Source organism: Butyrivibrio sp. MC2021, from assembly GCF_000621605.1.
In the GTDB taxonomy this organism is placed as follows: domain Bacteria; phylum Bacillota; class Clostridia; order Lachnospirales; family Lachnospiraceae; genus Butyrivibrio.
Genome location: NZ_JHXX01000003.1, coordinates 1 through 57671 on the forward strand (window position 1 = coordinate 1; position 57671 = coordinate 57671).

The window sequence follows — 57671 nt, forward strand, 5'->3', positions numbered from 1 at the left end:
CACTGAGTCATGCGACTCCGTGCGCTTATGCGGTATTATCAGTCGTTTCCAACTGCTATCCCCCAGTATGAGGCAGGTTGCCCACGCGTTACTCACCCGTCCGCCACTAACTTAAAACAAGAATCCGCCGAAGCCTCATCAGCGTCTTAAGTCCGTTCGACTTGCATGTGTTAGGCACGCCGCCAGCGTTCATCCTGAGCCAGGATCGAACTCTCACGTTTAAATGTTTTGTTCAATCCGACCAGAACTAAAAGCTTGGCTTTAATGTTCTGTCCGTTATTACTTTTGGTTTGTTATTCTGAATAATTCTCTTGGAATTTTTCAGGGTTGCATTACTGTTTATTTGTCAAGGTGCTTTAATTATGACCTTACTGATTTACGCAAGGCAAACGCAGAAGGAGGGATTTGAACCCTCGCGCCGCTATTAACGACCTGCACCCTTTCCAGGGGTGTCTCTTCAACCACTTGAGTACTTCTGCAAAATAGTTGATCACAATAATTATGATATTGTATGTAGCAGCGTGTTCATAATTAAGCGGAGCGAAAGGGATTCGAACCCTTGTGGCGTTGCCGCCAAACGGTTTTCAAGACCGCCTCGTTATGACCGCTTCGATATCGCTCCGAGTTAACTTATTTGAATACCTCAGATAAGATAACGCTCTGTGGAAGATGTTTTCGTATCTCGCCGCAGCGCAAGAATTATATTAACAAAGTGCCGGATACATGTCAAGCATGTTTCGCAAATTTTTTTGATTTTTTTATAATAAATCGCAATTTCAATCGAGTTATTTACGTTGTTGCGGAAAAATACCGTCATCCAATTCCTCGATACACCCGCTCAAACACTGGCCTTTTCTCGATTCAAGCTCATCCTCAAACCGAGCCGGAATAATTTTCAAAAAAATCTGTTTTTTCACCACAATTTCACATGATGACAATCACAGATGAACGTCATTTCATTTTCTCGTATATCGAAACCAGTTCTTCGACATTTTTTTCCACGGAATATTTTTGTAAAACCTTAGCTCTTCCGTTCTCACCAAGTTCTGCCGACAGATCCTTCTCAGTAACAGCCTTCAAAAGCGCCTGTTCCAGGGCTGCAGCATCCTTTGCGGGAACAAGAAGTCCGTCCTTTCCATCCTCAATGATGTCCGGAATTCCTCCTACGTTGGAAGCTACCACAGCAGATTTCCTGAGCATTGCTTCTATAAGAACCATTCCAAAGCCTTCAAAGTATGAAGGAAGCGTAAGTATTCCACATTCCTTGAGTATCCTGCCCTTCTCATCTCCTGTTACCCAGCCCAGATATGTGACATAGTCCTGCATTTCCCGGATCCTGGCTTCATAGGCAGGATCTTCGAAGATGCCGCCGATATAGAGCTTTACATCCTTATTTTTCTCATGGATATTCTTCATTGCCAGAAGCAACTCATCCATGCCCTTATCCCTGCAGACTCTGCCCAGGAAAAGGATCTTGTTGTAATCCTTGTCAGCTGTACCAACATCAGCTATTCCCTCTGTCTTTATTCCGTTGGGAAATACTCTGATCTTATCTGAGGAAATGATGCCTGAGAAATAATCCTTCCAGGTCTGAGTCAGAACCAGCATGATATCCCCCATCTTAAGGGTATCCGCCGCTTTCTTTCTGCCCTTATCATCCAGCTCTTTTCCGTAAAAAGTTGTAAAGTCTCCCCCATGCTGATGAAGCACAACAGGTTTTCCCTTCTTATGAGCAGCCCTGATAAAATAGCTCTTTCTAAGAAAGCTCATATCTGAAGAAAAGTTCACATGTACCACATCAAAGCCGGGAAGAGCCGCCAAAAAGCGGGCATAAGCAAAGGCAGCCACGAAGAGCTTCTTCAGTTTGCTGCCTTCCTTCATGGTTCCTATGTATTTAAGCGTCACCCTTTGGTCCAGGCCCGCCTTATAAAACTCGTTAACAACCGCCGAGATCCCTCCGTGGACGGATCTGTCCGGCCCCACCATCAAAACTTTCACATATTTACCCATTTAAAATAGCCTCTGCTGCAGGAATATCGTCAGGGGTAGTTATCTTGATATTGGTATAACTTCCCTCAACCAGTTTGATTTTTTTGTCAGTGTAATACTCAACAACCATGGCGTCATCAGTGATATTGATGCCCCTTGCCATGAGCTCGCCCTCCTCCCGGTCAAGCCTCTGATATAGTTCCAATATCATTTTGAAGGAAAAAACCTGGGGAGTCTGAATAAGCCAGGTATGTGCCCTGTCGGGAGTGCTGGCTGCAAAGCCCTTGTCATCTGCGATCTTGATGGTATCCTTTACAGGCATTCCCACAACGCAGGCTCCGAATTCCTTAACGGCATGCAGAGATCTCATGATGATATCCCTGTTTACAAAGGGTCTTGCACCGTCGTGGATAAAAGCATAATCGCAGGCCGGATCCGCAGCCTCAAGGCCGAGTCTTACGCTGTGATATCTGTAGAGACCGCCCTCAACAATGGCTGTCACCTTATCGAACTTATACTTCTCCACAATTTCCTTGCGGACATAGTCAATATCTCCCCTGGAAACCACCAGGACTATGTCATCGATAATGCTCTCCTCAAAGGCTCTGAGAGAATAGTAGATAAGGGGCTTTCCCCCGATTTCCATATACTGTTTCTTTACATCAGAGTTCATCCTGCTGCCGCTGCCGGCCGCAAGAACTATAGCTACGGTTTTCATCCGCGCCTCCCATCAATTTTTGTTTGCGTGATATCTGCGCTCCCTGTCTCCCAGAGGAAGGTTGGGCACAGCGTTCATATCCAGTCCGAACCTCACTCCCTTTTGATACTCAAAATAAGCTGCAGCACCTATCATAGCTGCATTATCTGTGCACAAAACCGGTGAGGGTCTGAAAAAGCTGATTTTGTTCTTCTTGCACTCTTTTTCCAGAAGTTCTCTGAGGGCGGTGTTGGAGGCAACTCCTCCCGCTATGGCCAGCTTGTCATAGCCGTATTCTTTGCAGGCCTTTATGGCATGGCTTGCAAGGACCTCCACCACAGCCTTCTGGAAGGATGCGGCAACGTCGCACTGATCAAGCTCCTGGCCCTGCATTTTGGCCTGATTGATATAGTTAAGAACTGATGACTTAAGACCGCTGAAGGAGAAATCGTATTCCGCATCGCCAATCTTGGCCTGAGGAAATGTGAAGGCATCGGGATTACCTTCCCTGGCAGCCTTGTCGATCTTGGGTCCTCCGGGATATCCAAGGCCAATGGCCCTGGCAACCTTGTCGAAAGCTTCGCCCGCAGCGTCATCTCTGGTCTGTCCTATGATCTCGTACTCACCGTAATCCTTGACCACCACCAGATGGGAATGGCCACCGGATACCACCAGGCACACAAAAGGAGGCTCCAATTCTTTACTCTCAATAAAGTTGGCGCTGATATGTCCCTCGATATGATGCACTCCGATAAGGGGTTTGTTCTTGGCAAAAGCGATGGCTTTGGCAGCGGATACTCCCACCAAAAGGGCACCCACAAGGCCGGGGCCGTAGGTCACAGCCACAGCATCGATATCATCCAGGGTAAGTCCCGCCTCGGAAAGAGCGGCCCTGATACAGCCGTTCATCTTTTCCACATGCTTTCTTGAGGCGATCTCAGGGACTACGCCTCCGTAAATTGTATGAAGAGCAATCTGAGACGAAATGATATTGGACAGCACTTCTCTTCCGTTTCTCACAACTGCTGCCGCCGTTTCGTCGCAGGAGCTTTCGATGGCGAGGATAGTGACATCCCCGCCATTATTTTCTTTTGTATTCTTTACACATTCGGCCTGATCCTTGTCCTTGATGGACATAAAGATAACGCCGTCATCTTCTACATTCTTGTTTATTTCCATTTATGTATTCCCTTTAAGTATTACTAGTTCTGAGTTGGGCCGTAATAAGCTATCTTCCACCTCTTTTGGTCATCTTTTCTGAGTAAAAAGGTGTAATACATGCTCTCTCTGGTAGACCCCTTCATAAGGCTGTAGTAGCATTCCACCTCACAGCACTTTCTGTCATTGATTATTATCTCTTCAGGGGTCGAGCTGTTCACCTGATATGTGGAGAAAGAGTATCCCTCGTTTCTGCGGCTTTGGGCCTCATTGGACATGGCGGCATAGAAATTGGTCTGATTGGCAAGAAGCTCATCATCCAGAATTCCTGCCAGGACATCCAGCATGGCTTTTTCCTGTTCCACTGTGTATTTTTCGTTGTACAGCACCTTGATGATCTGGCAATAGAGCTCCACAACTTTCCTGGGATCCGCCGGATAGGTTTTATCCAGGTTGGTGGTAGTTATTGTATCCACAGCTGAGAGCTTATAATTTTCTTCCCCTCCGCTGCTATCCTTTTTTCTGTTAAAAAGGAAAAACAAGCCCAACACCACCATGGCCCCAAGTAAAACAAGAACAATTGATTTCGCTACCGCTGAACCAACACCATTCTTCTCCATGTCCCCTCATTTCTGCGCTTCGCGCCACACAATCTGCGACTACTCTTCTTCGAATCGAAGTTCTACACTACGGCCGTCCTTGGCAGCTTTACTATTGGCAAAAATCTTTTTGACATCAGGCATAAACTCTACAGGATTCACAAGAGAAGGGCTGTAGTGAGTAAGCCACATCTCCTGAACCTCCGCATCTCTTGCCATTCTGGCCGCTTCATAGAAGGTCATATGCTTATTTTCTCTGGCCTTGGCCTGTTTGTCAGGTTCTCCGTACATTCCCTCACAGATGAAAAGATCTGAATTCTTCGCATTTCTGACTATGGAATCCGTAGGTCTTGAATCTGTTGTATAGGTAAGCTTGATTCCCTTTCTCTCAGCTCCCAGCACCATATCGGGAGTATAGACAATTCCCTCGGGGGTTGTGATGGTCTCACCCTTCTGAAGAGGATTCCAGTATCTTCTGTCTATGCCGGCACTCTGGGCGGCCTCCACATCAAATTTGCCCTGCCTTCTAAGGCTCATGGTATAGCCATAGCAGGTAATGTTGTGATTGACCTTGAAGGCGGTTATGGTAAATCCGGGCATTCCCTCGGGTTCAAAGGACATCTCGTCCTCAGTTATCTCTTTAAAACGGATCTCAAAGGGAAGCTCGGGAGCAATTACTCTCAGGGCATTCACTACCCTTTCAAGACCCTTGGGTCCCACCACGAGAAGAGGCTCTGTTCTCTCGGCATTTCCCATGGTAAGGAGCATTCCGGGAAGGCCGCTGATATGATCCGCATGGTAATGAGTAAAGCAGATGATATCAATAGGCTTGGCACTGAGGCCCTTTTTCTTCATGGCGATCTGGGTGGCTTCACCGCAATCGATGAGCACACATTTTCCGTTGTATCTCACAAAAAGAGCTGTGAGAAAACGGTTTGGAAGAGGCATCATTCCGCCTGTTCCAAGAAGACAAACATCTATCATATAATTCTTAATTCCTTTTCCAATAAATTACTGCATCATCCTTGGGTTCTTCATAAAAGCCGGGGCGAACGCCTTCGCTCTTAAAGCCCAGCTTCTCATAGAGCCTTATGGCAGGGGCATTGGCGCCTCTGACCTCAAGGGTGTAGTTCTCGATTCCAAGGCCGTGGCCCCTTTCAAGGAGCTGCTTGACCATCTTGTAGCCGACGCCTTCCTTGCGGCAGTCACCGGCCACGGATACATTGGTGATCTCTCCGTCTCCGGAAATATTCTGAACACCGCACAGGCCCACGATTCTTCCGGCTTTCTCCGCCACAAGGTAAATGGTGTCGTCCCTTGTCATGGCATCCAGAAGCTGCTTGCGGGACCAGGCCTCTTTGCCCAGATTGAGCTTCTCAAGGGCTGCAGCGTCATCGATATCCTCCGCTGTCATGGGCCTTACTCTGATAATGCCGGGAGACTTAAGTTCAGACTTGCCGGGAGCATTTTTCTTTTCCCCGGAGCCCTCCTTTGCTTCCCGCTCTGCCTGGGACATTCTGAGGTAATCCGGCGCGAACTCATCCGCTGAAACAAGCTGTCCCTCACCGGCCATTTTGGCAGCCAGAGCTGCAACAGAAGCGGCGCTCTGCCTGTTCTGATGGATAGGCGCAATGGAATAGGGCACCTTGAGATTTTTTTCCAAAACATCATGATAAACCGGGACGCCGTCACCAAGCAGGATGACCGCCTTACCCAGGCTGTTGATCTCACCGATTATGTCATCCAGGGAAGCCGCATACTGGCCATGGATTATCTGCATGTCAAAGCTGCGCTCCATGCTCTTACCCTCGGGCATCTTGGGCACGAAGGTATAAAGTCCCGTGTAGACCTGATTCCTTCTGGCATCCATCATGGGGCAGATCACCTTCTCATTGCCGTAGAGATTGTAGGCGATGCCGTCCACGGTGGGCACAGGGATAATGGGCTTATCCAGGGCAAGAGCCAGTCCCTTGGCGGTGGCTGCTCCTATCCTCAAGCCCGTGAAGGATCCCGGTCCCTTGGCCACAGCAATGGCATCGATGGTAGAAAGGTCCAGGTGAACCTTCCTGCACATATCATCCAGCATGGGCATCAGGATCTCGGAATGTGTGGTCTTATATTGAATTGAAAACTGGGCCAGGATGATGTCGCCGTCAGCTATGGCAACGGCTCCCACCAGGCCTGATGTGTCTATTGCAAGTATTCTCATATTTTATAAAAAATGTCCTTTTACTTCTTAATCATCGTTATAAGTCTGTAATCAAAGCCCTTTTCCAGGTTCTTCTCGATCACGATCTCAGTGTAATGCTCCGGCAGGCACTCCTCGATAAGATTGGCCCATTCGATTATGCACAGACCATCCCCGTAGAAATAGTCCTCATATCCGATCTCGTCCATCTCGCTGATGTCTCCGATGCGATATACATCAAAGTGATAAAAGGGAATTCTGCCCTGATCATATACCTGAATGATCGTAAAGGTCGGGCTGCTGACAGGTCCTTCTATTCCCAGGCCCTTGGCTATACCCTGGGTCAGGACAGTCTTGCCCACTCCCAGATCTCCGATAAGGGTATAAACAGCTCCGGGCTGGGCGCTTTCCCCTATCCGCCTGCCTATCTCAAAGGTTTCCTCTGCACTAAAGGATTCATGCTTAGTTACTATATCCATAAAAACCTCACTGTTAACAAACCATAATTAATTTTAGTATACCACAAAAAAGGGTATGGGAGCATCCTCCCATACCCGCAGCCTGCTGTGAGACTATATCAAATTATGCTTCTGCCTCAGCTTCAGCCTTGTTAACCTTTCTGGAAGCAGACAGTCTGTCAGCCTTAAGAATAGGACTGAGCTGCTTGTAAACAAGGAAAGTGATAACGCTGTCCACGATGCCCTTAAGAAGATTGAAGGGAGCAACGCAGAGAGCACAGAAGGTGAAGAGATTGGTTACTGCAGGATTGATGGCAGTTCCCATCTGAATAAATGCATCAACTCCGCTTCCGAACATAACCGCATAGGCAGGTAAAAGGAAGAAGGCATTGAGAAGAGCACCTACAATAGCAATGCAAACGGTTCCGACAAGGCAGCTGAAAAGAGCGGCCTTTCTGCTCTTCTTAAATCTGTAGATGATGGTTGCAGGTACAACAAAGGCTGCGCCCACAACGAAGTTGGCAATCTCTCCAACGAATCCTGAGGTGGTTCCCTGGATCAGGATATTGAGTGTAACCTTCACGAATTCGATCATTACAGCAACCATGGGTCCGCAGGCAAAGCCTCCGATAAGCGCAGGGATATCGCTGAAATCAAATTTGTAGAAGGAAGGTGCAAAAAACAGCGGAAACTCAAAAAACATAAGCACAAAGGAAATAGCAGAGAAGACGCCGATAATAGCTATCTTCCTGACACTGAACATAGCCTCTGTCCTGCCGGATTCCCTCAGTTCTTTCCTTCTGGCGGCCTTTTCAGCGAAAAAGGTAAGCAGAAAAGCTGCAAGGATCAGCAGTATCAGAGCCAAAAAGTGCTCCCAGTTCTGTGCAACGGTGGTTAAAAGTGTTTGTTTTTCGTTCATCTTATTCTCCTCTTTCTCATCGGGTAATATTTGAAATTGAAGATAGGGAAAAATGAAAAAAGCTCCAAGTCAAAATACATAGACCTGGGGCTACCACAAGAAATCATATTGTGCATTCTTCTCTCATCCAGACTATACTGTCGGTCTTGGAATCTCACCAAGTCAGCCGCCTAAGCGGGTCGCGGACTATACCGCCGGTTGGGAATCACACCCTGCCCCGAAGAATTATTATTTTATATGCTAATACTAGCACATTTCTCTGATTTGACAAGTCCCTTACGCAAATTTATAATCAAATTAACTGTAATTGTGATAAACTGACCTTTTTGTCCGCTTATAAATGAGGTTGCTATGAAGAGAGTTGTGACAAGAAAGCTGACACCGGGAATGGTGCTGGCCAATGATGTCTATACCTATGATTCATATATAAAACTTCTGGATAAGGGCACGATCCTTGAAGACAAAGATATTGCAAGGCTTGCCTTTTATTCTATTCTGGATGTTCTCGTGGAAGATGATCCCGTGGAACCTATTGTTCCCGAGCCTGCCCTTCAGGGGCTATCCTATTCCGAAAGACTCAAGCAGTCCGAGGAATTCAAAGAATTCCGTGCAGATTTCGAAGAATGCGCCACAAGATTTGAACACGAGATACAGGACATCATCAATAACGAACCCAACTTCAATGTGGACAACATGATGACCCCAATATACGGGCTTCTCGAAAAGGGCAGGACAGCCACCAACATCTTTGACATGCTCCACAATCTGAGAATGTATGATGATGCCACCTATACCCACTGTATAAATGTGGCACTGATCACCAATATCATTGGCCAGTGGCTGAAATGGAACAAGGAAGAGCTGGAGATAGCCACACAGGCAGGTCTTTTCCATGATATAGGAAAACTCATGATCCCCGGCTCCATAATCACCAAGCCCGGCAAGCTCACCAGTGACGAATACAGCATAGTTCAGACACACCCACAGCGGGGATATGAAATACTAAAGCCCATCAACATCAGCGCCCATGTTAGAAATGCCGCACTGATGCACCACGAAAGATGCGACGGCACCGGCTATCCGCTGAAATTAACAGGGCCCAAGATAGACAGATTTGCCAAGGCCGTGGCCATTGCGGATGTATATGATGCCATGACCAGTGCAAGACATTATCGTGGTCCTCTTTGTCCTTTCATTGCGATATCGATGTTTGAAGAGGAGGGACTTCACAAGTATGATCCCGAGATCATCATGGTATTCCTGCAGAACATTGTTAATACCTATCTGCTTAACACCGTAAGGCTCAACACCGGCGAGATCGGCGAGATCATTTTTGTAAATAAGACCCATCTCTCAAAGCCAACCATAAAGGTGGGCGAAGATTACATAGACCTGAGCAAATGCCCGGGAGTCTACATTCAGGAAATCGTATAAGGCACAAGAAAGAATGTCGCGAGCGTTTTTTATTTAACAGGAAGCAATTTCCTGTTAAATAAAAAAACATGCATAGGTGGATGACCACTTATGCATGTTTCATTTTAAACTTGGTTATATCTCTGTCGGAATCGACCTTTTCTATCTGAGCGCCCAGCTCTCTAAGCTTCACATCAAAGTCCTCATAACCTCTCTCGATATACTTGATATCCTCAACGGTTGAATAGCCTTCCGCTGTAAGAGCTGCTATTACAAGGGCAGCACCTGCCCTCAGGTCCGGAGCGGAAATAACTGCTCCTGTGTATTTGTCCACGCCCTCAATGATGGCGGTACTTCCCTCTACCTTGATATTGGCTCCCATTCTGGTGAGCTCATCAACATATTTGAATCTGTTCTCGAAAATACTCTCTGTCACAATACTGATGCCGCTGGCAAGACCCAGAGCTACAGTGATCTGTGGCTGCATATCCGTAGGATATCCGGGATAAGGAAGAGTCTTAACATGTGTGTTCTGAAGTCTCTTGGTTGCCACTACTCTGACTGCATCATCGGATTCATGGATCTGACATCCCATCTCGATAAGCTTGGCACTGATGGATTCCAGATGCTTGGGGATAACATTCTTGACTGTGATATCTCCCTTGGTTGCAGCTGCTGCCATCATAAAGGTTCCAGCCTCGATCTGATCGGGAATGATTGTATATTCTGTGCCGTGAAGCTTCTCAACTCCGCGTATCCTGATAACGTCTGTACCTGCGCCCTTGATGTCAGCTCCCATACTGTTGAGGAAGTTGGCAAAATCAACTACGTGGGGCTCCTTGGCTGCGTTCTCGATAATAGTCTTACCCACTGCCATACATGCAGCCATCATGATATTGATGGTAGCTCCTACACTGACAACATCCAGATAGATATGGCTTCCAACCAGTGCATCCGCATGAGCCTCAATAATTCCGTGTCCAATGTTAACCTTGGCTCCCAGAGCGGTGAATCCCTTGATGTGCTGGTCAATAGGTCTCAGGCCTATACTGCAGCCTCCGGGAAGAACCACGCCGCCTTCCTTGTATTTGCCAAGGAGAGCTCCGAGAAAATAATAGGAGCCCCTGATTTTTTTCATATCATCATTGTCAAAAGTATAATCACGAATCTGTGATGCATTGATCTTAACCCCATGTCTGCCGATTCTCTCAACGAAGGCTCCTGAGCTCTTCATTGCCTGAAGCATGGCATTGGTATCGGATCCGTCATGCATATTATCTATATATACGGTTTCATCTGTCATGATGGAAGCTGCGAGAATAGCCAGCGCTGCGTTCTTGGCGCCGCCGATCTCAACCTCTCCTACCAGAGGAATCCCGCCTTTAATTACATATTTTTCCATAAGAATCCTCATAGCATACTGCACAAAAATCTTTGTGCCGATTGCATATAAATTCCATTCAATAATTGTCAAAATTACATAATCGAACAAATTATATTTATATCACATTTATGTACCAGTGTCAAAACAGACACTGAAAAAGTTCTGTTAATTCAAGTAATTAAGCGGGTTAACCTGAGATCCGTTAATGAGGATCTCAAAGTGCAGGTGAGGTCCTGTGGATACACCGGTATTTCCGGAAAGGGCGATCTTCTGTCCCTGGGATACCGACTGTCCCACTGAAACCAGTATCTTGGACAGGTGTCCGTATCTGGTCTCCCTGCCGTCTGCGTGCTTGATATATACACAATAACCGTATCCGCTTCCCCATCCGGCTCTGGTAACTCGACCTGAGGAAGACGCCATAACAGCGGTTCCCACAGGGGTAGCCCAGTCAACGCCCTTGTGATAGGAGCTGGCTCCTCTGGTAGGTGCATTTCTTCTGCCGAAGCCTGATGTGAGACGACCGCCGGAAATAGGCTTAACATAGGTCGGAGGCACTTTGGTTCCTCTCTCTACGATCTTGGGAACAGCCTGATAAGTCACCTCTTCCTTTTCGATCTGTCTGCCGTTTTCCGAGTTATCGGTATAGCTAATGAGCGCAACAACCTTTCTGTGGCCGGCTGAGGGCTCCTGAATAACCTTGCTCTGAGTGGTGTACCAGGAATCATTGGGAATGTACTGAACCTCGGCTTCATAATCCTCTTCATAGTATTCCTGAAGAGTATAAACCACTGAAAGTTCCGGTTCCGGTACGGTTACAATGATTTCGTCCTCAGGTCTGATCCTGGTAAATTCATCCTCCAAAGACTCATTCATTGCAATAAGATCCGCAACGGTAAGGTCATACTGAACAGCAATGCTGCTGAGGGTATCTCCTGATTTTACCTCGTAGATCTGATTGGTCTCTTTATCTTTTGTAACATCATCTATGGCTGTTGAAAGATCTGTGAGCTCCTCATTTGGAAGGTAACTCTCCACGATTTCAACCTTGTCACCAAAGTTGATGTCAATAAGTCCCAGCTCGTAATCCGAAAAGTCCTTGTCATAGGCGATTGGTGTTGCCTCGTTGACTATTTCCGAAACGGTCTGGAAAAAGCCTGCCTCGGGCAGACTTGTCTTGGCTATCTTCTCTTCCTTACGAACCTCTTCCTTGCTGAGAACCTTGGGAGTAAGCACATTAACTTCTCTTGATTCGTCAAGCTCAAGGGAAACCTCATACTTATTCTCAGTGTCATAGTTGGAAAGAGAGGTATTTAACAACTGCATGACCTCGTTGATGCTGGCGAGGTTGACGGAAAATTCATTTATCTTGATAGAATATGCTCTGTTTAAGGTGCTCTTTTTGTTGGCATTGATAACCGCCACCATCTGTTTAGCCACATCAGAAGTTGAATCCACTGTGGACCAAAAAACATTGCTTCCTTCGATGCTGAGATCCGAGGTAGCCAGGGTGAGCTCGTCGCTGCCCTGTGCTATCTGCCTTCTGGCGCTTCTGTAGGCATCATAGGCATCATTTTTGGATGCCACAACACCCACCACCTGATTGTTCAGCTTTACGGTAAAAATGTTGTTTCCGCCTTTTTCATATTTTACCAGGCTGGGCATAAACAAGATCCATAGGGTTATTACAACCAAGGCGGAATGCAAAAACCATATCTTTATTTTTTTGTAAAACATTGTATTGCCTGAATTCATATCGGATTATCTTTCTAATGCTTTCTCTTTTTTAAATAAGACCGAGAAGTCTCAGCACATTGATCACGAGGTCTGCCCCCACAACCAAAAGAGTGATGATGAGTACAGGAAGAACAGCGCTGTTCTTGGTCTCAACCGCAACCTGAACAGCCTCAAGTCGTCTCTCGACTTCCTTGAAGGCCTCCTTGTTTTTATCCTGATTCTTCTCTACAACGGCCTGAACATTTCTGTATACCTGAACGCCCACATCATGGATCCTGGTCTCGTTGGCTTCCAGTGTCTCCTGATGTTCCTTGTAATCAGCCTTCAGTTGTTCAAGGCTCTCCTTATATGCTCTGGCATCTGCAATCATTTCATCGAGATGCTGCTTGTATTCCTCTGCGGTAAGTTTGAAGTCCTCGGCATTGAGCTTGAAGTCCTCGGCGTTCTGCTTGAGTTCCTCCATAAGAGCCTTGTAGTGCTCCGCCTCAAGCTTGATCCTCTCAGCCTCCTTGGCCTCTGCCTGTGAATTAGCCCTTATGATGTCCTGAGCCCCAATCTTTTCAGCAATCTTATTCATAAAGTTATCCACGATATTTCCTCCCCAACTGTCTATTTTTCGCAACTTCAACTATAGTATCATACATTTATTATGAATAATTAACAAGATAATATCTGCAAAAAGGATTTTATTATGCAGTTTTACCCTTTGTTCATTTTCTGTTCATAATTTATTCATAATTGCCTTGTATATTATAAACATAGCCGATGGCAAACGGCTTCCAAACAACGAAAGATAGATTTTTTCATAATAGGGTAGGCGCGGAGACGTGTCTACCCACTCCTCATTTTGTGACCTTTTTTATTTTTTTCATTTGACTCAAAAGGGTCACAAGCGCATCATTTTCCAGATTCTATCGCCAGAATCTCCTCATTAAGGGACAGCATTCTGGCATCAAGATCAGCCACCATCTTGGCACATTCATGAAGCTCACTGTTAATATGGTTAGGAGCCTTTCCCTCAAACTTGTACTGGATCTTGTGCTCCAATGAAGCCCAGAAATCCATGGCTACGGTTCTGATCTGAATCTCCACCTTAACATTGACAATGCGATCGGAAAGATAGACCGGCAGGGAAACTATCATGTGGTAGCTTCTGTAGCCGCTCTTTTTTGGGTTCATAATATAATCCTTGACGGTAAGAACCTGAATATCCTTCTGATTGCTTATCATCTCGGCGATTCTGTAAATATCCGATGTAAATGAACATATAATACGGATTCCGGCTATATCGTTGACATAGCGTACCATATTCTCAATGGTGGACTCATAGCCGTTGCGCTTAAGCTTTTTGACAATGCTCTCAGGAGTCTTAACCCTGGCCTTAACGTGCTCGATAGGGTTGTACCTGTGAACCTCCTGGAATTCCTCATTGAGAATTTCGATCTTGGTTGTTATCTGCTTAAGAGCAGAGTTATACATCAGACTTACTTCTTCCCAGGAATGAATGTCCTCTGAAATTCTTATACTGTTTGATGCAAGATCAAGTTCCATAAAATCCCCTTTAACTGCGGAAATATTCCTTATTCATGGCGCAGGCTCTAACCAGTGCCTTAGGCAGCTTCTTATAATTTCTGCCCAGCTTGTACCCCATAAACCTGCTGCCGCACATAATGATGTAATGGGGAATGAGATATGCCTTGCCAATATGTCTGAAATGCTGAATGGTCTGACTGACCATCTTTTTTCCCTCGGACTCAGAGCTGATATTTCCGAAAATCTCCGGATGATCCGTCTGGGAAACCCCGAGGTCAAAGTTTCTGTGAAACTGCTGTGATACGCTGTAATTATGTGAATGGATAACTCCCGCCTCGGGAACATAGCATATTGCATAGCCCTTCTGGCAGGCAGTTCCCGCATAGACCATATCCTCGTTAAAAATGGTCTTGTGAGTAAATCCACCAATTACATTATAAACGTCGCGCCTATACATTGCACATACATTTGAGCAAAAATAGGTCTTGATTCCAAGCCTTCCGATATCAGCCTGAGTCTTCTTCATGGCTTCATTCGGATAATTGAATTTCCTGGAAAATCTCTCCGCAAGGTTACAGTCTGTTTTGGGATACTGCCTTGCGTAGGCTGCGGCCACATCCTTGTCCAGAGCCTTGGCAAGACTCGAAATAAGCATCTTGTCTCTGGGAAAAGCATCCTGGGTCATCATCAGAAAGAAGTCCGCATCAGATAACTGCACTCCCTGATTTCTGGTCTCCCCATGGTCAAACTCCGACTTGGATACATGCTTCACTATTATGTTGTTGTACTTTTTCAGGGGATTCTCAGAATTCTCGGATATCAGCTTGTCCCAGTACTTCTGCTCCGTATTCATGATAATGATATGTCCCGGACGGATAGACTGAGTCTGAAGATCATCAATTAGTCTGAAAAGAGAAATATCCGGTTTGTAGGTTGGAATAATAACATCAACTGTATTCATATTGTCTTCATTCTTTCATAAACAAAGGGCCGGGGTCCATAAAGGCCCGGCCCCTTTAGGAATATCAATTCAAATATGGGTCTGTATCAGACTTGATCTTATCACTGTACTTCTGAACATCAGGAGATACTGAATATTCTGAGTCATCAAACAGGAACTGGTGAAGCCACTTAACATTGGATGAAAGGTCTGAAGGAATTACGCAGCTGCCCTTCTTACCGATGGTTCCGGTGGCACGCATGCTCTCCTCAGGGAATCCGTTGTTATCTACAACCTCATAGTTGGCAATGTTCTTAAGAAGTGCAAGGATCTCTGTAAGATCAAGTGAAGTATAGGTCTCATTAAAGGTCTTGTTGGCTACTTCCTCAAGCTTGGAGAAGTCCATTCCCTTGGCCTTTTCAAGGCAGGCCATAAGGACTGTTCTCTGTCTCTCGGCACGCTTGAAGTCATCTCCGGCTGTGTAACGGATACGGCAATATGCTGTCGCCTGAAGTCCGTTCAGGGTCTGAAGTCCGGCGCTGTTAACCGGTGTGTACTTAAGTCCCATCTCTGAAGCCATGGTGGACTGATAGTTGTTAAGATGAGGAATCTCAGCATCTGTTACCTCGATAGGCACACCGCCGAGAGCATCAACTACGTCTGTAAGTCCTCTGAAGCCGATGGTAATAAAGTTCTTGATATCCATATCAAGATTCATGTTAAGCATTGATATAGCCTGCTCGGGGCCGCCCTCTGCATAGGCTGCGTTACACTTGGTATAAGAGTCGTTGCTGAGGTTAAGGTATGTATCACGATATACTGAGCAAAGCTTGATCTCACCGTTTGCATTGTTGATGGATGCGATGATGATCGTATCTGATCTGGTATTCTTGGTAAGCTCACCGTCACGGGCATCAACACCGAAAAGTGCTAAGTTGGTATATCCGGACATCTGCACGTTCTCAGCTACTGTCTCATTGATACTCTGGCTGATAACCTCTTCGTCCATGTTAACCTTACCAACCTTGGTAACATCAACCTTAAAGAACAGGGTATATGCCACATAGATAAGTACGCAGGCGATAAGTATCTCTCCTACGAGAAGTGCTATTGCCTTGGTCTGATTCTTTTTCTTCTTGGGGCGTCTCTTGCCTGACTGAGCAGGTCTTCCTGAACTCTTTCCGGCATGTGATGAGCCGTTTCTGCCTCCCTTGGAGGATCCGCTTCTTGAGGAAGAGGGCCTTGATGATGAAGGTCTGCCTGAGCCGTTTCTTGAAGATCTTCCTGAGGATGATCCCTGTGAGGATCTTCTCACGGGTCTGTCATCATAGTCATCATAATCATCATTATATCTGTCATCTCTGGATGGTCTTCTGTCATCTCTGTCATTTCTGTCATAATACTCGTCATCACGATTTGACATGTTTATTCTCCTTTTTTCCCAATAAAACTTTTTGTGTATATATTGCATAAGTCAAAAGCGCATACACTTGTATATTTTGCCACAAACACCGAAAATATACAAGTATATGCGCTTTCTCAGCATCCATGCGGCTTTCCGCCGGTGCATCAATAGGCATTTTTGTTAAAAAGTCCGTATCTTATGGTTCCGAGGATTATCTTAAAATCAAATCCCATGGTCCAGTTTTCGATATAGTAAATATCGTAATCGATTCTTTTTCTGATAGATGTGTCGCCTCTGTAACCGTTGATCTGAGCCCAGCCTGTAAGTCCCGGTCTTACCTGGTGTTTTACCATATATCTGGGGATCTGCTCCTTGAACTTCTCAACGAACTGAGGTCTCTCGGGCCTTGGTCCCACAAGGCTCATCTGTCCAACGAAGATATTAAAGAGCTGAGGAAGCTCGTCAATACTGTATTTCCTAAGGAAGGCGCCAACGCCGGTAACTCTTGGATCTCCCTTGGTGGTCCATCCCTTCTTCTCCTCAGCCTCGGTCTGAACCCTCATGGATCTGAATTTGTACATCATAAAGGGCTGTCCATTAAGGCCGATCCTCTCCTGCTTGTAGATGATCGGACCCTTGCTGCTGAGCTTAACCGCAATAGCTGCCACCAGCATTACAGGCGATGTAAGAATGATGCCGATAAAAGAACCGATGATGTCAACAACCCTTTTGGCCAGCTTGTTAAAGGAATTAGTAAGCGGCACATATCTGATGTTGACAACCGGAAGTCCCTGAACGTCCTCTGTGTAAGGATTGCTGGGGAAAAGTGAAGTATAATCCGGAATGAACTTGGTGTGCACTCCCGATTTCTCACACTGAGCCACAAGCTCCTCAAGTCTGTCGTAATCATCCAGAGGAAGCGTGATGGTAATTTCATCGTAATTGCTGTTAACAAGGTAATCCTGAAGCTGATCGGTCTTTCCCACAACCTTTATGCCATGGTAGCTGGTTCCTATGGGAACGAAATCGTCCAAGACACCTGCTATGTCATAGCCCCACTGGGGATTTTCCAATACCCTGCTGATGTAGGCCTCTGCAGCCCTGGAATATCCCACCAGAAGAATATGCTTGATGTTATATCCCTTTTTCCTGATATACCGTAGGAACTTACGAAGAAGTCCATGTGCCAGGGTCGTCAGTGCAATATTCAGAACGAAGAATATACCCAGCATGGTTCGGGAAAAGTTACTCTGCTTTAACATGTACAAAAGCACCAGAAATCCAACAATTCCCATGAGGTTGGCCTGAACTATGTCCACAAACTCATTCCAAAGCCTCAGGGCTCTCCTGGACGTGTAGAGCTGAACCATGTAGTACAAAAAAAGATATGAGGGCACAAGATAATAAAGCGCAGAAAAATAGGTGGACATTGAAAGAACGCCACCGGGATTCTTGTCCCTGAAAACAGATTCAAATTTCAAATAATAGGACAACATGTAGGAACCGGCTACGATGAGCCCGTCCACTATAACATGCAACCTATTAAGATGTGTCTGGTTATCTTTTATCATTTAAACAATACCAATTCTTCTTAGGCAGTTAAGCCACAGCTCCAGCTGCAGTTTAAGGCTGTTAACAGCCTGTCTTCCCCCGAATCGGACTCTTTTGTCTGAGCCCTTGAATATCCTTGAAAAGCCACTAAGAAGGCCCTTTATATGGGCTTTTCCCAACCCTTTTTTCATGTAAAAAACATGTTTTATAAGTATGCCCGCAATAATAAGCGGGAGATTAATCAAAACCTGTAAAAAAGGCATATTTTTATATATTAAGTATAAATTATTGGCTGCTGTCAGTTCAACCTTAAATGCATTATGCCTTGAACCGCTGCTGCCGCTGCCGGCGTGATATACCACCGCCGAGGGCTCCATAAGGTTCCTGTAGCCGTAAAGTCTTGCCCGGTAGCCCAGATCCACGTCCTCCAGATAGCAAAAATGCGCCTCGTCAAAAAGGCCCACCTCATCCAGCATGGACTTCCTGTAGATGGCTGCCCCTGCGCAGGCGGAAGTGATATAGAGTCTCTTTTTATAATTGTCTGCATTCTTGTCCTTGGAAGGAGCAAAGGCCCATCCCAAAGCGCAGTAATAGTCTCCGGCATCATCCACCAGATCAGGATGGTGAAGCTGAAGCATCTTGGCCTGGGCGCTGAAAAGATCCTTCTTTTTGTCCATGACTCTGACCAGGGACTCGATGGCCTTCTCATCGCAGACAGTGTCGTTGTTCAGAAGAAAAACATACTCTGTATCTGCGGCTCTTATGCCTTCGTTGACAGCATTGGCAAAGCCGGTGTTACTGCCAAGCTCCAGAACCTTCATTTCCGGATACTTGTCCTTAACAAAGGAAACACTGCTGTCTTCAGAACCGTTATCAACTATGATAACACAAAAATCCTTATATGTTTGTTTTTTAAGGCTCCTAAGACAATCCTGCAGAAATTTCGCCCCGTTGTAGTTAGGAATTATAACCGTAACCTTTTCCATTTTCAAACCCTTTTGATAACCTTGGGATCCCAGAGAACCCGTAGGCCCTTCTTTCTGATCTCCTCACAGAACTTAAGGTTCATCTCCATTATGGCCTCATCAGTCATAGTTTTGAAATAGCTGTCGTTTTCCCCTTTTCCGAAGAAGCTGTCACTATACTTTGTTCCTGTGATCTCTTCATACACAGGAATAAACTGAGAGCTGACACTAATGCATCTGACATCTACCGCAGCACAATTCTGCTGAAGTACGGCTCTGTGCTGAGGTCCGCCGCTAAAGCCCTCCGGAAGCCTGTCGTAAACCACGGTTCCGTCTTTTTTATAAATACCTCCGCAGATCCTGCCCTTTTTATCCAGGAGCTTGCCGCCTATGCAGCCCACATCCTTCCTGGACTCAAAGAAGTCTCCGGTATAATTGAGTCTGTAAAAGCCAAGGTGACGCAGAGACTCAGCCTCGGCTGCTATCTTGTTCCTTGCGCAAAAATCAGAAAGGGCCCTCTTGCCCGCCTCATAGGCATAGGTCTTGCTGGCTGGATTGGCCGCAGTTGAACCGCGGTGGCATCTCCAGTGATATAAAACCTTGCTGATATGGGCAATCTGGCCGGAAGCCGCAGGCATGGAAAGCGCCGCTTCACCGCAGGCCCTGAGGAACAGGTCATAATCCTGGGCTCCGTCATACTTGTCACGAAGCTTCAGTCTTTTTATCACATCCGCTCTCATGACGGTAAAATGGCAGATATAATTATTGGACATAAGATAGTCCATATTAAAAGAGGGTTTGATATGGGGTTCATAATAAACGCCTCTTGTATCGTCGTATTTATCCTCATCGGAATATATAAGTCTTATGGGGCAGTCCGAATACCGGGCCAGCTTGTTGGTCTTCATGCTCTTTCTGATGACCTTGGACACCTCATACAGAGCATCCGGGGTCAACAGATCATCATGATCCAAAAGTCCCACATAATCACCGGAAGCCTTCTCCAGGCCCCTGTTTGTATTGATCGAAATTCCTTCGTTGGTTCCAAGATGATAGTACTTAATTCTCGGATCCTTCCCCGCATATTCCAGCGCCATGTCGGAGCTGTTCATGGAGGCGTCGGCCAGTACCAGTTCCCAGTCGCCGTAGGTCTGGGAAATCACCGACTCTATCATTTCCTGTAAATATTTCTCCGGTGTGTTGTAAAGAGGCACCACAATGCTGAATCTGACACAGTTGCCATCTTTTACCAGAGCCTTATATTCCTGTCTCTGCTCGGAAAGAACTTCCTCGGAAAGGGGCAGGAATCTGTATCTGTCCCGGAGCTTGTCTGATATTCTCTCAAAGGCAGCAAAAAATGCGGCCTTAGCACCATTGCGTTTAGCATATGCTATTGTTTTGGAGGCCGCATTTTTTATACCCATTTTGGTTTTTCCTTTTACTGTCCTATTACTTTTTTAACTGCATCGGTTAATTCATCCTGAAGCTTGGCTGCATCCTCAAGGTTCTTACCCTTAACACCCATGTAGAACTTGATCTTGGGCTCTGTTCCTGAAGGTCTTGCGCAGCACCAGGAATCGTTATCCAGTGCAAAATAGAGAACGTTGGATACAGGAAGTCCTGTCTCGCCCTCTTTGCCGGTGGCCATATCAACGGTCTTGCCGGTCTTGTAATCTCTGAACTCTTCTACCTTCCAGCTGCCGAACTCCTTGGGAGGATTGCTGCGAAGTCTGTCCATAAGAGCTGCGATCTGCTCAGCGCCCTCTTTGCCCTTCATGGTGATGGAGTACTGGCCCTCCTTGTAGTAGCCATAGTCCTCATACATGTCGATCATAGCATCCCAAACGCTCTTGCCCTGCTTCTTGTAGAAAGCAGCCAGCTCGCAGAGCATCATAACCGCAACAACGGCATCCTTATCTCTTGCGTGGGTTCCTGCAAGGCATCCGTAGGACTCCTCAAGGCCGAATACATAGTTGTAGGACTGGCCGTTCTGCTCGAAGAGCTTGATCTGCTCGCCGATGTACTTAAAGCCTGTAAGAACCTCGATGTAGTGAAGACCGTACTTGGATGCTACAGCCTTAGCCATATTGGTGGTAACGATTGTTGTAACAAAAGCAGGGTTGGCAGGCATTGTGCCTGTTGCCTTGCGCTCTCTTAAGATATAATCGCCGATGAGCATTCCGGACATATTTCCTGTAAATGCAACATATTCACCGGTCTTGGTATCCTTGGCATAGATTCCCAGTCTGTCTGCATCAGGGTCGGTTGCAAGAACAATGTCTGCATCCTTCTCTTTTGCCAGCTTGAGAGCAAGCTCAAAGGCCTTGGGATCCTCAGGGTTGGGATATGCCAGTGTTGTAAAGTTGGGATCGGGCTTCTCCTGCTCGGGAACAACGAATACGTTCTTGAAGCCAAGCTCCTTCAGTACTCTCCTTACAGGAAGGTTACCTGTTCCGTTGAATGGTGAATAAACAATGGTGAACTTATCAGCCATCTCATCGATAACGTCCTTGTGGATGATCTGCTTCTTGAGCTCAACCATGTACTTGTCATCTATCTCTTCGCCAAAGGAGATGTAAAGTCCCTGTGCAATGGCATCTTCCTTGGACATAGTCTTAACTTCAGCATAATCTGTGATGGCAACAACCTCAGAAATGATACCTGTGTCATGAGGTGGTGTTACCTGAGCGCCATCCTCCCAGTATACCTTGTATCCGTTGTACTCAGGTGGATTGTGAGATGCTGTAACCATAACTCCTGCGATACATCCAAACTCTCTGAGAGCAAATGAAAGCTCAGGAGTAGGACGAAGAATATCGCTCACATAAGCCTTGATTCCGTTGGCAGCAAGGCAAAGTGCTGTCTCATCGGCAAATTCCGGAGAAAATCTTCTGCAGTCATAGGAAATTGCCACACCCTTCTTGGCCGCATCCGGTCCGCCGTTCTTCTTGATATAATTGGCAAGTCCCTGGGTTGCCTTTCTTACGGTGTACTTGTTCATTCTGTTGGTACCGGCTCCGATTACCCCGCGGAGTCCGCCTGTACCAAACTCAAGCTCTCTGTAAAATCTGTCCTCAACCTCTGCCTCATCATTCCTGATGGAAAGCAGCTCTTTCTTGGTCTCTTCGTCAAAATACGGATCGTTAAGCCAGTATTCCAACTGTTTCTGTGCGTCACTCATTCCTTTTCCTCCTCATTAAACGCTGTATATAATGCATTATAACACAGGGAATATCTCACTGTGTGCGTAAACTTGAGTATCCTTCCACGTTCAGGCTGAAATCACTTCTGTCCAGGGAGAAATTTGGATTGTAATAGGGATCTCCCTTGTCCAGAACAGCCTTCCACTTGGTGCGGAAGTGCTCTGATTCTGATTCGTAGCGCTTTGCGTTCTCACCCTCCAGATCAAGACCTCTTGAAAGGGATTCATAGTGATACAGCTCCGCAAAAGGTGTAAATACGTTGAGATATCCTTTTTCTCTAAGCTTCAGACAGAAATCCACGTCGTTGAGGCTCACTGCGAAGTCCTCGCCAAAGCCACCAACCTCATCATACTTGGCTCTGCTGACCATAAGGCATGCACCGGTAACAGCGCTGACATCCTGAGCGTAGCAAAGTCTGCCCATATATCCCAGGTTCATTCCGGCCTGTCCGTAGTGTGAATGGCCTGCTGTTCTGTGGGCTCCCAGCTTCAGTACAACGCCGGCATGCTGGATCTTTCTGTCGGGGAAATAAAGCTTGGCTCCAACCGCACCCACATCGGATCTCTGAGCATACATAAGAAGCTCTTCCATCCAGTTCACGGTGATGACCTGTGTGTCGTTATTTAAAAGAATGATGTACTCTCCGTCGGAGTGCTGTACACCGTAGTTAACTACAGCTGAATAATTAAATGCTGGTCTGCTGCCGTCGGGATTCAGGTGCTGACCGTTCTCGTAGTAGTCCACTACCTTCACAATATCCTTGAGAGAGCCGTTACGAAGTTCATCATAATAGCCCTTGATATCAGAACCCTTGCTGCCGTTCTCAACTACAATGATCTCGTAATTGTCATAAACTGACTTCTCATAAATGGAATCTATACATCTCTTGAGGTCTTCCTTGTGTTCACAGGTGGGAATAACTATTGAAATCTTGGGTGTTCCCTGAACCTCATAGGTGATCTTGAAAATTGTCTCAAAGGCCCTGGTGCTGGTGATCTTGAAATGGTCATAGCCGTGGCGGCGAAGATGATCCGCAACTGCTCCCTTGGCTGCATCGATGGCGTAGGGCTTGGCATTAATATCGGATGCTACGCTGCCCGCATGGGATCTCCAGTAATAAAGAAGCTTGGGCACATGAACGATATGCTCTGCTCTGTCCGTAAGACGAAGGATCATATCGTGGTCCTGGCTTCCGTCAAACTTGGTTCTGAAAAGCTCAGTGCCGTCAAGGAGAGTTCTCTTGAACACACTGAAATGGCAGATATAGTTGTTGGCCCTGAGATTGTCTATAGCATAGTCAGGCTTAAAATGCATGGTGATCATCTTGTTGATGTCATCACCCTTGAAGGTGGTCTCATCACAGTAGATATAATCAGCCTTCTCCTCATTGATAGCCTTCACATACCAGTAGAGAGCCTCGGGATGAAGGATATCATCATGGTCAAAAAGTCCGATATACTCCCCCTCTGCCAGTTCAAGGCAGTGGTTGGTATTTCCGGAGATACCCTCGTTCTTTTCAAGCTTCATGTAAGAGATCCTGCAGCTGCCGTCGGGGCGAAGGGCCCTCTTGTCAGCCTGAAACTCTTTTACTATGGAATAAACAGTGCCGATGTGCTCGGAATCTGAGCCGTCGGCCAGGCAAAGCTGCCAGTTGTTATAGGTCTGATCAAGGCAGGAGCCGATCATATCCCTCAAAAATCTCTCGGGAGTGTTATAGAGAGGAACAAGGATGGAAATCAGGGGCCTGTACTCAAACTTGGTCTCCTGCTGCATCTTCCTTGTGGCCTCATCAGGAAAGCTCTCTGTGCCGTAGTGAGTCATGGCCTTCTTCTCGATCTGCTTGTATTTGATCTTGGCTATAACCCCCTTAAGGGAGCCCTGATTGCGAACTCTGTCCCTCTGTCTGATGACCCAGTGCATGGTATTTCTTGCAGGGGTGCTGGCCTTCCAGATGGGGTTATTCTTGATCCTGTCCAGCTTGAACTGGAGCTCCTGGTTCTTGTCCTCCAGCTCAGCTATGCGCTGTGCCAGGTCTGCACTCTTTAGTTTTTCCCGCTCGTAGGCGGCCTTAAAATCTTTATCGTCTGCCATGGTTATCCTTTATTCTTAATATATTTGGAACCCAATTGATTAACTTGAGTCTGCTTGTCTTGTCGATGGCGAGCATGCCTATCTGGTAGTATCCCGGAGGGAGCAGCCCCTTTTCGATCTTGAGCTTGTAGCCTGTAAGATCCACATTCACCTGATCCTGAAGCCTTACTCTGATGTCAGGCCTGTACCAGGTGTAGACAGGGAAGCTGTATACCTTGGGACCCACAGGTCCTGCTCCGTCCTCATAGCGCTCCACCAGACGAAGGAGAAGTTTCCTTTCAAAAAGAGCATTGTCAGAGCCGATCACAAAGCTGTAGCCCTTGAGATAATACCCCTCTGAATTGCCCTCGGCGGTGACGCCGTAAAGCCAGTTGTCCAGGGTGCCGTTGTACTCACAGCCTACTCTCAGGCACTGATCCTCCCTGGCTCCCTTGATGCCCTTGTCATGGATACTGACTGTGGCATAGGGAATATCCTCCACAGGAGTATAGTCCTCCCTGGGGATAATGGCGGAAATAGTCTCATCCTCTGTAAGATGAGGGCTGTAGAAGGGATCCACGTTGTAAAGATGGGCGTGGCGTCTCATAAGGGTATCGCCCTCCACCGCCAGTCTCTCCATCTTCTTGGGATCCAGGTTATCCAGTCCTCTGGAAAGAGACTCGTAATGTCTTAAGTAGATATGGTTACAGCAAAGGTTATAATAACCTTTTTCAAAAATGCTGTAGCAAAAATCCACATCATTAAAGGCCACCTTGAGCTCCTCGGGGAATCCGCCCACATCCCTGAACTTCTGCCTGCTGATCATAAGACAGGCGGCAGTGGCTCCGATGGTGTTGTGGATACCTCTGTTGTAGCCGAAATAGTGGCTCTTGTTATCATGCATTTTCTGCAGCTTGTGCACGGGGCCCCGCCTTACGTTGGCGATGCCGGCATGCTGGATAAGATCCGTGTCGGGATAAATGAGCTTGGCTCCCACCGCACCCACATGCTTAAGCTGGGCCTGGGATACCATCTCACGAAGCCATCCTTCCTTCACCGCCTCAATATCATCATTGAGGAAAAGAAGGTACTCCCCCATGGTATTCTTCACGCCCTTGTTGCACATGGCTGAGAAATTGAACTCGTCCAGTTTGTATAAATAATTGATCTTTGTAAGACCGTTTTTCTTAGGAATTTTACCGATGAATACGCCGTATCTGACACGGTTCTTGGCATCGCTTCCGTTGTCCAGAACCACAATATCATAGGTGATATTGGGCTCCCCTCCGGTGGTCTCGACAATGGACTCGAGACATCTCTTTAAGACCTCCGGATGATCCTTGGAAGGAATGATGATAGAAACCGTTGTAGGCTTAAGCAGCATATGTCTTGAATTGTGGTAGGCTCTTCCGTAGAAAACATCCTGCTCGGGATTTCTGTGGAAAAGCACCTCTCTTATATGGCCCACAGGAAATTCAAGACCGGTTCTCTTGGCAAAGGCATGCTCATGAAGAGCAATCATGCAAAAAAGAACGTCCGCTGACAATAAAGATGCTTCCAGTCCCACCTGCTCCGGTGAATTGCGCTTGTTGGAGGTTCCTCCAAGCATTCTGACAGCGCCGTCGTATTCTCCTCCGGAGGCATGCATGACAGAAGCACGGCAGGCAAAGTAGCTGCCGATGTAAAATGCGTTAAGATATGAATCCGGAGACCAGTCAGGCTTAAAGAAAGGATGGATGTATTTTCCTCCCTTTCCTATCTCATCCTCGTCTCCGTAAACAAGGTTATGCTCGGGATGTGCGATAAAATACTGTCTGACCACCTCTGTGGCTCTCCTGGTGAGCTTGCCCTTGGGGCTGACAAAAAGGTAAATCATATTTTCGTCGCCCTTGTTTTCCGATACCTCCCAGACCTTGGCATAGGGTATCACCTTGATCTTGGGCTCCGGAAGCTTGTGTGGCACGATCTCTCCGGACTCCAGAGTCTCATAGCTCACAGGTGCCTCAGCCGTGATCACATTCTGCTTCTCAATGGCATGCTGCCACTTATCATAGGCTGAAGACTTGGCATTTACCGCTTTTTTGTATTTAGTTGTTCTGCTCTTTACAAGAGCAGCCTTGGCTAAATCTTTAAGCATAACCCCCTTGATCACTCCTCGTCATCTCTAAAATAGCGTTCCTCACGCTTTTGTATGATCTTTTTTCCAATCCTCTTGATCAGATTCTCCACCGGTGGCTTCTCCACCTTCTGATTCTGCTGTTCCAGAGATTCCACAATGGCTGTGGCGGAAACTGCCGGAATAAGAGTTGTTATAAGCTTGACCTTGAGATGGTTTCTCTCCATAACGCTCAGGCTCTCGCTTGTAAGACCGAATTCAATGTTCGGATCGTTTGTATCAAAAATCATGGAATCATCCGATATCCATTCCCCGTTGACCGGATGAATTGAAACGTCCACATCACTGTCTGAAAGGCTCTCTCCGTTCCAGCTGGCATCTGCGATGGTCACAAGACAAGGTGCAAAAGCGGGATCTATTCTCACTGTCCTGCACTTGCTGTCCACTCTGATATCCAGTTCAACAGTGCTGTTGTCGTCATACTGTTCCTCAGGGAAAATGCTCTCATCCTCTGAGTAGCCCTCTCCTTTATCAAGATAAACCTGAAGGCAGTCAGCGGGTCTTGCGGCCTCCACCTTGGTGGTGATGTCCTTGGGAACAATGACCTTTCTGCCTATCTTTTTCCAGATCTCCACCATGGACATTCTGTTGCCGGTGACATATTTCTGGAAGGCATACTCCTCTTCGATAAGGGCCTTGATGTCCTCTTCGGAAAGTCCGAGACGCTTGAAAACAGGCTTGGGATCGAATTTTTCTCTCTTTCTGTCCTCAAGTCTGTAGCAGTACAGCGCCCTCCAGACCTGCTCCCTGGGAGGAATGCACTTACCATAGGTCCACTCATAATCTATTATAGTCCAAATAGGGCCATTGACCATAACATTTGAGAAAATAAGGTCATAATCGGATACAGGATATTTCTCCTTGTAGCTGATTCTTCGGATATATTCGTTCAAAAGGGCGTTAAAGCCCTCCATGTCATCCTTGTCTATGCACTGATCAAGAAGAGAAGCCAGCGGAACTCCGTTCACGAAGGAGAAAATGGCACAGCCTTCCTGCTCATTTATCTGGCAGTCGTTGATCTCCAGGTCACCGCCTCTGAATTTCTCCACAAGGCCCACATAAGCATCCCTTATGCTGTAGACATGCTCTTTGGCAGCCTCTGTAAGAGGATACTTCTTGATGATCCTGCGGCCTGCCCTGTCAATGGCGATGTCCGTTCTTATCTTGAACTCATCAACTCTGTCATTGCTGTATTTGCTGTAGATGGTGTCAAAACCGGGACCTAAGATAACCTCAAAGGAATTGGCAAATTCAGGATACATTCCGTCCTTAACCAGGTCCTCATAGGCGTGCTTCTCGTTAAAAAGCACCAGTCTGTCCCTGTCATAGTTTCTGACATTGTCCTGAAGCTCCCCGAACTTGGGAAGATATGAATCGGAGTGAAGAAGAGTCATCAGCTTGTAATCCGGGTATGGATAGTAGAAGTGATACTCGTTCATTCCGCATTTTTTGAAAATATTGATAAGTCCGTTGCGGGTAAAGGTCTTGGCAACACTGTCTGAGGAATAGCCTTCTATTCCGCTAAAGTAGGTTCCAAGATGATCCTCTGCGCAGCCTGCAAAATACTTAAGTCCGAGACGGTTCTCAATGGCGATAACGATTCTTCCGCCCTTCTTAAGATGTCTTCCCATCATACGAAGGAACTTCTCGTAGGGGTTATCTGTTCCGATGTATCCCTGACCATATTCAAAAACGCCGATAAGGAAAATATAATCGAAGTCCCTGGGAAGGTCCGGTTCCACGTCTCTGAAATTGCCCACATGGATAGTAACGTTGTCGCAGTCACTGTTTCTTGTGGCATTGATCTCGGAACGTCTCCTGGAAAGATCACAGGCAACAACGGTTCCTGCCTTCTTGGAGAGCATGCCTGTTATGGCGCCGCAGCCTGAACCAACCTCCAGAACCTTGGCCTTTTTATCCATGGGGATCCACTCAACGATGTTGGCGCGCTGCTCGGAAAGATGATAGAGAATTGGCCAGTTGCCCCTCTCCTCTATTACCTTGTTATATTCTTCCTTCTTGTATTTTTTGACAATCTCAAGAAGCTCGTTCTCAATAGCTCCGTCACTATAGAGATCGACTCCGGAATAATGTTTGAAATTCAGCGTAACCTTTCCAATTTTAACTTCTTCCTGCATTTTATCCCGTTCCTTCTCGGAGCCTTTTACTTTGCGTCTTCCACCTTGCAGGTTGAATTCATGTCGTAATAGCCCACGGTATTTTTGTCGGAAACAACTGTGATGTTAAGTGCATCATAAAGTCTGTGATACACTGTAAAATCGTTCTGTTTAAATCCGGTAACTCCGAAGCTGATAAGATACTCTCCCCCCTGAAGCGACATGTTCTGGGTAAAGGTTATCTCCTTAACATCCCCCGCCTTAACAGGCTCAAGGAATGCCTTCTCCACCATGGAGTTGGTGCCGGTTATCTCAATTCCCATGATGTTCTTGAAAGTAAAGGCAAAAATAGGTGCCTGAACATCCTGGGTAAATCTCACCTTCATATGAACAGCAAAGTCTGTTCCCTTGATAATGGAGCTGGTGCGAACTCCCTTGGAATCCGTAACAAAGTACTCCTCGATGGCAGCTGCTCCGTCGCCGTATTCAAGGGTATCCGGGTTCACCGAATCAGCCTTGGAAGCCTTATTGTCAGCATCCTTTTTAACCTTGTCGCTGGCCTTCTTGTCAGCAGCGGCTGCGGCCTCCCTGATCTCTTCATCATCAAGAAGATTATCCACTTCGCTCTTAGGCAATGGATACTGTCCCACAAGGACCTGCTTGTAGATGTCGATCATCTTCTTGGGGGTTCCTTCTCCCAGAAGTACGCCCTGATTCAGAAGAACCGCTCTGTCACAGTATTTGCTGATACTTGAAAGATCATGGGAAACAAAAAGAATGGTCTTTCCCTGTTTCTTAAACTCTTCAAACTTGTGATAGCACTTGGCCTGGAAGAATACGTCTCCTACGGAAAGTGCCTCGTCTACGATAAGGATCTCCGGATCGATATTGATGGCAACGGCGAAGGCCAGTCGCACAAACATACCGCTGGAGTAAGTCTTCACCGGCTGATATACATAATCGCCTATATCAGCAAACTCCAGGATGGAATCCAGTCTTTTTTCTATCTCCTCCTCGGAAAAACCGATCATCATACCGTTGAGGTAGATGTTGTCGATGCCGTTGTACTCCATGTTAAAGCCGGCACCCAGCTCCAGAAGAGCTGAAATATGGCCGTCCACATTGACCTCACCCGCAGTTGGAGAAAGAACTCCTGTGATGATCTTGAGGATAGTGGACTTACCGGAGCCGTTGGTTCCGATGATACCCACAGTCTCGCCCTTGCGGATAGAAAGACTTACATTGTTGAGAGCCAGGTGCTCCTTGTACTTCTTTTTTCTCGCAAGACCCAGTGAATCCTTCAGCCTGTCCATGGGTTTATCATAGAGCTTATATGATTTCGTGAGGTTTTTTACCTCAATAGCTATATCTTTTTCCATTCATGCTCCAAAAAGTAATGCTAATATCAAAGAATGTCTGCAAAATGCGGCTTGGACTTCTTGAAGATCAGGGCTCCTATACAGAAGGTTGCCACCACAAAAAGCCAGAAATATGTTGAAGAATAAAAATGCTCAAAGAACCATGTGTCACCGTAGATGGCGTTGCGATAGCCCTCAACGATATAGGTCATGGGATTGAGCTTGATCAGCCACTTGAATTTGTCCGGAACGATCTCAATATTCCACAGGATAGGTGTGTACCACTGGAACAACTGAAGTCCGATATTGATGATCTGCAGAAGGTCCCTGAAGAACACAACTATAGCACAGGTGGCATAGCTGATGGACAATACCAGAATAAACTCACACCCCATATAATAAATAATCTGCAACCAGTAGATATTAGGATAATAACCATAGATGCAGGCGATTATCATAAGAACACAGATAAAGAAAATGTGAATGAACATAGCTGCTATTATCTTAATAATTGGCAGTATGCTTATCTTAAACAGCACCTTTTTTACCAGATAGTTGTACTCCAGCAGCGATGTGGTTCCGTTGGTAAGCGCTTCTGTAAAGAAAAACCAGGGAACAAGACCGGTGGTAAGGAAAAGAACATAGGGAACTTCAATTCCTCCTGAAACCGCCTGGGCTCTCTGATTGAAAATAATATCAAATACAATATAATACATGCAAACAGTGACCACCGGCTGTGCCAGTGCCCACACTATGCCCATATAAGAGCCTGCATATCTTTTTTTGAAATCATTGACGGCCAGCCTTTTAATAAGCTTCCTGGAATTCCACAGCTCCACCGGCAAAACGGTCAGCTTGTCATACCAGAAGAAAACCAGTATGCAGCTCACAGCGATAAGAGTGCATCCGCAGATCTTCTTGAGCATCTCTGTATGCGGATCTGCCAGGGGGTTGTTGTGGAGAATCAAAAGAAGTGCCAGAGCAATCGCCAATACATAGAAAACGCCCAAGCCTACATGCTTGGGAAGTTTCTTAAGTCCGGTATTCAATATTCCTTGATTCCTCCCCATTTTGTATCCTTATCGGAAAAGATAAGTTCTACTCCATCCTGAAGGGGCCACTCAATACCAATATCAGGGTCGTTCCACTTAAGACCGCCTTCATCATTAGGATGATAAAAATCGGAACATTTGTAAGCAAACTCTGCATAATCAGAAAGAACCAAAAAGCCATGGGCAAATCCCTTGGGAATAAAGAACTGCTTCTTATTCTCTGCTGAAAGCACTACTCCAAACCATTTACCGAAGGTCTTGGAATCCCTTCTGAGGTCAACGGCCACATCAAAAACCTCGCCGTTGATACATCTTACAAGCTTGTCCTGAGGAAATTCCTTCTGGAAATGAAGTCCGCGAAGAACGCCTCTCTTGCTGGCTGACTGGTTGTCCTGAACAAACTCCACATCAATGCCTGCATTGACAAAATCGTTCTTGTTGTAGGTCTCCACAAAATATCCTCTCTCGTCGCCGAATACCTTGGGAGTGATGACCTTAAGGCCTTCTATCTCACATGTTTCTACTGTTATCTGTCCCATTACAAATATCTCCAAAAAATTATTCTTAATTACCGGCGCCGGCTGCAGAAGCTCCCTCTATAGGCACAACCGCCGGAAGACTGGACATGGCGCCGCTGATATCGAAGCTGGCTTCATCCCCGGGGTTCTCCAGCTGGCCGACTACGGCCATTCCTGTACCCTGAATGTCGTCCTCCGATATAACATAGGCTGCCTCATCCTCATCTGAAATTGAAGCAGAAGCGGCTGATTTCTTGATGACTACAACGGAAGGAATCTTCTCTGTCTCGTCAAAAAAGTCCTCATCATATAAAAATCCGTTGAGATTCTCGCCGATCTGCTCTCCGTAAGCTTCTTCGGGAAGTGACAGTGAAGTCTCCTCAGCGCTCACGGCTACCGCAGCACTTTCACTTTTTTTCCCGAGAAGTCCGTTAATTCTGTCCGCGTTGGTGGCATAGACTATTACAGCGATAAGAGCGAAAACACTGATTATCACCAGAAGTGCCATTCTGAACACTTTTGAATCCATACCTGTCCCCCTTTAGTTCGCTAAGTGCTCACAGCCCGTTAGCAACTTCTACTAAATACTTACCGTAATCTGTCTTCATAAGAGGCTCGGCAAGCTTAAGAAGCTGCTCCTTGGTAATGAAGCCTCTCTTGTAAGCAATCTCTTCGATGCAGGAAATGTATAAGCCCTGTCTCTTCTGGAATGCACATACAAAATCTGCGGCATCAAGCAGGGAATCGTGATTGCCTGTATCAAGCCATGCAAAGCCGCGGCCCATGGTCTCAACCCTGAGTTCGCCGCGATTAAGATACTCGTTGTTGATGCTGGTGATCTCAATCTCGCCTCTTGCTGAAGGCTTAACATTGGCGGCGATATCAACAACCTTGTTGTCATAGAAGTAAAGGCCCGGAACAGCATAGTTGCTCTTGGGATGCTCGGGCTTCTCCTCGATGCTGATAGCCTTGCCGTTCTCATCGAACTCAACAACGCCATAAGCTCTGGGATCTCTTACATAATATCCGAAAATAGTAGCTCCGCTCTCTCTTGAGGAAACCTCTCTGAGGAGCTTGCTAAAGCTCTGACCATAGAAAATATTGTCGCCAAGTACAAGGGCCACAGAGTCCTTGCCGATAAAGTCAGCACCGATGATAAATGCATCGGCCAGACCTCTTGGCTGCTCCTGAACAGCATAAGAAAACTGCATTCCCAGCTGTTCACCGGTTCCGAAGAGCTCCTCAAACATAGGAAGATCTCTTGGAGTTGAAATGATAAGCACCTCTCTGATTCCTGCAAGCATCAGGGTTGAAAGAGGATAATAAATCATGGGCTTGTCATATACAGGCATCATCTGCTTGGACATTGCCCTGGTAAGAGGATAAAGCCTGGTTCCTGAACCGCCGGCTAAAATAATACCCTTCATATAAAAATCTCCTTATAAAATAGGCTATCAGCGATTGCTGTACATTGATTCATAGTACTTCTCGTAGTCACCGCTGGTAACGTGCTGGAGCCACTCCTGGTTCTCGAAGTACCACTTGATGGTCTTTCTGATACCTTCCTTGAACATGGTCTCAGGCTCCCAGCCCAGATCTCTCTTGATCTTGTCAGGGGCGATGGCATATCTTCTGTCATGACCCTTTCTGTCTGATACATACTTGATAAGATCGTAGGAAATGCGTGCCTTTCTGGGATCTGAATCATCAAGCTCTTCTCTGAGAACATCGATGATGGTCTTAACGATCTCAATGTTCTGCTTCTCATTGTGTCCGCCGATGTTGTAGGTCTCGAAAAGCTTGCCCTTCTCCTGAACCATATCGATGGCCTTGGCATGATCCTCAACAAAGAGCCAGTCACGAACGTTCTTGCCGTCGCCGTATACAGGAAGATCTCTGCCTGCAAGGGCATTGTTGATGTGAAGAGGAATCAGCTTCTCAGGGAACTGATAAGGTCCGTAGTTGTTGGAGCAGTTGGTAATATTTGCAGGGAACTTATATGTATCCATATAAGCCTTAACAAGCATATCTGAGCTAGCCTTACTTGCTGAGTAAGGGCTGTGAGGATCATATGGTGTATCCTCATAGAAGTATGCATTGGGATCCTCAGGAAGGGAACCGTATACTTCGTCTGTACTTACATGGAGGAACTTCTTGCCCTCCTTGAATGTTCCGTCAGGGAGCTCCCATGCCTTTTTGGCAGCGTTCAGCATTGTAGCTGTACCAAGAACATTGGTCTGAACAAATACCTCAGGATTGACAATAGATCTGTCAACATGGCTCTCTGCAGCAAAATGAACAACTCTGTCGATGTCATTCTCCTCAAATATCTTGTTAATGGCATCTCTGTCGCAGATGTCAGCCCTGATGAAGGTGTAGTTATCTCTTCCCTCAACATCCTTGAGGTTCTCAAGATTACCTGCATAGGTAAGCACATCCACATTGATGATGCGGATCTCGTTGTCGTACTTCTTAAACATATAATGAATGTAGTTAGATCCGATAAATCCGGCGCCGCCGGTGACCAGATAAGTTCTCATTTAGTACCTTCTTTCCAAAAAATCAAATTTTTACCGAAATAGTATACCACAATAATTTGTCAAATTTAATAGCAAATATTCATATCCACGTTTCCGCTTATTCCTGACACCCTTCCCTTGGAGGTATACTGCCACATATCGTAGCGTGAGCCGCTGTAGCTGACCTCCTTGGCGTACTGGGCAAGCCAGATGTTATAGTTGGATATCTGTGATGTATTGATGTAGCTGGTAAGCCAGGCCTTGTTGGCATAGACACCGGCCTTATAGCCTGCGGACTGAATGGTTCCGCAGAATGCCCTGATGTTGGCTGTTCTCTGGGAGACGCTGATCTGGTCGCCTCTTCCGCCGCTGGCCTCCACATCCATATAAACAGGAAGCTGAATGCCGTATCCGCTAAGAAGATTGATGACCATGGAAGCCTCCTCAACGGCCTCAACCTCATCCACAGCCTGGGAGTAATAATACACTCCGACTCTGAGACCTGCTCCGAGAGCGCCTCTGATGTTGGTCTTAAAGGTAGGATCCTCAACCATAACTCCGGTTGAATAACCTCTGTATCCGCATCTGATGATGGCAAAGTTAACTCCGGAGTTCTTGACTGCCTTCCAGTCGATGCTTCCGTTGTGCTTGCTGACATCAATACCGACTGTGGGAGCAGATTTTGCAAGGACTCCGTCGGAGCCGAATACATATTTTACATGGTTGATGACCTGCTCGCCGGTAACATAATTGCCGCTGTTGTCAAAAAAGTAGGTTCTTCCGTCGATGGTTGCCCAGCCGTGATAAACCTTGTTGGTGTTCTCAACCTTTTTGTAGAAAGACTTATATTCGGAATAGTCCGCATAGGTGGCAACTCTGTAGCTTCCGTCCTTCTCCATTACATAAAGAGTGTTGCCGTCCTTGTCCTTGAGTTCCTGGTGAACTACGGTAACGTCGATAACTGCATCTTCATAGCCTTCAGCGGATACCGTGATCTTGCAGGTTCCCTTGCTTACTGCTGTTATGGTGCCGTCATCGGCAACCTTGGCAACGTTCTTGTCGCTGGAGCTAAAGAGCAGCTTAAGTCCGGATTCCTTCGCCTTGATCTTCTTGGTCTGTCTCTCATAGAGAGTAAGGGTCTGGATCTCGATGGGAACCACGCCGCCATCGGTTCTTTTTACAACTGTTACTTCTACCCTGGCCTCCTCATAGCCCTTGGCTGTAACCGTGATTGTGGCGGTTCCTTCGCCCACGGCTGTGACATTACCCTTTTTATCAACCTTGACAACATCCTCGTTGTCAGAGGAATATTTGCACTTAACAGAATCCTCTGTGCATTTGATCTTGGCAGTTTCCTTCACATAAAGCGAAAGACTGTAGGTCTCCAGAGGAACCTTTTTAATCTCCACCTCTTCTTCCTGCTGCTCTTCCTTCTTGGTGACTGTTACGGATACATACGCATCCTTGTAGCCCTCTGCGGAAATTGTGATGGTGGCGCTGCCTTCTCCCGCACCGGTGAGTCTTCCGTCTTCATCAACATATACCACATCTGAATTGCTGGTGGAGAAATATAACGTAGCATCAGCGCTGGCTCTGATGGTGTCTGTCTCGCCCACTACCAGGCTGTAGCTGGTCTTATCAAGACTTATTTCCTTGGGTTCTTCCTCTACCGGCTCCTCTTCCCCGGGTTCTTCCTCCCCGATATCATAGGTGAGCTCCGCTGAGGCTGAATCCGTTGTAAGGCTCTCGGAAAATCTTGGAAGCTTGGAAACAGTGACCCTGGAGGATCCGCTGGGCTCCGGTACATCTTCCTTTTTAACTTCCTTATAGGTGACGGTGCCGTCGCTCTCCCCGTCCTTAACCCAGCTCTCGCCGTCCCAGTCCACGGTGTCCTGGAGCTCTGACTCGGTCTCCTGGCCTCCCTTGGCTTCTTCCTTGGCTACATTGATCTGGGACTCATCCTTGATCTCGTTCTTGACATCAACAGCCTTCATCTCCACGGTGTCTTTTACCTTGATGGTCTGGGTGTCAAGACTCAGCTGATAATCCTCGTATCCGGCAGGAAGCTCCTTGGGTGTGATCTTGTAGGTTCCTGCGGTGAGTTTGGTCTTGTAGATGATACCGTCTCTGTCGTGGTCATCATAGGTGACTGTAGTGCCGTCAGGGTTTACAACCTTGATCTCAAAGGGCACGTTGCCTATGAGCTTGTCTGTATCCGTATCAATAAATTTAACCTTGATATCGCTCTTGATGGAAGTGAGGGTCACCTTCACCACGGTGGCGGTCTTCTCCTCAACAACTTCCTCCTCTTCCTGCTCTTCTTCGCTGATAAGCTCCGCTGCCATCATCTTGGCTTTCTGGGCATCCGCAATGGCTATAAGTCCGCTCTGACCTACAACCTGTACCTCAGCCATGGAGGTTCCCACCTCTGCAAAAGCAGAGAGCTCATCATTCTTGTTCATGGCAGTGGAATAAAGAATAGCTGTCACAGCAGCCCCTGTTATAAGAAGAATCGCGAAAACTGCTGCGATACGCTCAACAGCAGAGGAATTCTTTACCGCATCCAGGAACCGGGAAAGCACAAGAGCGGCCTTGTTCTCCTTGCCGGAAGGCCTTCTGCCGTTGCCTGAAGACCTGTAATTGCCGCGACCGTATCCTCGGGGAGAATCCTCATCATCCTCGTCCTCATCGTAGTCCTCGTCCTCATAGTCGTCATCTACGTAGTCGTCTTCGTATTCTTCCTCGTAGTCTTCTTCCCTGTCGTATTCCTCGTCAGGATAGTCATCTTCGTCATCATCCGAAAACTCGTAGTCCTTCTCCTCCTCAGGCGCTTCCTCCACAGCGTTCTGTCTGGCAGCGCTCTCTCTGGCAGCGGACTTTTCGTAGTACTCCTCCATTTCCTCCTGGGAGTACTCCTCGTCTTCATATTCGTCTTCGTAATCTTCCTCTACGTAGTCCTCTTCATCTTCTACGTAGTCCTCATCCTCTTCGTAATCATCATCTTCATAGTCCTCAGAGTCATAATCCTCATCAGACTCGCGATAATCCATGTCGTCATCATAGTACTCATCCTCGGGAAAGTCCTCCCGACGATTCCTGTCCTTATTTGTACCGAATAAATTCAAAACCTTTTTCATAAAAAACATCTCCCCAAAAAGCTCGAAAAATAAACATACCTATAAAAAATTTTAACATTTCTGCGCTATATCAGCAAATTTGCGCCCCTCCCTCACCCGAGAGCGTAGAAAACAGCTATGCCTCCAAGGATCATCACCATGCCGATAAGCTTTTTTGCTGTGAATTTCTCCTTGAAAACAAGTCTTGAAAGAAACATAACAATGATATAGCCAAGGGGCTCCATGACCACAACCCCCATGTATCCCAGGCCGTCATAGCAGAAGATTGAAATGACCATGGATACCATCAGCATTCCGTAGCCGCCGATGACCAGTACATTCAGATATTCCCTGATAAAGGAGGGATACTCCTTCTCGGCACTCTTTTTAAGAAGGATCTGGGAAGTGGAAGCAATGAGCTCAGCAAGGATCATAAGAAGGAAAAATATATTCATTCCGCCACCTCACTGTTCATCACCATAACTCCGATTACAACCAGGACCACGCCCACCACCTTAAAGGGGGTAATGCCGTTGTGGAAAAGAACAAAGTTCCATACCAGAGACCACATCAGTGTCAGAGCCTTGTTGGCATAGGCTATGGACAGCTGGAACTTCTTGATCATCTGCTGCCAGATAAGGGCATAGGCCGCCAGGATTACAAACTCCAGTCCAAAAAAGAGTATGTATTTAAAGGATAAAAACTCATGCTCGGAAGCGAGCTTGGCAGCCACAGTGGACAGGGAATAAACCACCACCGCGCTCTGAAGCTGCAAAATATCTATAATTCCTAATTTTTTCTTTTTCATAATAACAACCTGTTAATCTCTCTTATATATAGCAGACACGAAGTGGTCTGCGATGTGCTCATTACATGCGGCATTGGTGTGGATGTTGTCCAAAAGCCAGCCCGAGCTGTTGTCCTCATGGACTGTTCCGTAGTAGTTATCTATAAAGGAAACTCCGTTGGCTCCGGAATTGTCGATCATAAACTGCAGATAAGTGGTGAGCTTGCCGTTTCCGAAGTCATATCTGTCGCCGCTCACAAGGGCTCCCGTGGAGTCATAGGCATAGCACATGGTAAAGGACATGCATATGATCCTGATGAAGGGATATTTCTCCTGTATCCTCTTGATGCCGTAGTTAAGGGCTCCGCTGTAGGTGACGGTATCCTGGTCGTTGTCCGGATTCATACCGATCCTGAGCTTGAGATAGTCCTGGGCATCATAGAAGATAACCAGAGTGTCCACGGTGTTAAAATCGATATCGTTGAGCTTTCTGGCGTGATCCTCATAGGTATAATCATCAAAAGCAGAGGCCCCGGAGATAAGCTCATCAAAGCTGTCATTGGCGATGCAGTCCGCAACATTCTTAAAGCTGTAGCGGTCTGCGGGATAATCCTCTGAAAAATCGGCATTCTTAAGGGCCACCGTTGTATCCGGGAATCCGCAGTTGTAGCAGGTGGCTCCCAGCTTTTGCTCTATCTGTCCCACAACGCCGGTCTCCTTCTGGTCATAGGTGATGGCATCATTTCCGAGGAAAAGGATGGTCTCTACTCCGTCGTCCTCGTGTCCCGCCTTCTTATCCTCCGGCAGAACAAAGATTTGATCAAGGATCTCAACCTCAGCGTCAACTCCTGTTACGCCCTCAGTCTCCACGGTTCCGCTGTTCCACTTGATCAGCTTGTAAGCAGAAAAGCCGATGACCAGGACAATTACTGCCAGGACCGAAACATGGACCCACATGGGGATCTCAGAAATAGATATTTCCTTCTTATTTCTGTTATTCTTACTCATACCTTAATCCTTCCTGAATCAAATATTTTTTTACCAGTCTTTTGAAAAAAGTGAGTCAAAATCGAAATTCTCAACGGTATGCTTCATCTTTTCCAGTTCATTTTTCATCTCATCCATGGAATGGATCTCATACATACCATTACTAAAGCATTCTACCATAAATCTGTTTATCTCGGGTTTGTAATGGGAGTAGTCCGCGTAGTTGTTGAGGTCTGTGACTTCCTCCATGGTCTGGAAATAAAACAGATGAACATTGTCATACTCAAGGAGCCTCTCCGCAATGTACTCGTACTGGGAGAAGGTGGCGTCATAGGAATTCTCCCGCATAACGTTGTGCCAGTAGAGAATACTGTAGGGCGGGAAAAAAATGTAAAACTCCGTGTCGGGATTCTCCTCAATAAAAGGAAGAATATTTACCTCCAGATTCTCCTTGGTCTTGGGATAAACCATGTCCCAGGTCACAACCTCAGGGTTCTGCTCCGGCTCTTCATAGGTGTGCATGACCCATTGGATGTTGTAGTACTCCGGGGTCCACCAGCTAAAGTAGATCTCCGACAGATCAGAGCCCTTTTTCTGAATAAGGGGCCTCATTATGTACTGAAGAAGCACGTCCTTGTTAAGCAGATATCTGACGTCGTTCAGATAATTGTCATCATAGAGGTACTCAGGCAGCGGATACTTGGTGGTATCGATGTCCGCCGTCATGGTGGGCACGTCCATTGCAAGAAATACCGCCTTCACATCACTGTTTTTTCTGGCCAGGGTTCCTCTGTCAAAGACGATGGATAAAATATTGTAATCATCCCTGGGGTAGGCCCCGCTGTAGCTGAGCTTCTTTGTATCAAGCCCCATGAACTCGTTAAAATCATCTGTGTCAAAATTCACAGTCATGGAGGAGCCTATAATGCAGGAATCATACTTCATATTGGTGGCCATGCCGGGGTTCTGGCTCAGCTGATTGTCCACGATATAGGGAAATCCGCTAAGGGGCTCATGATAGTGAAAAAAAGGATCCACATATATGACCAGGGCGCTGCAGAAAGCAAAAAACAGAAGAAGCGCCACCAGAAGGCCGATAAAACAGCGCTTTCCTATGCAGTTTTTATCTTTATAATCCTTCATAGTTTCCTTTCAGATCAGAAATTCATATATAAAAAGGTGCTGACTCCCGCAAAGCTCACAATGCTCCAGGCAAGGAGCACAAAGGTAGCAAAGGTGCTGCCAAGGCCGATCTTGCAGGTCTTTACCCTCTTAATGGCATTTTCGTTAAAGAATATTATGAACACTGAAACCAGCAAAAATCCCCAAAGGCACACATCCCAGGCAAAGCTCAGCTTCATCACAGGAGTGACCTTGAGAATGTACCAGATCTCATCCAGCTGGAAGCAGGAGGAAAAACCTGCTGCCAGGGCCTTTTTGCCCCCGGTGAGCATCCTTACAAAGAGCCCTGCGGCATCTCTTACTGTGTCTGCTCTGAAGAACACCCAGGCCGCCGTCACATAGGCAAAGGTTAAAATAGTCTTGATTATTCTTACAGGAAGGCTCCCTTCCTTTATCTCTTTTTTATTTCCCATGAGCATTCTCGTGATCACATAGAGCACGCCATGCATGGCTCCCCAGACAATAAAGGTGAAGCCGTTTCCGTGCCACAGACCGCTTATAAGGAAAATGATCATAAGGTTTATATAGGTTCTGGCAACGCCCTTGCGGTTACCTCCAAGGGGTATGTAGATGTACCTTGTAAAAAAGCCCGTGAGGGTGATATGCCATCTTTTCCAGAAATCAATGATGTTGACTGCTCTGTAGGGCGAGTCAAAGTTAAGAGGAAGCTCCATGCCCATCATCATGCAGATTGCAGCCGCCACGTCGCAGTAGCCGCTGAAATCAAAGTATAGCTGGAAGGAATAAAACACCGCGGTGAGGACAGCCTCAAGACTTCCAAGACTCTGAAGGGATGAGTATCCATAGTCCACCGCAGCCCCGAAGGTATCCGCCAGGATCACCTTCTTGAAAAGTCCAACGGAAAAAAGCAAAAGTCCCCGCATAAGAACGTCCCAGTCAAGGCTTCCCTCAAAGAACTTCTCCTTTTCCCTGTCAAAGTCCTCATATCGCATCAAAGGGCCCTGAAGGAGTTTTGGGAAAAACAGGATGTAGAGAAGGTAATCGGATAACACAAAGGGCCTTTTCTCCTCCTGCCTATGGTGATCCACCAGAAATGAAATCTGATTAAAGGTATAAAAACTTATGGCTACAGGGAAAAATACACCGGAAAACTTGAAGCATAAGAGCATAACACAGTTGCCGGCAATCCCCGCTGTCAAAAGAGCTTTTTTACCCTTGCTGCCGGAAGCTCTGTCTGAAAGAAACAAAACCGCAAAGTTAAATACAATGCTAAAGAGCATCACCAGCAGGTTCTTTATCCCAAAAAGGCCATAAAAAAGAAAAGAGGCTGCAAGGCAGTAGTAGGTAAGAACTTTTGCAGACTCCCTTTTCGTTCTGAGTACGGATCTTATTATGTAAAATCCCACCATAAACAATGGCAGGAACAAAAGCACAAATTCGTAAGAGTTAAAAAGCATAAAAATCTTCCCCTGTGATCAAACCCAGAATTTCTCCACGGGCTCTTTCATATTCGAATCAGTCAGCTTTGAAAAAGCCTGCTGATCCTGTAAAAGAAGGTGATAAATGTGTACGGCATAATTTATATCATGAATAGAAACGCCGATATTGTAGGCCAGTATTCTCTCCCTGTCAGACTCTCTGCCCGGGGCCCTATTGCAGACAACATCGCAGACCTCTGCAAAACTTTTAAACCTTGAAAAGTTCTTAAAGTCCTGTACATGACCTGTGTCGTCAGCAAACACCTTATCAAAGAAAAGGTCGCAGTTCGTAAAGCCTCGTGTATGGATAGGAACCACTAATACGCCCTCGTCAAACCAGTCATCCCGGGCTATATCATCTTCAAAATAGGTAGCACCGGAAACCACCACCTCTGAGCCCTTGATACACTCCTCTACAGAATCAACGATCCTGAACTCTATATTATCAAAGTCTTTAAACCTATCGGCAAAATCCTCTGCCTGGTCCTTGTAGCGAAGAAGCTTTACCACAAGTTTTCTGTCTGTGATCATGGATGCAAGTATCAGCATGGTAGTCCTTGATACGTTGCCAAGGCCGATAAATCCAAGGGTGGTAAAATTCTTTTTTGCAAAAGTAAGAATTGAATGAACCGCCACTGCTCCTGTTCTGTAGGCAGTTATCCAGTTGCCGTCCATAAGGGAAAGAAACTCGCCGGTCTGTGCGTCAAACAAAAGAATCTTACTGTCAAGGGAAGGCCTTCTTTCAGGATATCTGGTCACCACCTTGACGCCTCCCATCTTACCGTAGGGAGTATCTATTATACCGGGCATGACATTGCAAAAAACATTGCCGGGAAGATTCATATGAGTCTTGGCAGGGAGAAAAGCTGCGGCTTTATCAGCGATCATCCTCTCTGTCCATTCATAACAGACCCTTGGGGAAATCTTCAAATTTGCAATATCTTCAAATCCAACTATTTTCATAGATCAGTTTCCTATTTCTTCCTTCAGTGCAGCAAGCAGAATATCATTATCCTCAGTGTTTCTTACCGCCAGGCGAAGGTAATTGTGGCCATTGGTCTTGGTGGTCAGTTCCTTGATAAGAAGGTTATGCTTTATAAGCAGCTTTTTAAGAAGCTCTTTAGGTGAAATATCATCATCCAGTTGTACCATCACAAAATTAGCCTGTGAAGGGATCACCCTGACCTTGTTTATTTTTGAAAGCTGCTCTTCAAATCGCTTTCTCTCATCCCTGAACTTCTTTAAAGCCTCTGAATAGTCCTTCTTGTACTTTTCTTCAATCTGCATGTAAAACTCCCCAAAGGAGTTGATATTCCAGATCGCCACATCTTTTTTCATGGATGCAATGACCTTGATATCGCCGGATGCCAGAACCCCGAGCCTCAGTCCCGGAACTCCATAGGATTTGGAGATGCTCTTCATCACAAAAAGATGCGGGTTTTCTGAAAGAATACTCTGCTCAATAAGCGTGTTATCCGGCTCATCGGAAAAATCCGCAAAGGATTCATCTATGACAAGCTTTATGTCCCTTTCTCCCGCCCAGGAAATAAGGCGAAGAAGATCCTTTTTAGGTATATAGTTGCCACTGGGGTTATCCGGGTTAACTACCACAAGGTTCTTAATATCCCTGTCTGCAAAAAAGCTAATGATATCATCACAGGTATAGGAATAATCCTTGTTTTCCGGCACATAATTAACAGAAGCTTCCGTGTCATAGCGGTTCGGATACTCATCAAAGGTAGGACGGATAAATCCTGTTTTGCCTTCAAAGTTCTCCATAAGGCTCTTGATCAGCTCTGCAGCACCGTTGCCCACAAGTATATTCTCAGTATGGACGCCGAAATTCTTGGCCGCCAGAAGGCTGTTCACACGCATTCCCGAAGGATACTGTGTCAAAAGAGTATCGAAATTTGCCCTGATCTCATCCTTCATCTTCTCCGGAGGATAATATGGGTTTACCAGATAGCAGAAATCCAAAAGCTTAGGGTATCTCCAGTATCCGCCATAGCGTCCCTGAAGAAGTCTTACCTTCTCATCTTCATCCGGAGTGAAGATCGACTCTGCGATATCCAGGTCCTGAATATCGTCAATCTCATACCACCTCTGGCCATCAAGTCTCTTGGCCCTGATCTCGGGATCATCCAGCATGGTTATAACTCTAAGCACCTGTTCGTAGTATTCGTTCTGTCCGAGAGCAGCCTGATATGCCAAAAGGAACGGTACATAGTGGGTCTGTGAAAAGTGCCTGCTGAATTTATATATATTTACAGTTTTGTAGTAATCCTTTATCTCGTTAAATTTGAATTTTTTACCGGGAATAAACGCCTCGATGCTGTCATCCTCAGAGAGTTTGACACAGGTTCCGTCCATCCAGGCTTCATACTTGTCAACAAGGGCCAGTGTGGGCCTTTGATCCTCTATAAGAGCATCAAGAACACTGTCCTCAAATATAAGATCTGATTCAAAAAGAAGTGTATCCTCTTTCAAAAGCCAGTCGCTTGCAAGGGACAATGAATATATATTGTTGGTCCTGTCATAGATGGGGTTATCGATAAACTCAATCGGTGTCTTTATTCCCAGAGTTCCGATATAGTCGATCAGTTTCCTGCCCTCATAGCCAACAACGATAACTATTCTTGACAAATTCTTTTTTTCAAGCTGGCCAAGCATTCTCTCTATCAGAGATACTCCGTTGACCTTTACCATACATTTTGTATTATTTTGGGTGAGTTCTTTTAATCTCTTACCCATTCCGGCTGCCAGAATTATTGCCTGCATTATTCGTTTTCCTCAAAGTGTACTATTCCCATCTTTTTGGGTGTCATATAGTCTCCGTAGACGAGCCTTAACTCCCTGTCATAATCTTTGGGACATGGGAACTTGTCTTTTTCCAGAAGGACCATGGTGGCTTCCTCGTAGGTATCAAAGTCGTACAGTGCCTGAATTCCAAAGGCAAAATTACTTGTGAACCTGCAAGGGGTCTTAACGTTTTCGTATTTTCTCTGCTGCCTGTCATACATTCCGATAAGCTTTTCCAGAGAAAAAAGTCTGCCCATCAGACAGATAAAAAATATTCCAAGCTTCTGAGCACCTTTATAGTCCTTATAATCTATTCTTTCCCTCTTCGAAATGCTAAGGGCATGTATCACCTTCAGCTTAAAATACATTTTCTTAAGGGCTTTGCCATCCGGTATGCGGTCCACAAGAAAAACGTCCACCGCAGGGTGATTCTGAAGGCTTCCTGCCTCTTTCAGAATGTACTGCGTGTTTATTATTCTTGGAACGAAATCAAAGAAATAGGGCTTGTTATCTATTGGCTCTGTGAACTTATAGGGCGCCTTAAGATTTGCTTTCATGGCATTTTTAAAGCGCTCATAATCTTCTCTCGTGACCTTTATGTCTATGTCATCATCCCAGGGGATAAAGGCATTGTCTCTAACAGCGCCGATTTCTGTCCCAAAAGCAAGAAAATAACGTATGTCGTTCTCTTTACAGATCCTGTCAACCTCCAGCAACATGTCATAAAGAATATTGTGAAGCTCGGTTATCGATTCTGCTTTTTTCATATTAATCTTCCATCAATTCTCTAATATTTCGGAATCCGCATAGATTATGTATTTGCCCACGGTATCCAGAACCTTAAGGCCAAACTCAGTAAGGTCCTTGTCTATTTTTCTGTCATTTGCCAGGATGATATAGCTGCACTTGGTCTCCCTGGTGGCCTTCAAAAGCTCCTCTGCGTCTATGGTCTCAGGCTTTTCCATAACCTCGTATACAGGATTGTAGTAGTCCCACTGGGGAACCACCATCTCGCGACCGTAGGGCATAAGTATGTTTGTGTCATACTGTCTCACAAAATGCACCAGATCTGAAGGAAAAGCAGCTCTTACTCTGGGCTGTCCCTCGTCAGGCTTGATCCTGTCGCAGATCTCTATTACATCATTTGGGATGTGATACAGGTTCTCCGCCACAGAGACGTACTGATTGAGATAAACCAGTGAGCCGGTGCAGGCGATAAGGGCAAGGATCACCACAAGAGCGATTCTTGCAACAGCTTTTTTCCCGAAGGACACAATGAGCTTGCAGGCCGCATAACCGATGACCACATACATGGGAATCAGCCACAGAACCCTGTAGTAGGTATCGCCATCCTTATTAACCACCGCCACATATACGATCTTGGTCACAGGCACGAGAAATCCCGCCAGAATAAGGATCGGAATCACGCCCAACATGATTTTCTTTTTGATATTTTCTTCTTTTATTACCAGGTAAAGAGCTGCTGCCAGAAAGATCAAAAGCAGAGCCCAATTTCCGCCGTAAAGTTTAAGGGCCACCCAGCATTCCATAAATATTCCGTACATATCATAGTCCCTTTACGTATAAATAAAGCAGCAGGTATAACGCACTTGGTATTATGCTGACAAAAGCTCCCACCAGAACCGTCCATTTTCTCTTAAAGAACAAAAGCACCAGTGTATATAATGCCACAAGACCGCCGCCGAAGATGATTCCCATGGAGCTGCAGATTCCCGACAGCATATTAACAAGTGTCAGGATAAACCAGGGTGCGGCCTTCTGGGTCTTGGTGAGATTGACATTGGCCACTGTTTCCCTGACATCCTCCAAAAGCCACAAAAATATCCAGAGAATAAGCGGGAAAACCAGGTTGGAAACAATGGCCTTACCCTGCCAGGTCCTCATCAAAAAGAAGGTGGCCGGAGTATAATGGGACACATTTCCAAACATCATAAGGAAGGATATCACCAGCATAAATACCGGGATCACCTCCTGTCTTCTTCTGAACAGGATCCTTCCGATCTCTACATAAACAAGATAAACAAAGGGAATTACCAAAAGAGGGATCACACTGTGGGATACGATAGTTGAATGGATCCCGCTGCCCTTGGCCACAAAGGCTATCCACATGGTGATGACCGCAAAACAATGCCTTACATCCAGGCTGGTGGAGCCTCCGGTGTAGGGAAGAATTGTGTTCATCACATTCGCCTGCTGTGCCAGCAGTGATTCAACCACATAGTAGGCATCATCGCCGTCAAAGCTTGACATAACCACAGCCATGACCATCTGAACAGCCAGCAGAAGGAAAAATATTCCCCAATAGATCTTGGCTTCCAGTGAATAGTCCAGCTTCAGTCCCTTGGGATCAGACCTGGGGCTTAAAAGTTCGTGGGCCCCTGCATGGGTCTCTCCGGGAAAAATCGAAAGAAAGCTGAAGCCCTCTTTTTTCAGCAAAAAAACAAGTCTTATCAGCCCCATGGCCGCCAGGACGCCGGAGCTCACCGCAAAGTATTTGAAGCAGTATCCAAAGGCTCCGTAGGTGATCCTGATCATACAGGGCATGGCGATGACTTCAAAAAGTCCGAAGTAGGCCAGATATCCGATGATAAAGGTTATTCCGATTGTCCTTCGAAATACCGGTAATATGCCGTTTAGTAAGATTCCGATAAGCATCGGAACAATAACAAGCCATAAGATCAGTAGCATTTATCAGTATCCTCTCAATTATTTTGACATAACAAGCTTAAGGTGTTCCTGTAAAATGCCGATACCGGTGGTGTTCTCTCCACCCCTTGGGATTATGATGTCGGCATACTTTTTACTGGGTTCTACAAACTGCTCGTGCATGGGCTTAACAGTCTCTCTGTACTGTATAAGGATGGAGTCGATGGATCTGGCTCTCTCCACCATGTCACGTCTGATTCTTCTCATAAGTCTCTCATCGGCGTCAGTCTCAACGAAGACTTTGATGTCCATAAGGTCTCTGAGCTCTTTGTTCTCAAGGATAAGGATACCCTCTACGATGATGACCTTCTTGGGAACCACATGAACTGTGGCATCTGACCTGTTGTGGATGGTGTAATCGTAAACAGGCATGTCGATCTCCTGGTTATTCTTGAGCTTTTTGATATCCTCGATCATAAGATCTGTGTCAAAAGAACCGGGATGGTCGTAGTTAAGTCTTGATCTGTCCTCATAGGAAAGGTCATCATGAGCCTTATAATAGGAGTCATGATTGATAACAACGATGTCATCACCGAAATTCTCCTTGATCTTACGTACTATTGTAGTCTTACCTGAAGCTGTTCCTCCTGCAATTCCTACTATGCAAATCTTCTCACTCATAATTATTCCTCTCTTAATCCACTCTGTAATTGTTTCCGTAGGACCTGTAATACATATGACCCAAAACCTCGCCGGTTTCCTTGTCGTAGGTGATGACCTGGATGTCATAATCCACATGGGCATCATCATAAAGATAGTTCAGCTCTTCATTGTCCTCGGCGTATAAAAATCTGAATCTGGCTTCCACAGGCTGGTAGATAAGATTGCCCATGGCCGTGGGTACGCCGCCCAAAAAGCCATCATCAAAGGCCTCATAGGTCTGTCCGCTTCCTGCATCATTTATAAGTATGTAGGGGCCGTTGGCCTGATAAATATTGTCTGTCCCTGCGATGTTACTTACTATCTTGCGAAGGCTGTCATCTCTGAAAGCATAGGAGCCCTGGTTAAAATAGATGACGCTTCCCACTTCATTCATGGACAGCACATCAAGCTCTGTGTAAAGGTCTGCCTCTGAGGTAGTCATTTCCCTGATTCCCTGATAGAACTCCCGGGACTTGTTATCCCAGTCAGCATAGGCGCTGTCGCCTCTGTGATCTGTGAGCTCTCCGTTCTCCTCGAGCCAGTTACCCATAAACCTTGTGACCTTCTCGGCACCTGTGACATTGAGATGTCCTGTGTCATTAAGGTCAGCTCTGATATCTATTATATCCTTATCGAGCATATTAATATACGGTACAGCATATTCTCCTGCCACAGCTCCCGCACTTCTTGCTGCGATCATGTCCTCGGTATCGGCACAGAAGGGAAGGTAGGTCACAACAACGCCGATGCCCTTTCTCTGGCACTCGTCTATGATCTTGCGCAGGTACTCCTGACCTACGGTGTGTCCGGATAAAAGAGCTCCCTCATCAGGCACGGGATAGCTAACAGGAGTTTTTTCAACCTCATAGCGCATCTCCGCTCCAAAGAGCATATTTCTGTCTGCCTTACCGGTAAGGGCTCTGTAGTCGTTCTCATCCAGCTCGCTCCATCTGTCATGGTAGACAATGAAGTCAAAAAGGAACTGATTTCTCTTATCCTGATCCCGGATAAGATCCTTGACAGCGGCAATCTTGAGTCTGTTAAGGGGCCATGCATCCATGTTCAGATGAAGCTGCTCCACAGAGGTGTTTATCTCATCTGCATCAGCATTTTCTTCCATAACATCAAGATACTGATAGTCCTTCTCAAGCATGTAGGCATCCACCACAACCCACTGGGGAGTGCAGTAATCAAGGGCCTCGATGAGCTCCCAATAGGTGGCCTGCATTACGGAACCGTGGCCTCCCATATTGTAGGAGGTAAAGCCATAGTCCCTGTATAAAGTCGCAGGATTAAAGCCGTTGATCACATGGGAAGAGCCCATAAACAGCACATCTATCTGATTTTCTTTTGCCTTGTCAAAAAAGTCCGCGTACTTGTAGCTGCTCTCTTTTTTTCCAACCACTGTCACCGCTGCCAGAAGGCACAGCACCAGCAGCACCGCAAAAACCGCAGCCTTGCATAGATTCAAAAGTCTAGTTTTCATAGTCACCTGTTTCCATTATGTTTGATCAGAACTGCTGATAAATAAAACTTGCCGCATCATAGCCCGGGCCCCATATTCCGCAAACCAGAATAACAAGAACCGCAGCGATCGCAATAAGATATCTGAACCAGATTCCCTGGGAAAGGATCTTCTCCCTCACAACTATTCCCTTGTAGTTGGCTATATCAACGATAACCAGAACTGCGATGCCAAGAAGTGCCAGCAGCATATTGGCCTCGTTAAGGCCCATTCTGAAGATCTCCCCGTTGGTAAGAGCCCAGGGTGATAAGTCAAAGCAGTTCTTTATAACTGCCACAGCCTGGGAAAGGCTCTCCGCCCTGAAAAATACCCAGGCGAAATTAACCAGCATAAAGGTCACAAAAACCTTAAGAAGCATATGTGAGGATGCGTTTCTGTTGACCTTGAAGAGGCTTATAAACTTATCCCTCACAGGCTTTAATACAAATCCTATTATCTGATAAACAGCATGCAGAAGTCCCCAGATGATGAAGGTGAAGCCTGCCCCGTGCCACAATCCGCTTATGGCAAATACAATAAGGATATTTACGTATTTTCTGACGATGCCCTTTCTGTTTCCTCCAAGAGGGATATAAACATAATCCCTGAAAAAGCTTGAAAGAGATATATGCCATCTTCTCCAGAACTCCGCCACAGACATTGAAAGGTAGGGGCTGTCGAAGTTCTTCATGACATCGATGCCAAGAATTCTGGCGCCGCCGATGGCGATATGTGAATATCCGCCGAAGTCGCAGTAGATCTCGAAGGTATAAAAAATGGTTCCGATAAGGGTAACAAGGCCGGAAGCCTCTGTTCCCGAGTAGATGGAATTAACAAAGATCCCCAGTCTGTCTGCCACCACCAGCTTCAGGAAATATCCCCAGAGCATCTGCATCAGACCGTCCCTCAGCCTGTCGTAGTCAACGGATAAGGGATATGAAAACTGAGGAAGCATGTTTCCAGCTCTCTCGATAGGTCCCGAAATGACCTGAGGGAAGAAGGAAACGAAAAGTGCATATTTGATGATGTTTCTCTCGGCCTTAAGGTCTCCTCTTTTTACATCCACGAGATAACCTATGGCCTTGAGAACATAGAAGGAAATTCCTATGGGGGCTATGAGCCTTGATGCAAGGCTGTCTCCCACTTCTTTTCCAAGGATATTAAAAAATGTTCTTTCAAAAAAGCCCAGATATTTCAGCACCAGGATCATTCCGATATTGACTGCAAGGCAAAGGACAAATACCGGTGTAGCGCTCTTTTCGCTCTGCTTGTCCTCCCTATCCAGGAAGATACCTGCAAAATAGGTGGTAAGGATCGATAAAAGAAGTACCACCGCTCCCTTTACATCAATGCTCAGGTAAAAGGCCATACTGGTCACAAAAAGCCAGATGTAACGCCATTTCCTGGGAATTATCAGATTTACTGCCACCACTAAAGGCAGGAATATCAAAAAGCCAAAAGATATGAACTGCATTGCTCCTCCAATGTTTTAGAAATTAATCCTTTTCTCCTCTACTACCAGGGGCCTTCCGATAACACGGGTGTTGATGTTGAGAATATATTCCCCCATAAGTCCGATGAACAGAAGCTGAATGGCTCCCATCATGAACATTCCGCAGATCATAGGTGCATAGCCCGCATGGAAACTGTACCAGTGAGTCAGCTTGAGAATCAGGTACACTAAAGCCACGATAACATCAATAAGGGCTATTATAAAGCCCGCCATGGTGCAAAGTCTCAGTCCCACCTTGGTGTAGGAGGTGATGCTCAGCATAGCCGCATCATAGAGAGTGTAGAAATTATTGTGGGTCTTGCCGGCCTTGCGCTTGGGCTGCTCATACTCCACTGTGGTCATATTGAAGCCCTCTCCGTACTCCGCAACGATTCCTCTGATAAAAGGAATGGGATCGTTGAGACTCCTGAGGAGCTCTATAAAGGTCCTGTCGTAAAGTCCAAAGCCTGTGAAATGCTCTATCATTCTGACATTGGACATATTCTTGATGAGCTTGTAATAAAGAGTTCGCATAAGGTAGACAAAGCCGTTCTCCTTGCTGGAGGACTTAACTCCACTGACAATCTTATGTCCCTCTTCCCATTTCTGTACAAAAACAGGAATAAGCTCCACGGGATCCTGGAAGTCCGCGCATATGGGGATCACGCAGTCCCCATCCAGCGAGATCATGCCATGGAAGGGGGAATTGAACTGCCCGAAGTTGGTCACATTGAAAATGGCCTTGATCTTTTTGTTGCCTGCGCAGATCTCTTCGATCTTGTTTCTTGTTCCGTCGGTGGAGGCGTTGTCTATGAATACGATCTCATAGTCATACTGAGAAAGCTTGGTCTTAAGGACCTCTTCAACAGCCGCTGATATGCCGGCCACATTCTCCACCTCATTAAAACATGGAATCAGAATACTAATCTTTTTCATAAAAAACCTTTCTAAAACGTGGTTCCCTATTACACAACAATGCGGTGCCACATATAGAAGCACCGCATATAATCATAAATAATTTAATCCAGCTCAACCTCATCAGCGGATTCTGCATCGGTGCTGTCTGTGGTTTCATGGTACTCTTCCTCGGTGTTGACATTCCAGATATTGCTGCGGTCTGTCACGCCGCCGAGAATATTCTTAACCACCTCAAAGGAGGTGCACATAGAATGGTCAATGTTGTTGTATCTGTGCTGTCCGTTACGTCCTACGCAGTACAGATTGTCGATGGTGTTAAGGTATGCCACCAGCTTGTCCATCTCATCATAGGTATCGAAGTAAGCAGGATATGCCTTCTTAACCTTCTCCATATGATAATCCATAACCTCGGAGGCACTGTCGATAAGTCCAAGCTTTACCATCTCGTCGATAGCCATCTTGGCAAACTCATCCTCAGTCATATTCCACATGGAATCGCCTTCAAAGCAGAAATACTCAAGACCTACCCATACTGTGTTCTCAAGATCCTTAACCAGGTATGGAGACCAGTTGTTGTAGATCTGGAAACGTCCCATCTTAACTGTTCTGTCCTGAACATAAACCCAGTTATCGGGAACGATATTGCCCATGGTTCTGATATTGGTCTTGTTCACAAGGTTGAGCTTGGGAACAAGGACACCCAGTGTCATGTAATCACGGTAAGGAAGTCCGGCGGCGATTCTGGCGGGATCTGCGGGAACATCATTCATTCCTGCCACAAGATCCTTCACCGGCATGGAGCTGATAACTACATCGCCGTCCATCTCCACTTCCTGTCCGTTCTGAAGATAGGTGATTCCCTTGATGTGATCGCCATCCTTGCGGATCTTCACAACCTTGGCGTTCATGATGATGGTTCCGCCAAGCTTCCTGATCTCATCGGCTGTAACGTCCCAGAGCTGACCGGGGCCGAGCTTGGGATACTTGAACTCTTCGATAAGAGATGTGTTGACCTTACGGTTCTTAACCTTAAATAGTCTTCCGAGATAATCTCTGATGATTCCGAAAATGGACAAGCCCTTGGTTCTCTGCTTACCCCAGGAAGCATCGATCTCGCTGGGATGTCTGCCCCAGAGATTCTCGGTGTAGTACTCAAAGAACATGGAGTACAGCTTTTTACCGAAGTTGTTGATGTAGAGGTTCTCAAGATTGTCCTCGGGTCTCTTGTGGAAAACGGAACCCATATATGAGAAACCTACCTGAAGGGTTGTCAAAAATCCGAAGTTCTTGAAGGTCTCTGCCTTAAGTGAGATCGGATAATCATAGAACTTGGAATCAAAAAGGATACGTGAAACACGGTGTCTCTTGAGCATGACCCTGTCTTCCTTCTCAGGATCCGGTCCGCCCTCAGACATCTTCATGGGTCTGTTGAGGACTATGTCATCATAGGTGGGTGAGCCCTGCTGAGGAAGCATCTTCTCCCACCACTCGTTAACCTCAGGAACCTTGGAGAAGAATCTGTGTCCTCCCATGTCCATACGGTTACCTTTATAATTCACGGTTCTGGATATACCGCCGAACTGCTCGGTCTCCTCAAAAATAACCACCTCATAGTCCTTGGACTTGGCCAAAAGCTCATAGGCAGCTGTAAGTCCGGCTGGTCCCGCCCCGATTATAAGTGCTTTTTTCATTATACTATCCCCTAACTAAAGATATTTTCTGATAAACAACATAAGTAGTATAACGCAGGAAGCCTTTTTCTTCAATAAAATATGTCATTTCCGGATTTTGATAAAATGTATACATATTACCGTATACACATGCGCGATATACCATCATTTTCTTAAGACTTTCTTAAGATTAACGGCAGAAATTCTTAATTTTTGACCAAAAAGCTTTTATTTACCACCACAAATGTTAAAATATGACTTGTAGTTTTTAAGAGGAGAATAAATGTATGAAAAGAAAAATAAGAATTTTTACGGCAGCACTTTTAGCAGCTGCTGTCTCTCTTACGGGATGTACCCTTTCTGATGGCGCCCCAAAACAGGCAACTGAATATGTAGGTGACTCATCCTCAGCAGATTCCTCGGATGACAGCGCAGCTGCCAGCTCAGGAGCCAGCGGCGACATTATCGTCGTGGAAGATTTCTTCGAACCCATACTGGAAGAGCTTGAGGCAGCTCTCGGAGGTTCCTCTGCAGAAGAAGGCTCATCAGAGGCTTCATCCGCTGCATCTTCCGAACCCGAAAAAGAAGCAGACAAGATCGAGATGGTATTTATAGGCGACAGCCAGATGGCCAACGGCAGAAGCGACGGCACAGACCTGGCATCCCTCGTATCAGCCAGAGTTCCCAATTCCGTATCCTACAACCTGGGAATAGGCGGATCCACCGCTGCTTTGGAGGAATCCACCTCAGATCTCAGCCCTGACAAATGGGTCTCCAACTGCTTTGTGGGAATTGCCTATGCACTTTCCGGTAAGGCTGACAGGACCAAGGTCCTTGACGGTCACCCCGAGGTTCTTTCCGTCATGGAACAGATCGATCCTGCCAAGGTTGACTACTATTTCATCGAATACGGCGCCAATGACTTTTTCAAAAAAGTGCCTCTGGATCCCTCTACCAGCGATGTTCCCTATGTAAAAACCTACTACGGCGCATTGAACACAGGTATCGACGAGCTCAGAGCCATCAGCCCCAACGCCCAGGTCATCCTGATGACACCTTTCTACGGAATCTACAAAGATTCCAACGGCAACTTCATCGGTGACAGCTACGTAGTCAGCAACGGTATCGACACTCTTGCCAACTATGCAAGAAAGGCCGGAAATGTTGTAGAAGTGGAAGAAATTCTTGATTTTGACTGCATGTTCATGTCCAAGTGTGATCTGTACCTCGATACCTATGAGGAGTACCTGATGGACGGAACACACCTCACCCTGAAGGGAAGGCAGATATTTGCAAGACTTCTTGCTCACATCCCCAACTGGGCGGAAGGTTTCGAGCCCTTCGCTTACATGGAAACAGATATAATCAAGATTGCTGATTTTGATCCCGACGAGTATTACAGATATCCCAAGGATATGATGCAGGAATACTACCCTGACAATTTCGAGAGAATGCAAAACGGGGAGTACCTTCTGGCACCCCCGCAGTGATCATAAGGCCCTGAGGCCGAATATTACAGTTACAATAAGTCTTATGAGATTAACAATTACAAGGCCGTAGGCCATGCCCACAAGACCGAACATATAGCAAAGAGGAATAACAACTGCAGCGAAGCTTATCACATAGATTATGTTGATAAAAAGCTGCAGTTTTTCTTTTGTAAAACTGAGGACCACCACCATCAGTGACCCCGACAGGAAAAACAGTATCTGTCCCAGGTTGGCCAAAAAGAAATACTGTCTGGCCTCCTCAAAGACCTCCGGATACATGATCTTTACAAAGATAAAAGACACGCCGCTGCAGATAAAGGCCAGGGCTGCTGATACAACAATAAGTCCTCCTCCGATGGCTGCAAAGATCTTTTTTGTTATCCTGAATCTGTAGTTGGTAAAGTAGCTGATGATAATGCCGTTTAAGGGCGTTGTCAGCATGGCAATGATCTTGCCAATAAGGCTGGCGGTATAGAATACCGTAACCTCCCTCGCTCCCACCAGGAGCCTTAAGAAGATCCTGTCGGAATTAAGGATAAGAGCCGAGATCAGGTTGCTGGCGGATATTATAAAGGCCGAAGTGAAGTTCTCCCTGTAGCTCTCAGACAGTTTCAGGAAGGGCGGTCTGAATATTTTTCCCCTGATAACGGTGTAGATGATTCCGAAGGCTTCACCCATCAGAAGTACCGAAAACCAGCTGCCACTGTAGGGATAGATCAAAAGTCCCAGACAATAACCCAGGGACGTGGCCAGGAAAAAGAAGAAGTAATCCGCAAACCGGATATTCATTCTATATTCCACATCCGCATAATATCTGAATACCGTAACTATCATCAGGATAAGAACCTGCACAAAAACCGCAACCTTAAATTCCTTAAGCAACAGAAGAGACACCAAGGTAACTATCACACTTATAAGGGACACAACTCCAAGGAAAAGATTATAATCTCCGTTGGCCTGGGTCCTGTCCTTTTTGGCCACCATTCTTGAATAGCTGGCGGCTGTGCCGAATCCCGCCCCCATCACCGATATGATTGAAATCAAATAAAGAACGGTGCCAAAAGCCTCGGCACCCATCCGGTCATTGAGACCCGGATAGATGAAAAGCTGAAGTACACCGTTATAAATAAGCAGCGCAAAGACGCTGAATATGAAATCTCTTGAAGCATTTAAAGCAAGTTTTTTACCTGTTTTATCACTCATTTTCTTATTTTCCGTCTTTTTCCCAGTCACTTTCTTTGTGTCTCTGGAGCATGTTGAGCTGCATCTCAAACTCACGCCTGTTGTTAAGAGCCATAGTTGAGAGAATGACTCCCGCGAAAAAGCTCTGTACCGCCGCCAGCATTACGAAGCAGCATACAATAAGGGTCGGAATCTTAAGCACAAGGTGTGTCTCCCAATAAGCAAACAGGATTGGAATAAAGAATCCGATGGAGAGAGCTGCCAGAACCACTGCGATTCCAAGAAAGAACCCAAAGGGCTTGTAGCTTCTGTAAAGTCTGAGGATAGTCCTTAAAACCTTGAAGCCGTCTGCATAGGTGTTAAGCTTGCTGACTGAACCTGCGGGACGGTCTCTGTATTCGATGATGACATTGTCGATCTGCATATTGTTGTATACCGCATGGATAGTCATCTCTGTCTCGATCTCAAAGCCCTTGGAAAGAACCGGGAAGGTCTTGACGAACTCATAGGAGAAGGCTCTGAAGCCCGTCATTACGTCCCTGATGTCGCATTTAAAGAGCTTGTTGATGCTGGCTCTTACCAGGTCATTGCCGAAGTTGTGGAAGGGTCTTTTGTTCTCCTGATAGTAGGTAGAAGAAAGTCTGTCACCCACAACCATATCGGCATTGTGGTTGATAACCTTGTCCACCATCTCGGGAGCTGACTCCATGGGATAGGTGTCATCTCCGTCCACCATCACATACACCAGGGCATCGATTTCTCTGAACATGCGTCTTATAACATTGCCCTTGCCCTGCATATACTCGTTACGGACAACAGCGCCCTCAGCCTCTGCGATCTCGGCTGTTCTGTCCTTGGAGTTGTTGTTATACACATATATTGTAGCCTCAGGCAGGGCCTTTTTCGCATCCCTGATAACCTTGGCTATTGTCTTTTCTTCGTTGTAGCACGGAATCAAAACCGCTATCTTATCCATTACATTCCCTCATATTTCTATTTTAATAATTTTATCATATCAATCCACAGCATACACATAGACAGTATAGGGACTGTTATACCCGCTGTATCCGCCTATCAGTGAAAGTCCCGCCTCACTGCAGTTGCTTATATTGATCCTGGAAAAAAGGAAGCTGCATCCCAGGTCCTTAAGCGCCTTGCCGTCAATGAAAATGTTGGTATCCGTAACCCCCATCATACTCTTGGTGGCCATGACTATGGTGTCATCGGTGCCGGAGTACAGATAACATCTGGCGCCCCACTCATCAAAGTAGATCCTGGAGTTTTCTTTCCTCTCAAGGGCGGGGGCAATGACCTGCCTGAACTGCTCCTTGTAGCTCTGAGGATAAAAACCAAGATATCCGTCCAAAGTAGCAATACCGTTATATTCAAGGATCGCCGGATGCATGCCGTAGGCTATACCCCACTGATCCTCACTGTAGCCTATATCCTTTTTTATCTCATCAAAAAGCTCCGCTGAATAGAACTCCCTGTAATTAAGATCATCATTTACATTGCCGAAGATGTTCTGCCTTGCTGTGTAAAAAGCGGTGTTATAAAGGTCGTTGTACCTGGTGGGTGACAGCAGTACCACTGCGCCGCAGGCAAAGACAAGAGCATAGGCGAGAGCAGGAAATACCTTTTTCTCCTTAAGGGACAGCCTGTAGACAATGATAAAGAGCATCCCGCACCAGATAAAAGGATTAAAGAAAATGGTGCGGTTGTACTGAAAGCCCGTAAGAGGCGGAACCAGTGTCTTAATAAGGTTGTTCACAAATTCCGAATAATAA

48 protein-coding genes, 2 tRNA genes, 1 rRNA gene and 1 riboswitch (1 of these 52 running past the window's edge) are annotated in these 57671 nt (G+C 46.2%); of the genes, 2 read left to right on the top strand and 49 right to left on the bottom strand.

Annotated features, from left to right (window positions below; all coding sequences use genetic code 11):
* The 11 genes from T359_RS0108120 to T359_RS0108170 form a co-directional block, all read right to left on the bottom strand.
* A 16S ribosomal RNA gene (locus T359_RS0108120) occupies positions 1 to 221 on the bottom strand; the annotation flags it as partial.
* Positions 222 to 390: 169 nt separating this feature from the next.
* Positions 391 to 479 (bottom strand) — tRNA-Ser (locus tag T359_RS0108125).
* 57 nt (positions 480 to 536) lie between these two features.
* Positions 537 to 622 (bottom strand) — tRNA-Ser (locus T359_RS0108130).
* 329 nt (positions 623 to 951) lie between these two features.
* Positions 952 to 2010, bottom strand: a complete 1059-nt coding sequence (locus T359_RS0108135; RefSeq protein WP_026517039.1) for a glycosyltransferase family 4 protein — start codon at positions 2008 to 2010, stop codon at positions 952 to 954.
* Positions 2003 to 2707 (bottom strand): 2-C-methyl-D-erythritol 4-phosphate cytidylyltransferase, encoded by a 705-nt coding sequence (gene ispD / locus T359_RS0108140; protein ID WP_026517040.1) that lies wholly within the window; start codon positions 2705 to 2707, stop codon positions 2003 to 2005. The genes T359_RS0108135 and ispD overlap by 8 nt, the downstream gene beginning before the upstream one ends.
* 12 nt (positions 2708 to 2719) lie before the next feature.
* Positions 2720 to 3865, bottom strand: coding sequence for a tRNA (adenosine(37)-N6)-threonylcarbamoyltransferase complex transferase subunit TsaD (gene tsaD / locus T359_RS0108145; protein WP_026517041.1), 1146 nt, complete (start codon positions 3863 to 3865; stop codon positions 2720 to 2722).
* A 23-nt stretch (positions 3866 to 3888) separates the two neighbouring features.
* Positions 3889 to 4464 (bottom strand): DUF6715 family protein, encoded by a 576-nt coding sequence (locus T359_RS0108150; protein ID WP_026517042.1) that lies wholly within the window; start codon positions 4462 to 4464, stop codon positions 3889 to 3891.
* Between the two features lie 39 nt (positions 4465 to 4503).
* Positions 4504 to 5427: a ribonuclease Z gene (locus tag T359_RS0108155; RefSeq protein ID WP_026517043.1), complete on the bottom strand. Its 924-nt coding sequence runs from the start codon at positions 5425 to 5427 to the stop codon at positions 4504 to 4506.
* A gap of 7 nt (positions 5428 to 5434) precedes the next feature.
* On the bottom strand, positions 5435 to 6652 hold the full coding sequence (locus T359_RS0108160; RefSeq protein WP_026517044.1) for a bifunctional tRNA (adenosine(37)-N6)-threonylcarbamoyltransferase complex dimerization subunit type 1 TsaB/ribosomal protein alanine acetyltransferase RimI: 1218 nt from the start codon (positions 6650 to 6652) through the stop codon (positions 5435 to 5437).
* A 20-nt stretch (positions 6653 to 6672) separates the two neighbouring features.
* Positions 6673 to 7110, bottom strand: a complete 438-nt coding sequence (gene tsaE / locus T359_RS0108165; protein WP_026517045.1) for a tRNA (adenosine(37)-N6)-threonylcarbamoyltransferase complex ATPase subunit type 1 TsaE — start codon at positions 7108 to 7110, stop codon at positions 6673 to 6675.
* 103 nt (positions 7111 to 7213) lie between these two features.
* Entirely contained in the window at positions 7214 to 8008 is a 795-nt protein-coding gene (locus tag T359_RS0108170) for an ECF transporter S component (RefSeq protein ID WP_026517046.1), read from the bottom strand.
* A gap of 111 nt (positions 8009 to 8119) precedes the next feature.
* Positions 8120 to 8237, bottom strand: a riboswitch (FMN riboswitch).
* A gap of 122 nt (positions 8238 to 8359) precedes the next feature.
* Between T359_RS0108170 and T359_RS0108175 the strand changes: the two genes are divergently transcribed.
* Positions 8360 to 9442 (top strand): HD-GYP domain-containing protein, encoded by a 1083-nt coding sequence (locus tag T359_RS0108175; RefSeq protein ID WP_026517047.1) that lies wholly within the window; start codon positions 8360 to 8362, stop codon positions 9440 to 9442.
* Positions 9443 to 9530: 88 nt separating this feature from the next.
* Here T359_RS0108175 and T359_RS0108180 read toward each other — a convergent pair whose 3' ends face one another.
* The 35 genes from T359_RS0108180 to T359_RS0108355 form a co-directional block, all read right to left on the bottom strand.
* Positions 9531 to 10823 (bottom strand): UDP-N-acetylglucosamine 1-carboxyvinyltransferase, encoded by a 1293-nt coding sequence (locus tag T359_RS0108180; RefSeq protein ID WP_026517048.1) that lies wholly within the window; start codon positions 10821 to 10823, stop codon positions 9531 to 9533.
* A 147-nt stretch (positions 10824 to 10970) separates the two neighbouring features.
* Positions 10971 to 12470 (bottom strand): M23 family metallopeptidase, encoded by a 1500-nt coding sequence (locus T359_RS0108185; RefSeq protein ID WP_242839065.1) that lies wholly within the window; start codon positions 12468 to 12470, stop codon positions 10971 to 10973.
* Between the two features lie 121 nt (positions 12471 to 12591).
* Positions 12592 to 13131 (bottom strand): hypothetical protein, encoded by a 540-nt coding sequence (locus T359_RS0108190; RefSeq protein WP_026517050.1) that lies wholly within the window; start codon positions 13129 to 13131, stop codon positions 12592 to 12594.
* A 308-nt stretch (positions 13132 to 13439) separates the two neighbouring features.
* Complete coding sequence (locus T359_RS0108195) at positions 13440 to 14093, bottom strand: GTP pyrophosphokinase (protein WP_026517051.1); 654 nt, start codon at positions 14091 to 14093, stop codon at positions 13440 to 13442.
* A gap of 10 nt (positions 14094 to 14103) precedes the next feature.
* On the bottom strand, positions 14104 to 15036 hold the full coding sequence (locus tag T359_RS0108200) for a glycosyltransferase family 2 protein (protein WP_026517052.1): 933 nt from the start codon (positions 15034 to 15036) through the stop codon (positions 14104 to 14106).
* A 64-nt stretch (positions 15037 to 15100) separates the two neighbouring features.
* Positions 15101 to 16438 carry an LCP family protein gene (locus tag T359_RS0108205; protein WP_026517053.1) on the bottom strand — a complete coding sequence of 446 codons (1338 nt, stop codon included), beginning with the start codon at positions 16436 to 16438 and terminating at the stop codon, positions 15101 to 15103.
* Positions 16439 to 16584: 146 nt separating this feature from the next.
* Positions 16585 to 17991, bottom strand: a complete 1407-nt coding sequence (locus T359_RS0108215) for an undecaprenyl-phosphate glucose phosphotransferase (RefSeq protein ID WP_026517054.1) — start codon at positions 17989 to 17991, stop codon at positions 16585 to 16587.
* Entirely contained in the window at positions 17992 to 18957 is a 966-nt protein-coding gene (locus T359_RS0108220) for a glycosyltransferase family 2 protein (protein WP_026517055.1), read from the bottom strand.
* Between the two features lie 2 nt (positions 18958 to 18959).
* Entirely contained in the window at positions 18960 to 20360 is a 1401-nt protein-coding gene (locus tag T359_RS21490; protein WP_051545144.1) for a glycosyltransferase family 2 protein, read from the bottom strand.
* Positions 20361 to 20374: 14 nt separating this feature from the next.
* Entirely contained in the window at positions 20375 to 22117 is a 1743-nt protein-coding gene (locus tag T359_RS0108230; protein WP_026517056.1) for a phospho-sugar mutase, read from the bottom strand.
* Between the two features lie 55 nt (positions 22118 to 22172).
* Positions 22173 to 24230: a glycosyltransferase family 2 protein gene (locus tag T359_RS0108235; protein WP_035784065.1), complete on the bottom strand. Its 2058-nt coding sequence runs from the start codon at positions 24228 to 24230 to the stop codon at positions 22173 to 22175.
* Positions 24217 to 26346, bottom strand: coding sequence for a glycosyltransferase (locus T359_RS0108240; RefSeq protein WP_155840053.1), 2130 nt, complete (start codon positions 26344 to 26346; stop codon positions 24217 to 24219). Before T359_RS0108240 ends, T359_RS0108235 begins: the two co-directional genes overlap by 14 nt.
* A gap of 11 nt (positions 26347 to 26357) precedes the next feature.
* Entirely contained in the window at positions 26358 to 28523 is a 2166-nt protein-coding gene (locus tag T359_RS22140; RefSeq protein WP_081795506.1) for a class I SAM-dependent methyltransferase, read from the bottom strand.
* A 26-nt stretch (positions 28524 to 28549) separates the two neighbouring features.
* Positions 28550 to 29881, bottom strand: a complete 1332-nt coding sequence (locus tag T359_RS0108250) for an ABC transporter ATP-binding protein (RefSeq protein WP_026517059.1) — start codon at positions 29879 to 29881, stop codon at positions 28550 to 28552.
* A 26-nt stretch (positions 29882 to 29907) separates the two neighbouring features.
* A complete protein-coding gene (locus T359_RS0108255; RefSeq protein WP_242839066.1) occupies positions 29908 to 30909 on the bottom strand; it encodes an ABC transporter permease in 1002 nt (333 codons plus the stop codon).
* On the bottom strand, positions 30906 to 31451 hold the full coding sequence (rfbC, locus tag T359_RS0108260; protein ID WP_026517061.1) for a dTDP-4-dehydrorhamnose 3,5-epimerase: 546 nt from the start codon (positions 31449 to 31451) through the stop codon (positions 30906 to 30908). The genes T359_RS0108255 and rfbC overlap by 4 nt, the downstream gene beginning before the upstream one ends.
* A gap of 25 nt (positions 31452 to 31476) precedes the next feature.
* Positions 31477 to 31959: a hypothetical protein gene (locus T359_RS0108265; RefSeq protein WP_026517062.1), complete on the bottom strand. Its 483-nt coding sequence runs from the start codon at positions 31957 to 31959 to the stop codon at positions 31477 to 31479.
* 28 nt (positions 31960 to 31987) lie between these two features.
* The gene (gene rfbA / locus T359_RS0108270; RefSeq protein WP_026517063.1) at positions 31988 to 32857 is read right to left on the bottom strand and encodes a glucose-1-phosphate thymidylyltransferase RfbA; all 870 of its coding nucleotides are present in this window, start codon (positions 32855 to 32857) and stop codon (positions 31988 to 31990) included.
* Between the two features lie 27 nt (positions 32858 to 32884).
* Positions 32885 to 33970 carry a dTDP-glucose 4,6-dehydratase gene (rfbB, locus tag T359_RS0108275; RefSeq protein WP_026517064.1) on the bottom strand — a complete coding sequence of 362 codons (1086 nt, stop codon included), beginning with the start codon at positions 33968 to 33970 and terminating at the stop codon, positions 32885 to 32887.
* Between the two features lie 65 nt (positions 33971 to 34035).
* Complete coding sequence (locus T359_RS21495; protein WP_051545146.1) at positions 34036 to 37086, bottom strand: GH25 family lysozyme; 3051 nt, start codon at positions 37084 to 37086, stop codon at positions 34036 to 34038.
* A 92-nt stretch (positions 37087 to 37178) separates the two neighbouring features.
* Positions 37179 to 37520: a hypothetical protein gene (locus T359_RS0108285; protein ID WP_026517065.1), complete on the bottom strand. Its 342-nt coding sequence runs from the start codon at positions 37518 to 37520 to the stop codon at positions 37179 to 37181.
* Positions 37517 to 37873, bottom strand: a complete 357-nt coding sequence (locus tag T359_RS0108290; protein WP_026517066.1) for a transporter — start codon at positions 37871 to 37873, stop codon at positions 37517 to 37519. The genes T359_RS0108285 and T359_RS0108290 overlap by 4 nt, the downstream gene beginning before the upstream one ends.
* Positions 37874 to 37885: 12 nt before the next feature.
* Positions 37886 to 38860 (bottom strand): hypothetical protein, encoded by a 975-nt coding sequence (locus T359_RS0108295; RefSeq protein WP_026517067.1) that lies wholly within the window; start codon positions 38858 to 38860, stop codon positions 37886 to 37888.
* A gap of 30 nt (positions 38861 to 38890) precedes the next feature.
* On the bottom strand, positions 38891 to 39982 hold the full coding sequence (locus T359_RS0108300) for a hypothetical protein (protein ID WP_035784067.1): 1092 nt from the start codon (positions 39980 to 39982) through the stop codon (positions 38891 to 38893).
* A 14-nt stretch (positions 39983 to 39996) separates the two neighbouring features.
* Positions 39997 to 41439 (bottom strand): MBOAT family O-acyltransferase, encoded by a 1443-nt coding sequence (locus tag T359_RS0108305; protein ID WP_026517069.1) that lies wholly within the window; start codon positions 41437 to 41439, stop codon positions 39997 to 39999.
* Positions 41440 to 41457: 18 nt separating this feature from the next.
* Entirely contained in the window at positions 41458 to 42423 is a 966-nt protein-coding gene (locus T359_RS0108310) for an ornithine cyclodeaminase (protein ID WP_026517070.1), read from the bottom strand.
* Positions 42424 to 42426: 3 nt separating this feature from the next.
* Positions 42427 to 44238, bottom strand: coding sequence for an aminotransferase class I/II-fold pyridoxal phosphate-dependent enzyme (locus T359_RS0108315; protein WP_026517071.1), 1812 nt, complete (start codon positions 44236 to 44238; stop codon positions 42427 to 42429).
* On the bottom strand, positions 44238 to 45026 hold the full coding sequence (locus tag T359_RS0108320; RefSeq protein WP_026517072.1) for a LicD family protein: 789 nt from the start codon (positions 45024 to 45026) through the stop codon (positions 44238 to 44240). Before T359_RS0108320 ends, T359_RS0108315 begins: the two co-directional genes overlap by 1 nt.
* A gap of 12 nt (positions 45027 to 45038) precedes the next feature.
* Entirely contained in the window at positions 45039 to 45824 is a 786-nt protein-coding gene (locus T359_RS0108325; protein ID WP_026517073.1) for a hypothetical protein, read from the bottom strand.
* A gap of 1 nt (position 45825) precedes the next feature.
* A complete protein-coding gene (locus T359_RS0108330) occupies positions 45826 to 46968 on the bottom strand; it encodes a DUF6077 domain-containing protein (RefSeq protein ID WP_026517074.1) in 1143 nt (380 codons plus the stop codon).
* Between the two features lie 18 nt (positions 46969 to 46986).
* Positions 46987 to 47607: a uridine kinase gene (gene udk / locus T359_RS0108335; protein ID WP_026517075.1), complete on the bottom strand. Its 621-nt coding sequence runs from the start codon at positions 47605 to 47607 to the stop codon at positions 46987 to 46989.
* A gap of 13 nt (positions 47608 to 47620) precedes the next feature.
* Positions 47621 to 49114 (bottom strand): hypothetical protein, encoded by a 1494-nt coding sequence (locus tag T359_RS0108340; RefSeq protein ID WP_026517076.1) that lies wholly within the window; start codon positions 49112 to 49114, stop codon positions 47621 to 47623.
* Positions 49115 to 49139: 25 nt separating this feature from the next.
* Positions 49140 to 50606: an MBOAT family O-acyltransferase gene (locus tag T359_RS0108345; RefSeq protein WP_026517077.1), complete on the bottom strand. Its 1467-nt coding sequence runs from the start codon at positions 50604 to 50606 to the stop codon at positions 49140 to 49142.
* 15 nt (positions 50607 to 50621) lie between these two features.
* Positions 50622 to 51560 (bottom strand): glycosyltransferase family 2 protein, encoded by a 939-nt coding sequence (locus T359_RS0108350; protein WP_026517078.1) that lies wholly within the window; start codon positions 51558 to 51560, stop codon positions 50622 to 50624.
* A gap of 83 nt (positions 51561 to 51643) precedes the next feature.
* Positions 51644 to 53233, bottom strand: coding sequence for an NAD(P)/FAD-dependent oxidoreductase (locus T359_RS0108355; protein WP_026517079.1), 1590 nt, complete (start codon positions 53231 to 53233; stop codon positions 51644 to 51646).
* Positions 53234 to 53499: 266 nt separating this feature from the next.
* Between T359_RS0108355 and T359_RS0108360 the strand changes: the two genes are divergently transcribed.
* Positions 53500 to 54702 (top strand): SGNH/GDSL hydrolase family protein, encoded by a 1203-nt coding sequence (locus tag T359_RS0108360; RefSeq protein ID WP_026517080.1) that lies wholly within the window; start codon positions 53500 to 53502, stop codon positions 54700 to 54702.
* Here T359_RS0108360 and T359_RS0108365 read toward each other — a convergent pair whose 3' ends face one another.
* The 3 genes in view from T359_RS0108365 to T359_RS0108375 are tightly spaced (at most 39 nt apart) and all read right to left on the bottom strand, a layout consistent with a single transcriptional unit that may run on beyond the window.
* On the bottom strand, positions 54703 to 55905 hold the full coding sequence (locus tag T359_RS0108365; protein WP_026517081.1) for a lipopolysaccharide biosynthesis protein: 1203 nt from the start codon (positions 55903 to 55905) through the stop codon (positions 54703 to 54705).
* A 4-nt stretch (positions 55906 to 55909) separates the two neighbouring features.
* Positions 55910 to 56860, bottom strand: a complete 951-nt coding sequence (locus T359_RS0108370) for a glycosyltransferase family 2 protein (protein WP_026517082.1) — start codon at positions 56858 to 56860, stop codon at positions 55910 to 55912.
* 39 nt (positions 56861 to 56899) lie between these two features.
* On the bottom strand, positions 56900 to 57671 hold the final stretch of the coding sequence (locus T359_RS0108375; RefSeq protein ID WP_026517083.1) for a DUF6044 family protein. Its footprint extends 965 nt past the window's final position; the window shows 772 of its 1737 coding nt (coding positions 966-1737); its start codon lies off the right edge, out of view; the stop codon is at positions 56900 to 56902.

Excerpts from the sequence above, each read along its gene's own strand:
- T359_RS0108340 (WP_026517076.1), bottom strand. The coding sequence starts at position 49,114 with ATGAAAACTAGACTTTTGAATCTATGCAAGGCTGCGGTTTTTGCGGTG.
- T359_RS0108365 (WP_026517081.1), bottom strand. The coding sequence starts at position 55,905 with ATGAGTGATAAAACAGGTAAAAAACTTGCTTTAAATGCTTCAAGAGAT.
- T359_RS21495 (WP_051545146.1), bottom strand. The coding sequence starts at position 37,086 with ATGAAAAAGGTTTTGAATTTATTCGGTACAAATAAGGACAGGAATCGT.
- T359_RS0108240 (WP_155840053.1), bottom strand. The coding sequence starts at position 26,346 with ATGCTTAAAGATTTAGCCAAGGCTGCTCTTGTAAAGAGCAGAACAACT.
- T359_RS0108265 (WP_026517062.1), bottom strand. The coding sequence starts at position 31,959 with ATGGATTCAAAAGTGTTCAGAATGGCACTTCTGGTGATAATCAGTGTT.
- rfbA (WP_026517063.1), bottom strand. The coding sequence starts at position 32,857 with ATGAAGGGTATTATTTTAGCCGGCGGTTCAGGAACCAGGCTTTATCCT.
- T359_RS0108320 (WP_026517072.1), bottom strand. The coding sequence starts at position 45,026 with ATGAAAAAAGCAGAATCGATAACCGAGCTTCACAATATTCTTTATGAC.
- T359_RS0108310 (WP_026517070.1), bottom strand. The coding sequence starts at position 42,423 with ATGAAAATAGTTGGATTTGAAGATATTGCAAATTTGAAGATTTCCCCA.
- T359_RS0108135 (WP_026517039.1), bottom strand. The coding sequence starts at position 2,010 with ATGGGTAAATATGTGAAAGTTTTGATGGTGGGGCCGGACAGATCCGTC.
- T359_RS0108170 (WP_026517046.1), bottom strand. The coding sequence starts at position 8,008 with ATGAACGAAAAACAAACACTTTTAACCACCGTTGCACAGAACTGGGAG.
- T359_RS0108160 (WP_026517044.1), bottom strand. The coding sequence starts at position 6,652 with ATGAGAATACTTGCAATAGACACATCAGGCCTGGTGGGAGCCGTTGCC.
- T359_RS0108220 (WP_026517055.1), bottom strand. The coding sequence starts at position 18,957 with ATGGAAAAGGTTACGGTTATAATTCCTAACTACAACGGGGCGAAATTT.
- tsaD (WP_026517041.1), bottom strand. The coding sequence starts at position 3,865 with ATGGAAATAAACAAGAATGTAGAAGATGACGGCGTTATCTTTATGTCC.
- T359_RS0108290 (WP_026517066.1), bottom strand. The coding sequence starts at position 37,873 with ATGAAAAAGAAAAAATTAGGAATTATAGATATTTTGCAGCTTCAGAGC.
- T359_RS0108330 (WP_026517074.1), bottom strand. The coding sequence starts at position 46,968 with ATGCTACTGATCTTATGGCTTGTTATTGTTCCGATGCTTATCGGAATC.
- T359_RS0108215 (WP_026517054.1), bottom strand. The coding sequence starts at position 17,991 with ATGATAAAAGATAACCAGACACATCTTAATAGGTTGCATGTTATAGTG.
- T359_RS0108355 (WP_026517079.1), bottom strand. The coding sequence starts at position 53,233 with ATGAAAAAAGCACTTATAATCGGGGCGGGACCAGCCGGACTTACAGCT.
- T359_RS0108370 (WP_026517082.1), bottom strand. The coding sequence starts at position 56,860 with ATGGATAAGATAGCGGTTTTGATTCCGTGCTACAACGAAGAAAAGACA.
- rfbB (WP_026517064.1), bottom strand. The coding sequence starts at position 33,970 with ATGAGAACTTATCTGGTCACCGGCGGCGCCGGATTTATCGGATCTAAC.
- T359_RS0108345 (WP_026517077.1), bottom strand. The coding sequence starts at position 50,606 with ATGCAGTTCATATCTTTTGGCTTTTTGATATTCCTGCCTTTAGTGGTG.
- rfbC (WP_026517061.1), bottom strand. The coding sequence starts at position 31,451 with ATGGGACAGATAACAGTAGAAACATGTGAGATAGAAGGCCTTAAGGTC.
- T359_RS21490 (WP_051545144.1), bottom strand. The coding sequence starts at position 20,360 with ATGGGTATAAAAAATGCGGCCTCCAAAACAATAGCATATGCTAAACGC.
- T359_RS0108180 (WP_026517048.1), bottom strand. The coding sequence starts at position 10,823 with ATGGAAAAATATGTAATTAAAGGCGGGATTCCTCTGGTAGGAGAGGTT.
- T359_RS0108250 (WP_026517059.1), bottom strand. The coding sequence starts at position 29,881 with ATGGAAAAAGATATAGCTATTGAGGTAAAAAACCTCACGAAATCATAT.
- udk (WP_026517075.1), bottom strand. The coding sequence starts at position 47,607 with ATGAGTGAGAAGATTTGCATAGTAGGAATTGCAGGAGGAACAGCTTCA.
- T359_RS0108305 (WP_026517069.1), bottom strand. The coding sequence starts at position 41,439 with ATGCTTTTTAACTCTTACGAATTTGTGCTTTTGTTCCTGCCATTGTTT.
- ispD (WP_026517040.1), bottom strand. The coding sequence starts at position 2,707 with ATGAAAACCGTAGCTATAGTTCTTGCGGCCGGCAGCGGCAGCAGGATG.
- T359_RS0108200 (WP_026517052.1), bottom strand. The coding sequence starts at position 15,036 with ATGAATACAGTTGATGTTATTATTCCAACCTACAAACCGGATATTTCT.
- T359_RS22140 (WP_081795506.1), bottom strand. The coding sequence starts at position 28,523 with ATGCAGGAAGAAGTTAAAATTGGAAAGGTTACGCTGAATTTCAAACAT.
- tsaE (WP_026517045.1), bottom strand. The coding sequence starts at position 7,110 with ATGGATATAGTAACTAAGCATGAATCCTTTAGTGCAGAGGAAACCTTT.
- T359_RS0108360 (WP_026517080.1), top strand. The coding sequence starts at position 53,500 with ATGAAAAGAAAAATAAGAATTTTTACGGCAGCACTTTTAGCAGCTGCT.
- T359_RS0108230 (WP_026517056.1), bottom strand. The coding sequence starts at position 22,117 with ATGAGTGACGCACAGAAACAGTTGGAATACTGGCTTAACGATCCGTAT.
- T359_RS0108350 (WP_026517078.1), bottom strand. The coding sequence starts at position 51,560 with ATGAAAAAGATTAGTATTCTGATTCCATGTTTTAATGAGGTGGAGAAT.
- T359_RS0108185 (WP_242839065.1), bottom strand. The coding sequence starts at position 12,470 with ATGCCCAGCCTGGTAAAATATGAAAAAGGCGGAAACAACATTTTTACC.
- T359_RS0108175 (WP_026517047.1), top strand. The coding sequence starts at position 8,360 with ATGAAGAGAGTTGTGACAAGAAAGCTGACACCGGGAATGGTGCTGGCC.
- T359_RS0108300 (WP_035784067.1), bottom strand. The coding sequence starts at position 39,982 with ATGAAGGATTATAAAGATAAAAACTGCATAGGAAAGCGCTGTTTTATC.
- T359_RS0108295 (WP_026517067.1), bottom strand. The coding sequence starts at position 38,860 with ATGAGTAAGAATAACAGAAATAAGAAGGAAATATCTATTTCTGAGATC.
- T359_RS0108205 (WP_026517053.1), bottom strand. The coding sequence starts at position 16,438 with ATGTCAAATCGTGATGACGAGTATTATGACAGAAATGACAGAGATGAC.
- T359_RS0108155 (WP_026517043.1), bottom strand. The coding sequence starts at position 5,427 with ATGATAGATGTTTGTCTTCTTGGAACAGGCGGAATGATGCCTCTTCCA.
- T359_RS0108315 (WP_026517071.1), bottom strand. The coding sequence starts at position 44,238 with ATGCAGGCAATAATTCTGGCAGCCGGAATGGGTAAGAGATTAAAAGAA.
- T359_RS0108150 (WP_026517042.1), bottom strand. The coding sequence starts at position 4,464 with ATGGAGAAGAATGGTGTTGGTTCAGCGGTAGCGAAATCAATTGTTCTT.
- T359_RS0108285 (WP_026517065.1), bottom strand. The coding sequence starts at position 37,520 with ATGAATATATTTTTCCTTCTTATGATCCTTGCTGAGCTCATTGCTTCC.
- T359_RS0108195 (WP_026517051.1), bottom strand. The coding sequence starts at position 14,093 with ATGGAACTTGATCTTGCATCAAACAGTATAAGAATTTCAGAGGACATT.
- T359_RS0108235 (WP_035784065.1), bottom strand. The coding sequence starts at position 24,230 with ATGGCAGACGATAAAGATTTTAAGGCCGCCTACGAGCGGGAAAAACTA.
- T359_RS0108325 (WP_026517073.1), bottom strand. The coding sequence starts at position 45,824 with ATGTACGGAATATTTATGGAATGCTGGGTGGCCCTTAAACTTTACGGC.